Origin of the sequence: Streptomyces sp. NPDC058674 (assembly GCF_042716505.1) — a bacterium.
Taxonomy (GTDB): Bacteria; Actinomycetota; Actinomycetes; order Streptomycetales; family Streptomycetaceae; genus Streptomyces.
The window spans coordinates 31,258-85,188 of sequence record NZ_JBHXSC010000023.1; the positions used below are offsets into that span (position 1 = coordinate 31,258).

Consider the following 53,931-nt stretch of genomic DNA (forward strand, 5'->3'; position numbering starts at 1 on the left):
GGCGCGTACCAGGCGGCGGGGGATCTGGGACGGGCCATCCCGATGTACGAGCGCACCCTCGCCGACCGCGAGCGGGTGCTGGGCGCCGACCACCCCGCCACGCTGACCTCCCGCAACAACCTCGCGTACGCGTACCGGGCGGCGGGAGACCTGGGGCGGGCCATCCCACTCTATGAGCGCACCCTCGCCGACCGCGAGCGGGTGCTGGGCGCCGACCACCCCTACACGCTGACCTCCCGCAACAACCTCGCGGGCGCGTACCGGGCGGCGGGAGACCTGGGGCGGGCCATCCCACTCTATGAGCGCACCCTCGCCGACCGCGAGCGGGTGCTGGGCGCCGACCACCCCGACACGCTGACCTCCCGCAACAACCTCGCGGGCGCGTACCAGGCGGCGGGGGATCTGGGACGGGCCATCCCGATGTACGAGCGCACCCTCGCCGACAGTGAGCGAGTACTCAGCTCCAGCCCTCTGTTGACTGAGGTGGTGAGGGCGAACCTGGAAGCAGCGCGGTCCGCATTGCGGTCCAGAAGCTGACCTTGGTGACGGTACGCGCCCCTTGTAGATGGTCAGCTTCGAGACCCGTGTTCTCCCGCATCCGGTCACAGTGGGCCGTCGTCGGCGAAAACTGGCATACCGAGGTTGACCAGCTGTAGGCCAAAGACGTCCCTGCCCGTGGTGCGCTCCAGTCAGCGGCTCACTCCTTCACCTACGCGGTGGCCGCCACGCTGCGAAGACCGTGCTGGTGATAACAACCTTGTGCATCCGGTGACAGGTAGCGCTGAGCATCCGGTGCGGGGGCGCCGGTCGGCCACCGTCGGTGGTGACAACTATCGCTGCGAGGCACAGCTTCCGGGCCGGCGCCTCGCCACTCCACGAAGTCGGGGTCGGTGAGGTCCACGTCCTCGGCGTTCTCCAGCCCGGCGGCGGCGAGGAAGACCCTGATGTCGGCCGGCCGGTGCGCGACCCCGATGGCGACGCCGTCGTAGCGCACCCGGCGCCAGCCCTGCTCGTCGGGCGGGTAGACGATCAGCTTCGCGGACATGCGCCCAGCCTGTTCCCGTCGCTCCCCACTGGCACCTGGCCGCGCGCGAACGGGTGAGGCAGCAGGTCACGGCCGCCAGCGAAAAGCCACACCGGTGACCTCGGCCCCGGAGTACGTTCGGACGTACGGGGTGCGGCCCTGGCCACCAGGGCCGCGACGGGGGCCGCACCCCGACAGAACGTGCCGACCATGCGACACCCGCGGCTTGAGCCAGGTCCCTCGTGCGGGTGGCCCCGGGGCCGGCGGCGAACCGGCCCGGCTCCAGCACCGTCGCAGAGCTCGTGAACCCGATCGACGAGCAGCACATCGCGGAGCCCGGCCTGGTGGTCCTGGACATCACCGGCGGGGACGAGGACACCGTCCGGGCCGTCATGGCCGCGCTGGAAGAGCGCTGGGCCACATCAGGCATCGTCCCGGTGCGCAGGGATCCCGGCGAGCCCGGTGTTCGGGCCCGGATCTACGCCGACGTCCTGCGCCCGGGACGGGGCGGCCCGTGAGTGGAGCCTGGGCAGGCCCTTCGTGAAGGGCTTGCCCAGGGTCGGCTAAGGCTTGCCCGGACGCTCAGGCGTCTTCGTCCTTCACCCCCCACACGGGATACGCCCGCCCGGTGCCATGGCAGTGGCGGCACGATCCGTCGCCGCCGGAGGAGCCGTGCGCGTTGATGTTGTCGACGGCATCGCGCAGGAGCCGGGCGAGGCCGTCGACGTGACCGGCGTGGAGGTCGAGCTGGTGGCGCTTGCCGACCATGATCTCCAGCGCGGTCCCGGGCGTGGCTGTGCCCAGTTCGTAGGTGATGTCGCGGGTGACCGTCGTGATCAGTTTGTGGAGCCGGCTCATCGTCTCCCCGCCGGACAGCTCCACTCGCGTGGTGAAGGCGATGTCGTCGGGCTGGGTGAGGGAGAGGAATGCGTCGGGGCGGTCGAGGGGTACGAGTCGGCCGACGGGCTCGCCGTGGGCTCCGTGGAGGGAGGCGAGGGCATGCCACATGTCTCCCGGGAGGCTCGGCACGAGCCCGGCGTAGGACTGCTTGTTTCGTCTCATGGCTCCGGTGTACGGCTGGCGAGGCGGCCTCGGCCGGCTCCGGGCCATCGCGTCCCAGACCATGCGGCCACGACTTTGGGAGGCGTCCCGTCCTGCGGCCCAAACGCTGGGCAAGCCCTCCGAGCCGAGGGCTTGCCCAGCGGGCCCGTGACCGGTCAGCGGGCCGCGGTGGGACCGATCCGGCTCCCGCGATCGGTCAAAGGGCACGTCAGCGCCGTGACCGGTCCGTGCAACTCCCCCGCGCCGGTGACCGGTCACCGGTCACTGGGTCAGCAGCCTGGCCGGGACGCCGGGGTCTGACGGTGACCGATGGCGCCGCCCGTCCCGCTCCGGCGGCGGTGGGCAAGCCGGTGCGCGGGGTGGCTTGCCCAGGCTCCCCTTGGGCTTGCCCGGGTCAGGTCCGCCGGCGGAACCAGCCGCGGCCCCGGTCCGGCTCGGGACCGTCCTCCGGCTCCGGCGGCGCGGCGGCCTGGAGGCGGGCGGCTTCGGCGGCGGCCTCCTGGCGGGCGATGTCGTCGGCGCGGCACGGGCCGCACACGGACTTGTCTCCGGCCCGTACGGCGGTGCGGTGCACGGTGATCTCCTCCCAGCGTTCGTCGGTGAACTTCCGCCCACACCGCGTGCACACCGGGCGCTCCGCCTCCCGCTGCGCTGCGCGGCGCTGCTGGTCCGCCGCTTCGGCGCGGGCCTCCTGGGCGCGGTAGAGGTCGTGGCCGTCGGGGTTGTCGAGCGCGGCCGTCAACGTCTGCTCCCGGGTTCGTCCCAGCCGCCGCCACACCGCCGCACCGGCGCCGTGCTCCTGGAGCTGTTCCAGGGTGGTGACGACGACGGGCACCGCCTGGCGGTAGTCCCGCGCGGTGATGGCCTTCTCGTAGAGGGAGTCGTACCGGCGCGGCGCCCAGTAGCGGCGGCCGGCCTCCTTCAGCGCGGCAACCGCGTTGTCGACCTTCGCCTCGGTGGTGTCCGCGAACACGAACGCCACCGGGACCAGGCCCTCCCGGCCGGTCGGCGGGTAGAACCTGCGCCACAGCCGCTTGTCGTGGTCGACGTGCTCGATCGCGTCCGGCCGCGAACGGACCAGGTCCACGGTGCGCCTGGCCGCGTCCTTCGGCAGCAGCCGGCCCCACTCCCAGTACCGCTGCAGCTTGACGACCAGGTCGTGCGCGTCCTCGCTGCGGCGGTCGATCTCCAGCAGCAGCACCGGCACCCCGGCCTCCGGCGCCCGCACCACCAGGTCCGCCCGCTGCACGTAGCCACCTGCGAGCCGGTGCCCGATCTCCGTCTGGAAGCCGAGCCGGTGGCCGATCCCGGCACGGTGGAGTTCGGCGGCCGTCGAGGTGACCGCCGCGGCGTGGTCGTCGTAGCTGGCACCGAGCAGCTTCCCGGTCACCGGGTCGTACTTCTTCTCGCGCAGCGCCGAGACCCGTATGCCCTTCGGCTCCAGCAGCTGCTTCGCCTCACCGTGTCCGCGCTTGGTCAGCACCCACACCTGCCGCTGGTCGTCCCTCACCAGTTCGATCCTCACCAGGTGGTGGTCCTCCAGATCCAGGAGGTTGTCCCGTACGAGCTTGTCGTGCTTGTTGCCCGGACGGGTCAGCTTCCACAACTGGTCGGGCGTAGCCCTCTGGAAGATCCCCAGTGCTTGCAGCAGCTCCCGGCGTCGAGGCTCGGTCGAAGTCCTCCGGTGCTCAGGACGCCTTGCTGCATCTACATGAGAGTTGTCGGCGCTGCGACGACCCCCTGTCCGCCGGGTCTGACCTGCGGAAACGCCCGATCCTTGGCGGTGGGGCGCGGAGGGGGTGATGGAGGGGTCCACGGAGGGGGTCTCTTCGGCCTGGTCAAGGGGCTGTTCGGGCTCGTCTGCGGTGCTCGCCACAGGGTGCTCCTGGAGGGTGGGCGGGCCTATCCCGCCATTCACTCTCTACAGGTCCGGTTCTGGGCCTTCGTGTGACGCCGGCCTTCAAGAACTTCTCCGCTGTGACCGCATCGTGATCAACCGCAGGGGGAGGATTCTCCCCCCTCGGCGGCCGGGCTCTGTCCACAGGATCCCCATTGAAGGCTCCTCTTGAGGCCGCCGCGATCAGCGGGGCGACCCGCACATGAGGAGCTGTCATGCCCGAGAACACCGTCACCACTCCGCTCGCCCCCATGACCCCGCACGCGGTGATGAGCGCCTTCAACTACCTCCGGGCGATCGAAGCCGACGACACACAGGCCGCTGCCGAGTTCGCCGATGCCGAGCCGCAGATGGCCGCGCTGCTCGTGCAGGTCGCGGAACGCGTCGTCATCCCGGTCACCACCCTGGCGGACCAGGAGCAGGAGGACGTGCCGTGCGACGACTCGTTCGCGCTGTTCGAGCTGGGGCTCTGCTTCCTGGCCACCCTGCGGTCCTGGCACGAGCAGGCCGGCACCGACGCGGCTGCGGGCATCGCTCTCGCCGTCATCCGTTTCGCCACGCAGATCCTCACCGAGAACCACGAGGACGTGGCCGACATCCTGCGCCAGCTCAATGCCGTCGCCCTGGGCCAGGCGATGGAGGCCCACCCCTCGCCGTCCGGTGCGCACCCGGTGCGCTTCACCATCGTGTAGGGCGCACCACCCGATGCCGGTGGTGCGCATCGTGCGCGCCACCGGCGGGAGGTGCGGTGCCCGATGCGCACCGTGGACTGCACCGAGTGCACCCGGTGCGCGCACTTCTCCGGCGGTGCGGTGCTTCGTGCGCACCGTGCATCGCGCCGCGGGCATCCAGTGCGCGCGGCACGTCCCCTTTAGCTGTCCCGCAGGCGGGGCGGATCCCTCTATCACAGACCCCCTTGACCACGACCTGATCGGCGGCCGAGACCGCCTCTGTCCAGGGGAAACGCTCCGGCAGCCCATCTGGTCAAGGGGTAGCGTGCGGCCCCCCTCAGAGGTGGTCAAGGGGTCTCCGGCCGCCCGGGTCCAACCCGGACAAGGGGTGGGCGATCCGCGGCTCGGACCTGGACAAGGGGTGGGCGACCGACCGGTGCGCGCGATCCCGACGGTGCGCTTCACGGGCGGTGCGGAGCATCGGATGCCCGACATCGTGGTGCACCGTGAGTGCCGGACATCGTGATGCGCACGGTGCGGTGCGGAACATTGAGTGCCCGGCATCGTCAGTAAGCCGCGCACCAGAAAGCGCGCACCGAGTGCGGTGCGGAACATCGTGGTGCGCACGCGAGTGGGCCCCGCCAGTGGGCACCACTCGGTGGAGTCCACCCGATGCTCCGCATCCGATGCCGGACATCGTCCACCGGATGCTGAACATCGTGGGTTCCACTCGGTGGGCGATGCCCGGCATCGTCACCACAGCCAGGCGGTGGAGTGCCGCACCCGGGACATAGCGCGGGCATCGCGGCGCGCGGCCGCGTTGCCAATCCGGCTCTGCCGGGAGCGGGACCGGCGTGACTGCCCGGCGGCGAGGCGGCGCTTCCCGGCGTCCTGGAGCCGCCGTCGCTGCTTGTGCAGTTCCACCTTCTCCGCCGCCTTCGACTTGTGCTTTCGGGGCCGTTTCCAGATGGGCTGCCACCCCAGGTCCTCGTCGAGCGCGGGCTCTTGGAGGCGTCGCTTCCGTCATCACGGCTCAAACCTAGTAATGTTCGCCCACATGAGCATCCCAACCCAGAGTGGCGGGCGAGAGAAACTAATCACCTCGCTCACTCCTCAGCTGCGCAGACTCTTGAAGATCCGAGCCTTCGAGCACGGCATGGACATCCAGGACGCCACCGAGCACGCGATCAAGGCGTGGTATCTGGCCTCTGATCTGCCCGAGGTCGACACGGCCAAAGCCAAGACCTGGGGAACCTTCCTGCCGCCCGGGGAGCCGGAGAACTTCAAGTCGGTCTGCGGAGAGCGAGGGGTCACCTACATCCAGGGCCTCGCCCAGGCCGTGACGCTGTGGCTGGAGCACCACCCCTCCCCCACAGCTCCCCTTCACGCGCAGCCGGTGGCCCGGGTGATAGTCGCCAATCAGAAGGGCGGCGTGGGTAAGACGTTCATCTCGTCCGGGATGGCTCAGGCCCTGGCCGAGTCCGGAAAGCGCGTCCTCCTCGTCGACTACGACCCTCAGGGTCACCTCACAGCCGAACTTGGCTTCGAGGATGTGATGTACGAGGACGACGTCGAGACGCTCCTCATGCACATGGAGGGCAGCGCGAAGGGCGATATCCGCGAGCTGCTCGTCGCCTTGGACCAAAAGCGGTTTGGTGAGCGGCTCCATCTGCTGCCAGCTTCGGACGACGCCTTCCTCCGCGACGTGTCCCTCTCAAAGGTCTCGTTCAGCGAGGCTGCTCTGGAGCGCGCTCTGGAGCCGCTGGAGGAGGACTACGACGTCATCATCATCGACGGCCCGCCGAGCTTGGGTCTGAACATGGACACAGCTCTCTACTACGTGCGACGCCGAGACGGGGAGCTCGCCGACCGGTCCGGCTTGATCACTCCGGTCTGGGCGAACAAAGCCTCCCACAGGGCCTTCAAGCTCCTGAGGGCCCAGAAGGAAGACCTCTGCCGTAAGGGCCGGATCCAAATCGACTACCTCGGTCTCGTCGTCAACGCCTACGACAGTCGGCGCGGCAAGCTCGTCAAGGAGAACAAGGACCAGTGGGAGAGGAGCACTTCCCCGGCGGTCCTCGCCGTCATCGGTGACCTCAAGGAAGGCCGGGAAGCGGCAGACGGGGAGATCCCGCTGCTCGAGTACGCCCCCGACAGCGAACACGCCCAGGCAATGCGCGATCTTGCGAAGGAGCTCGCCGTATGACCACCTCCCCCCAGCGAGTCACCCGCGGCTTCGACATCAACGAGGACGGCACGGAGAGTAAGCCGTCCCCGCGGCGTGTGCGGACCCGACAGCAGATCATGGCCGGGGAAGGGAAGCGGCCGCCAGCAGCGGTGGCGTTGTCCGTTCTCGCGCACAACCCGTTTAACCCGCGTGAAGAGCTCACCGACATCGAGGAGACTGCGGAGTCTCTGCGGGAACGGGGCCAGCTCCAGCCCATCGCTGTGGTCCGCACTGCCGCGTTCCTCGCGATTCACGCCGACCAGGCCGCGACCATCGGTGATGCCGAGTACGTAGTCATCGACGGAAATCGGCGCCTGGCTGCGGCTCATCGGGCCGGACTCGACGAACTCCGGATCGACGTCAACGACGCTCTGGCCACCAGTGCCGAGGACATCCTTGAGTCCGCTCTGATCGCGAACATCCACCGCGTGGACGTGCCGGCCTTGGACCAGGCCCGGTCCATCCAGGGGCTCGTCGCGAAGCACGGGTCGCAGGGAAAGGTGGCCCGGCGCCTGCAGAAGTCGGAGGCATGGGTGTCCCAGCGCCTTGCTCTCCTGGAGCTTCCTGCTGACCTGCAAAAAAAGGTCGAGTCCGGTGCTCTGCCGGTGAAGCACGCTCGCCGAATCGGGCGTCTTCCGGCGGAGCAGCAGCACGAGGAGGCCGAGAAGGCCCTTAACCCGGTTAAGGCTCCGCGCAAGCCTCGCGGAAGTTCAGCGCCCGCAGAGCAGCCGAGGGCCGTGGACAACTCCTCTGGGGAAGAGGGACTCTCCGTCCCTTCCCAGGCAACCGGTAGCCCCGCATGTGCTACACCCACCCTTAACCCGGTTAAGGGTGAAGGACCGGGCACCGGCGGCCCGGACCTGCCGTGGAACGACCCGGGCTGGTTCAATCGGCATCTCCGGGAGCACATGTCTGCGCAGCATCGGGACGAGCTCGTAGAGCTCCTCATGGCCGACGACTAGGACGACCCTTAACCCGGTTAAGGGTCTCTCTCGGTCCTCGTACCTGCTCCGACCCTTAACCCGGTTAAGGGTCGGAGCACTCCGGAAACGCGAAAAGGCCCGGCTTCCTGCAGTGATCGCAGGGAGCCGGGCCTTCGTGTGTTCATGGGTAAGACAGTAGGAGAGGCTTGTTGTGCCGGGCTACATGAGGCTCAGGCGTCCGGCGAGGTTCGGAGCAGTGGCCGCGATCTGTTCCAGGAGCCGCAGCTTGGGGTGCCATAGGCCCTGGGCGCCGGTCGCGGGTATCGGCTCGGGTAGCGCGAAGAGGTTGGTCAGCTGCCAGTGGTAGTGATCCCTCAGGGACCAGGGGTGCAGGGCCCATCGTCCATGTGAATGTCGGCGAGGTCGGCGACGGCGACGACGGCGCCCTTCACCAGCTGGTGGCCGGCGGGCAGGGTCTGGGTGACGAGCGGCAGGGTGAGGGCTGCGCGGTCGATGGCTTGTCCGGCGTGGATGAGGAGGGTGCCTCGCCAGTTGGTGCGCCAGACGCGGTTCTCGGTGCGCTTGCCGTTGTCGAGGGCAATGCAGTCGGACCAGGGAGACCGGATGGTGAGGGCTCGGATCACGGGCGCGGAGCCTTCCTCATGACGAGGGTGAGCGCGGCTGCCACGGTGTCGTCCAGGGTTTCGCGCATCGGTACCCCGTGGTGGCGCGCGACGTAGATCAGGTAGCGGTTGCGCTCGGGGTTGGGGCAATTGGGCGGGCAGCCGAGCACGACCCGGCCGGTGGTGACATCGAGGCCGAACTCCACGTTTGTGGTGAAGCCCGGGAGTGTCTCCAGGTCTCGGGGGATCCAGAACAGGATCGCGTCGGCGGCGGCGCGGGCTGCGGTCTCCCAGCCGACCTGGTCGTCGTAGTGCTTGGCGCGGACGCCGCCGCGCGACTCCGGGGTGAGCACGGTCAGCGGTTGCTCGCCGGTCCACCGGGCGGTGAGCTCCTCGATGGCGGCGGGCCGCCACGAGGCGATGTCGCCGCCAGCGCGCGGGGTCGGTCCGGCGAGGAAGACGCTCGGCCCCGAGGCGGGGATCGGCTCGCGGGCGTAGACAAGGGTGAGCATCGAGTCAGTCACTGTCCGGCCTCCTGGGCCTCCTGGGCTTCCTGAGCACGGACGTACTCGGCGACCGATCGCGCGGTGCCGCCTTCCAGAGCCTCGCGGACGTAGTCGGTGTCCATCTGGCTGCCCGCGTCCTCGACCCGGTCCCAGAGCACGCTGAGCTTGGCGTGGGCCGCATCCCGCTCGGCGCGCAGCCGGTCCCTGTCGGACTGACTGGTCCAGGGGAGCGGGAGTCCGTCGCCGTCGGCACGGGGCACCACATGGACATGCAGGTGGTACTGGGTTTGCGTTCCGTAGGTGCCCTTGGACGTGATGATGTTCGCGTGCTCGTGCTCGGCCATCAGCTCGGCCGCGCGGCGCATCACGATCGCGGTCACCGCGGGGCCCTCTCCCGCGTCCTGGACGTGGACGCGGGGCAGGACCAGGACGTGCTCGGGGTGAACCCCGCCGGACCGGGGGCGGATCGCGATGGCGTCGTCCCACTCTCGCACGACAGCGGCCGGAGCGGTGCCGGCGGCGATGGAACAGAAGGCGCAGTGAGCCATATCGGGACTCCTTGGTCCGGTCAACGGGTCGGTGACGGCCGCAGCAGAGGTCACAGGATGGCCTGCTGGGCGGTGGGGCGGGTGAGGGCGCAGCCGATGGTGGTCAGGAGGATCTGGAGCGCTGCGCCGGGGTGGGTGTATTCGGAGGTGGCGGGCAGTCCACAGGACCAGCAGTCGGCCTCGGCGCCGTTCCAGGTGACGGAGCAGCGGGCGCACAGATGGTCGTGGTGGGCCTGGATGCCGATGGCGCGGATGGCGGTTGCGGCGGTACGGCGGGCCGTGGCGGTGTGGCTCATTGCGCGGGGTCTCCGGTTCGTTTGGGTGACGGGGTGTGCCGGATCCAGGGGTGGCCGCACGGGTGCGGCCACCCCTGGGCGCATGCGAGGGGTTCAGGCGGCGAGGGACTGAGGTCCGGTGCCGGGCCGGCCGAGGCGGCGGCCGTTGACGGTCGGCGTGGCGGCGTGCGCGGGGGTGGCGAGCCGGTAGTGGCCGGTGCGCTCACGCTTGTGCTCGTACATCGCGGCGTCCGCGCCCCTCAGCAGCTGAGGCAGGTCGCGGGTGTGGAGGTCGCTGGGGCTGGCGGCGCCAATGGAAACGCCGACGTCGACGAGGACGCTGTCGATGCGGACCGGCTGGTGCAGCGCGCGGTGGAGCTGGGCGAGGCGCGCTCCGCGGCGGTGGACCGGGGAGCGCACTGCCGCGGCGAGCTCGTCGCCGTGCAGGCGCGCGGCCACGCCCCGGGGGCCAGCCCACTGGGCCAGGCGCGCTCCGAGCTCGGCGAGAACCCGGTCGCCCGCGGCATGTCCGTAACGGTCGTTGAGGGCCTTGAAATCGACGACGTCGAGGAAGACGACGAGGGCGTGGTCTCCGTGGCGGGCCACGAGCTGGGTGGCAGCGCGGGTGTAGCCGTCGCGGGCCAGGAGTCCGGTGAGGGGGTCGCGGCGGGCGGCGGCAAGGCGGCGCCGCATGACGACCCCGTCGGCGATCCACAGGGTGGTCGGCACGGCCGCTGCGACGGCTATGGCGAGGGGCTGCGGGGCGGGAAGACGTAAGGCCATGATGGTCAGGTGCTCCTTCTCGTCTTGATGCGGGAGGGACGTACGGGCCCGGGACAGCCGGTATTGGACGGACACCCATGCGGCTGTCCCGGGGCGCATCAGGCGCTGGTCCTGCGGTGTGGTCTCGGTGCTGGCGTGTACCTCGGTGAGGCATGGGCCCTAGAAGGGCGGCTCGGTGCTGTCGTGCCGGGGGTCGAGGTAGCTGGAGCGGCGGATCCTCAGCCGGTAGTCGCAGGGGACCGGGGCGCCGGGCTCGGTGTCGAGTTCGTCGAGCAGCACGATGAGGGCGTCTTCGTCGACGAGTTCGACGTCGGTGTAGGCGCCGCAGTCGCAGGGGGCGATCAGGGTGAGGACGTGGAGGAGGTCGCCGTCCTCGTTCTGCTCGTCGTGGCGGCGGGTGTAGTGGAGCCACCAGCCCCGGGAGCCGTCGGTGGAGCCGAGGTAGGTGACGGCGGAGGCCGGCAGGCCGTTGTCGGTGAGCGGCGGGTGTCCGGTCCAGGACATGACGGGGACGACCTGGTCGAGGGTGTCGGAGAACGACATCGTGAGGACCGAGTCGGCGAGCAGGACGGCGGCCATCGCGAACTGGGCGTCGCGTTCGGCCGCACGCTCGGAGAGGTCGAAGTCCTTCACCCGCTGGTGCAGGGCGGTGATGGGGGCGGGCTCGGCGAGGTCGGCGGCGCGGTCGTGCCGGGGGGCCGGGGCGAGCTGGAGAACGGTCACGGGGTTTCTCCTTGTCGGTGCCGAAGGGCCGGGCGGACTGTCCGGTCCTCCGCACCGTCCCGGCCCCAGCGCGGGGTCGGGACGGCACGGGGAGCCGTCAGGGCACGAGCAGGGTGCTACGCGTCGGCGCGGAGCGGGCTGCCGGGCTCGAGGTGGATGCCGCGCAGGGTGTCCAGGAGGTACGGGGTGAGCCGGTCTTCGAGGAGGACGGCCTCGGCGAGGTGCGCGGCGCGGCGGCAGGCGAAGTGGATCACCGCCCGGTCCGCGCCGGTGGAGGCGGCGGCGCGGGTGGCCTTGTCGATGGCGATCTTCCGGACGGTGGCCAGGGCCTCGCTTCGACGTGCACGGTCCGCGGCCTGGGCGGCCGTGGCTTCGGCGCGCATGCCGCTGGCGGTGGTCTCGGTGTTGCACAGGCGCCAGTCCTCGTAGCGCTCCTTCGTGCCGTCGGGGTCGGCGCTCCAGTCCTGCGCCCAGCCGCAGGCGAGGGCTGGCAGCTCGGTCCAGGAGTCGAGGACCTTCTGGCCGAGGGGGCCGAAGACGTGCCAGGCGTCGGTCTCTTCCACCACGCGCAGGGCGTGGGTCATGCGCTGGTAGGGGTAGTACCGGTCGCCGGTCCCGGTTTCACCGACCGGCTCGACGATGAACAGCCGCACGGGCCAGCGCCACAGTCCGTGCAGCGATTCCCCGGGCTGGGTGACGATCGTGAAGAAGGAGTCGTTGTCGAACCAGCGCTTGCCGGGGGCGGGGTGGCGGGTGATGCCGTCCGCGTCGGCGGCGAGCAGGTCGAGCGGCGCCCGGCCGCTGGCGACGGTCGGAATGGTGCCGTCGGGGAGCGTGGCCACGTAGTAGGTGGGCGTCTTCGTCATGGCAGAGCCTTCCGGTGGGATGGGTGATCTGTCGGGCCGGGCTGTCCGGTCCTCCGCACCGCCCCGGCCCCACCAGGGGTCGGGACAGCACGGGGAGCCGTCAGCCGCGAGTGTCGGGAGCCGCGGTGTGGGGGCCGGCCACCGCGTCCACTTCCTCGGCGGTCAGCGGCTCGGCCCAGGTCTGCGGGGGCCCGGCCTCAAACTGGTCCATGAGGTCGACCAGGTGCGCGGCGCTGAGGACGACGTGGCTGCCCGCGACGGTCTCGAACGTGTACTGCTGCTCCCAGCCGAGGGAGTGATCGGTGCCGAGCTCGCGGTGGGAGGGCTGGAAGCGCAGGTACTGGCCGCTGCCGAGGTAGTAGATGGCGGTGCCGTCCTCATAGCCGGACCGGCGGGACCGCTCCCTCATCTCGGTGAGGTCGCCCATCGCCCAGTGGAACGCGGCGTTGGCCTCGGCCTCGGCGGCCGCCGCCAGCGCGGCCTGGGCACGCGGTCCTTCGCCGTGCTGGGGCTCGGGCAACCGCGGGGCCGGCCGGTGCAGGTCGCGGCGTACCGGTGCGGCAGCAGCGGTAAGGAGGGAGTCGGTGACCAGCGCGGCCGTCAGGCCGGTGATGATCCCGGCACCGATCCGGGCACTCCGGGGGAGCGCTCCGGCCTGGTGGTGGGTCCAGCAGCCGAGGGCCGCGCCTGCGGCGACTCCGCCGACAGTGGTGACGCTGTCAATCAGGCCCGTGCGCAGGGCGCGGACGGCGTGCTCCAACGGGCTGTGGTCGGTCATGGGGTGTGCTCCCTTGAAAGTGAGGACGGGCTGGCAGACGAGTCAGAGCTGTGCGAGGAGCTGGCGCAGGGCGTGCGCCATGACGCCGACGGCGTCGGTGAGGTCGCCGCAGGACAGCCAGTGGCCGAGGTCGCGGTGTCCGGCCGGGTCGGCGGTGTAGAAGCCGGTCGGGGTGAAGGGCCGCTCGTCGGTCCATCCGGCCTGCAGGGTGATCCGGTTGGTGGCCGGGTCGGGGTCGGCCCCGATCCAGCGGCCGGCCCGGTAGTTGGTGAGGATCACGGCCGGGGCGCCGTCGTCCATGGACGGGATCCAGGCCAGGCCGAGGCGCTGGCGCAGGGCGCCGCCGAGGCGCTCCACCGGATCCGGGATCAGCTGGTTGTCCTGGTGGGTCACGACGCCTCCGCGAGCAGGTCGTCGGAACCGATCTCGGTGCGGGGGCCGCAGTGGGTGCAGATCAGGTCCTCGTCGTTGTCGAGGGCGCCGCGGTACGCCTTGTAGAGGTCGCCGGCGTTGTAGACGGGCGTCCAGGCCGGGCCCGGGCAGTCGTCCTCGGGGCAGGCCAGCAGGACGTCGAAGCCGAAGTCGCCCTCGCCGTCGACGTCCTGGCGGAAGGCCACGGAGTCGAGCCCCCGCTCGGGGCCACCGTCCGCGCGGGACGCCGCACCTGGCAACGCGAGGAGACGGGCTGGACCGCCATGGACCGGTACCGCGGAGGCCAGCTGAACTGGCTTCAGATCCACCGCCGGTTCGGTCCGCACAACATCGAAGTCGCCAATGGGTAACACCGTGATCTGTCGCAGCCGAGGTTGAACGGCGGACCGTGCGACTGACAGCTTCTGGCCCAGCTGGTCCCGATGGACTGGCACTGACTGGAAGAAGGATCGTGTGTCCAAGCGGTGGCGGCCTGGGCAACGAGAGCGCCTCGCCGTTGGACCAGATCCGTTCCTCCGACACTCATCCCGCACGGGATCGTTGGGTGAGGTATGCACCCCGACCCCGACTCGGCCCCTCAGATCATCCGAGTTCCGGCCCCAACCGACCCCGGTGACGCGATGCACGTTGCCGGGCGTCTGGCCTCGGGCGAACCTGCCTGCGACGACGCGGGAACCGCCCGTGATTTGGCCCGCCAGGCGTACGCTGCATGGACCCAGGGTGACCGTACTGCCGCCCGCGCCTTGGCTGATGTGGCCCGCGTCTATGCCTGCCTCGCCGAACGAGCGGACCACACAGCCGCACGCCTGCACCTGGCCACCGCCCAGCTAAGGGCGGATGCCGCACATGCCGAGGCTGCCGCTGAGGCCGCCGACGACTATGCCCGGCTCACCCCGCGTCAGCGCTCGGCACGCCGTGTGGCCCGCATGCTGCTAGCCACGCAACCGAACATGCCAGTCGACAACATCGATCACGAGGCTGTGCCGCTGACCATGGTCATGGAGCGGCTAGACGTCGGGCAAACGACCGCCAGCGAGATCCGCAAGGAGGCCATGGCGCTGCTGTTGTCCGGCTATAACCACGAGGACGCCAGCGTCGATGCGACCTATGAACCTGCGGGTAAGCGTTGATCAACTACAGAACCCGCTGAAGGAAAACCCTGCTTCGGCGATGGGAAGGGGCAGCGGGCTACCCGACCGGCTGGAGATCAATTGAAGCCGGGGCGGCGCCGGCTGGCCCCTGACCTTCACGGCGAGAGACCACACCGGGCGCCGTACGGATCCCGTATGGCGCCCCTCGCGTTTCCATTGGAAACGCCGCCGGGTCGCTTCGGCCGGTGTCGAAGACACCGGCCCGAAGCCTCAGGGGTGGAGGGGTGCTTGCACCGGAGGACGGGCACGGAGCCGTCGCCGGGGTCGTACGTGTCGAGGTCAGCCAGGTCTTCGGCTTGGTCGGCCATCACCTGTTCCAGGGATCGGCCAGCGGCGGCGTCATCTGCGCCTGCCCGGTCGGCTGGGCTGTGGTGTCGACCCGTTCACCGTTCGCTGCGGCCTCGTCGGCGTCGGCCAACCGCTGGAGCACCGCCCGGACCGTGACGTCCGCGTCGAGCGTGACGGCGTCCAGCAGCGGCCGGTGCAGCGCCTCGTATCCGGCTGCGTGGCCCGTGTGGTACCGGCAGAACTCGTCGAGGACCTCCCCGCACGCGGGGCAGGATTCCCAGTCGGCTTCGTACGGCTCGATCTCTACCCGGTGCTCCGGGCTGGATGGTGAGAGTGCGAGCGCGGCCTCGGGGCGGCCGACGCCGAGCTGCCGTAGGGACCAGTCCTCGGGAAGCTCCCGGACTTTCAGGCCGAGCGCGGCCGCGATGGCGGGCTGGTGCTCGACGAGCCTGAGCCACAGGTCGTCGGCGGTGGCCACGGGGTCGTGCAGCGTCACGAGGGGAGTGGCTCCAAGGCTTCGGCTGTGCTGCGCAGCAGGGAAGCCGTCGTTGGACTCCATGTGGGCTGGCTCCTTGTGGGTGTCGGTGTCGTGCAGGGGTTGTTCGCAGGCCGGGCGGCCTGTCCGGTCCTCGGCACCCGTGGGGCGGCCGAGGACCGGGCGGGTCGTCGGGTCAGGAGTCAGTGCGTGCGGCGGGTCTGGCGGAGCCGAGCGGCCCGCTCCCGCGCCGGTGTGGGCGGGGGCGGACAGCAGACGTCAGAGGGCGGGGCGGTCAGTCGTCGGCGGATTGCAGTGCGCGGCCGTTGATCTCGACGCGCTTGACGACGGGCTCCGGTACGTGGACGTGTGCGTCGACGGTGACCGGGGTCGGTTGGACGTTGTTGTAGACGTGGACGAAGGTGGTGGACCGGAGCGTGAGGCCGCGCAGGGCGATCGTGGAGGCCGCGGTCCAGGCGAGGACGGTGAGGGCCGCGGCGACGGCGCGGCCGGAGGCCGGGGAGGCCGTCCAGACCATGGCGGTGGTAGCACCGCCCCAGGCCGTCCAGGTGAGGCGGGCGCCGGCGGCCCGGGCCCAGCCGCTGAGGATGAAGGAGCCCACGCCGAACAGCTGCCAGGCCCCGTACATGGTGGTGGCCGTGGTGGGGAGGCCCGTGGTGTGAGCGGCGATGAAGTCGCGGACGGGCTGGTGGAGGGTGGCAATGAGGCCGGTTCCCAGGGAGTTCCATTCCCAGCTGGACCAGGCGGCGATCACGGCTGCGCCGAGCCCCCACACGAGGAATCCGGCGGCCAGGACGACGATGGTCTTGATCCAGGTGGCCATGCCGCGCCAGCCCTCGTCTGGGGCTTCCAGGACCTCCGTGAAGCGGTCGGCGGCGGCTTCGGCCAGCCAGGTCGCGAAGCGGCGCCAGGCGGGCGGGGCGGCAGCGGGCGCCGCCGGCTCGTCGTCGAGCTTGTCGTGATGGGGCTTGCGCGGGAAGGGGACGGTGTTGTTGGTCATGGTGCTGCCTCCGGTGATGTTCAGCGGGCGGGGGTCGGGTGGCGCAGGGGCTGAACCGAGGCGTCGGGTCCAGGCACGGCCGGGCCGGTGTAGGCGGGCTGGGACTCAGGTACGGCGGCGTGGCCGTTGAAGTTCGCGCACAGCTGCCATCCGGCCCACAGGCCGAAGGCCAGGCACACCCGGTGCCGGTTCGCTTTCCACCAGGTCGGCGGAGCGGGCTCGGTGATGACTCCTATGACGCGTGTGTCTTTCGCCATGCAGCGGCTCTCCCCAGATACGAGTCGGTGGTGTGGGTGCGCAGCCCCGGTGTCGGGGGTCGCGGTGAATGCGGCTTGGTCGCCGGTGTTCGGCCGGTCGGCCTGTCCGGTCTCCGGGCCGCCCGCTTGCGTGCGGGCGGGCCGGGGACCAGGCGGGTGGACCGGTCAGAGGGCCGGGGCTGGGGCGGTGGTGGGGGGCAGGTCGGCGAGGAGCCGGTCGGCCAGGTGGAGGGCGGCGTCGGTGTGGCCGGCGGTGTACGCGGCTTCCTTGACCGGGGTGTCGGGGCCGGTGGCCGCGGTCTGGAGGGCCTGCTGGGCGAGGTGCGGCAGGACGGCGGCGATGACGTGGACCGCGAGGGTCTGCGGCCCGGCACCTTCCTGCAGGGCGCCTGCGGCGGCGGTCGCGGCGTCCTCGAGGAGCTGCTCGGGGAGCGCGTCGGCCAGCAGGCACATGCCGCACATCGAGCCGTCGTGACCGTCCGGGGCGGTGTAGAGGTGGCCGTGGCAGAAGTAGCCGCCGCAGGCGTGCTCGGTGCCGCCGGGCATCTCGCCGCAGAGGTAGGCGAGCCCGCGGTCGATCCGCTCGGTGCAGCCGGTGCGCTCGCACTCGGCCTCGACGCCGTACCCGGCCTCGATCATCAGGCCGTTGCGGCGGATCTCGTAGAAGGCGTTACCCATGGTGTGCTCCCTGCTCAGCTGTTGAAGGTGTTGTTGATGGAGCCACGCGAGAAGACGCCGCGGTTCACCACGCTCTGGTGGATGTGGGTGTCTCCGACGCGCTGCGCCCCGCGGGCACCGGGGACCGATCCGCCGCCCCCGCGGGTGCGCAGGGCGTTGCGGAGGGCGGCGACGGCGACCATGACGGTCGCGCCGATCGCGGCGGCGCTGTAGAGGACGGTGGAGACATACGGCAGGGCGGGGGCGGCCAGGTTGAGGCCGAGGCCGATGAGGGCGCAGGTCCCGCCGGTGGACAGGGTGATCGCGGCGTAGCGCTTCACCCAGGCCGGGACGGCCGGCTCTTGCTGGGCGGCAAACAGCTGCGCCGGATAGGGGTACTGGGGCGGCGGCGCGGTGTGGAAGTGCTGCACGACGGCGGTCTGCTGGTGCTGTGCCGGGGCCGGTTCGTAGGGGAGGTCGCCGGTGCGGATGAGGGAGTCGCGGACGGCGGCCTGGTAGAGCTCCTCGGGCGTGTAGCCGTTGAAGCGGGGGTGCAGCGGCCGCAGAGGGGCGACCGGGACGGGGACGGGTGCGGGGCCGACGTTCTGGTCGGCCTGGAGGTAGGTCTCGTAACTCATCAGGGACTCCAGAAGCGGCATCGCGTATGACGGTTGGCGGGTGCCGGGCCCCGCGACCCGGATCGGGTGGCGGGGCCCGGTGGAGAGACGGGCCGGGGTCAGGCCGCCTCGGCGACCGCCCACATGCCGTGGCCCATGTCCGCGACCTCGCCCTTCTTCACGGCGCGGGTCAGGGTGGAGGACACGGTGGACAGCGGGATGTTCAGCCGGTCCGCGATCAGACCGGTGGTGGTGACGCCCTGCGAGGCGACGAACTTGAGGATCTGCGCCTTCTTCGTGCCGGTGACGGGCTTGGACTCGGCCTGGACCATCGCGGCCAGGTCGTCGACCGGGGCCTGGCGCTGCTGAAGGACCAGCGGCGCCCGGCTGTTCTCGTTGCCCTCCTCGTTGTCGTCGGTGACGCCCGGTACGGGCGGCTCCTGGCCGGTGCGGCGCAGGGCCAGGCGGTCACGCCACTCGGTGTAGAGCGGGCCGATGGCCTCGCCGGCGCCCGGGGTGAGTTCGGCGACCGCTTCGGTCTTCTTCGCCCAGCGGGTGGCGATCTCCTTGGGCTCGGGGGCCCAGCCTCGGAAGATGGCCGCGCGTTCCTGGACGCCCTTCATGTAGCCCAGGCCGGAGGTGGGGACGCCGACCTCGTCGTCCCACACCGACGGGATGTCGTTGGGGTCGGCGGGCAGGTTGATGACGTACCCGGCGGAGCGCTCCGTGGTGCGCAGGGCGATGTTGTTCCCGGCGGTCAGCGGCTGGCGGAGCTTGGCGCTGCCCAGGGACTCCAGCGTCGGCAGGTGCGTGCCGAGGCGGAGCTTGATGCCGCACTTGCGGCCCAGGATCGCGATGCGGACGGCGAGTTCGATGGCCTCGGCGCCGTAGGCGCCCCACACGTCCTGCCACTCGTCGATCGTGACGGCGAGTAGCGGGTCCTCGCCGGGTTCCCAGTCCGTCTCGCCGTACATGGTGTCGCCGTCGGCGTCGACCCAGGTGGACAGCGCCGAGTTCTTGGAGCGGCGATCCAGCTCGGTGTTGGCGGCGATGAGCATGCCCATGCACTCGTCGGGGCCGCAGGCGAAGTAGTCCAGGTAGTCCTGCCAGAACCCGAAGCTCTTGCCGTACTGGGGGTCGCCGCCCCAGGAGACGACGAGCCCGGACTGCTTCTCGATGGCGAACAGGGATCGGAAGATCGCGGACTTTCCGGCGCCGGTGGAGCCAGAGATGTGGGAGTGGACCGCGCCCCAGCCGGGTCGCCACATCTGGTACATCGCCGGGGTGCCGTCGATGTACCAGCCGATGGTGGCGATGCCGGTCTTCTTGTCCAGGACGTGTGGTCCGGGGAAGACGGGGACCTTCTTGAGCGGGTTTCGGCGGTAGACCTGCAGGCGGGCCAGGGCCGCGTTCCCGGACGGGTCGTTCTCCACCGACACCGACGTCGGGGACAGACCGTACGCGCCGGCGATCCGGACCACCGCCGCCTTGGCGTCGGCGCTGGTGTGGCGGACCGGGTCCAGGGCGATGGTGCCCTGCCAGGCTCCTTCGACGTCCATGTCGGCGACGTCGACAAGCTCGGCGCCGGGCAGGGCTCCTCTGGAGGAGCCGACCGTGCCCAGCCAGCGGGCCACACGGTCCTCCAGGCCGGTGGGGATCTCCTCCTCGGTGGGGCGGATCCGGCGCCGGTACCACCACGGGATCGCCACCGAGGGCAGCCAGCCCAGCCACCACACCCCGGCCATCCCCGGCTCGAACGGCCCGGCGTCCAGGCTCGGCATGAGCGTAGTCAGCACAGCGGCCGAGCCGACCGCCCCGCCCGAGCGCATCAGTTCATCGCGGCACAGCGGTCTTCCGGGCGGGGTGGGCAGGGCGTGGTGGCGGTTGAGGAACTGGGTGGCCGTGTGGTCCCAGCCTTCCTTGGTCCGCCACTTCGTCCAGGCGTAGTAGGCGGCCGCGGCGACGGTGTCGGTGGCCAGGGCGCCGGCCACGCCGTAGGGGGCGGCGGTGAGGGCCTGGCCGTAGGCGGCCAGGGCGACGGATCCGTACAGGGGGGTGAGGTGACGCCGGTTGCGCCAGCCCCACCGGCGCACGGCGTGGAATGCCCGTGCAGCGGTGGAGGCGTCGGCGTCGACCGTCGTCTCGGGCTCCGTGGCCAGGACGGCACGCTCGGATGCGGGGGAGCGGGTGGCGGACAACTCGGGAAACCTCCGGGAGAAGGCACGGCAGGGCCGGCCTCCCCACTGGAGGCCGGCCCGGGAAGGGCCGTGTGGGGAGAGCGAAGGGCGGGGCTTCCCCGGCGGCCGGGGCGTGCCCCGCCGACAGCAGGGGGTGTGGTGGAGCGGGTGGCTATCCGGCGGCGGGCGGCTCGTACGACGCGGCGAGCTCCCCGGTGGTGGGGTACTGCCAGAACCGGGGCAGGCGGCTGGGCCGGTTGGGGACCACGCCGTTCTTGCGGCCGGCGGTCGCGATGCGGCGGGCCATGTCGGCCGCCTCACCGGGCAGCGTGGCCATCTCGTCGATGACGAGGACCAGCGGCTCGGGGTCGGTCGGGCGGGGGGCTCGGGTGAGCGGGTTCATCGGGGACCTCTCTTCCGTGTCAGGGGGGTGCCTGTGGGCACACGGCCGGAGCCCAGCCCCGTCCGGACGGGGTGGGGGCTGGGCTTCGACCGTGCGGTCACAGGCCGATGTAGGCCGTCCGGTTGGCCGGGGCGACGGGCGCGGAGTTCACTGCGGAGTGGATCCCGCCGTGGTTGCGGCGGACCGTGTTCGCGGCGTCCTTCGCTCCCGTGCTCAGGTCGTTGGCCGCGACCGCGGCCGCGCCCGCGGCGCGGGCCTGCCCGACGAAGTTCCCCGCGATCTCGCTGACGTCGTTCTTCGTGCTGTCGTCGAATTCCAGCTCGGTGAGCCGGTCGACGACTGCGTGGGCCTCGATGGCCTTCGCGTTGATCCGGCGACGGCGGTGCTCAGCGGTCTCGGCCTCGGCGGTGGTGGCGTCCAGCAGACGGGCGATGACGCCCAGCATCTGCCGGTAGGTGATCTCTGCCATGACGATGTTGCCTCTCTGATTTGGAAACTGCGGTGGGCGGCGGCGGGATCAGTCGATGTAGGTCGTCGACTCCGCCATCTCCTCGGGCGCCGCGGCCGCGGCCTCGTTGATGCCGCCGTGGCGGGCCAGGACGTTCTGCCCCGTGACCGAGGAGTTCGCGGCGGCCTCCGCGCTGTTGCTCGCGTCCGCCTCGCGGGCAGCCTTCAGCCGGCCGAGCTGGTCGCGCAGCGCGGCGAGCTTCCCCAGCACCTGGTTGTCGTACTTGGCGGCCACGGCCTGGTTGTAGGTCGCCTCGACCTTCGCTTCCAGGTCAGCGATCCGCTTGACGGCGGCGACGGCGTCGTCCCGCTCGCGGTTGGCGAACGCAAGCGTGCCCTCCAGCCAGATCACGAGGGTGTCGACGTTGCGGACTTCGACGGCTCCGGGGGTCGTCACAGTGCTGCTCCCAGGGGTATACGAGGACGGCCCGGCGGATGCCGGGCCGTTGGTGGGCGGGTGTGAGGGGGGCGGGGGGATCAGGCCCCCGTTGTTCGGATCGGCGGTGCCGGGTGGTGCGGCGGGGCCGATGGTGCCGTCGGGTCGGACGACGCCCGCGCCGTCGGCGGGGGTCAGCGGGGGCTGGCCGTTGGCGGGCGGCGGGATCGCGCCGCCGTTCTCGCGGGCTTCCCTGGCGAGCCGGTTCTTCTCACGCTGGGCCTTCACGACGTCGCGGGCTTCGGGGTAGGCGTCCTTCCAGCCGTTCTTGAAGCCGGAGCCGAAGGTGTACAGGGCGGTGCCCGCAGTGATGACTCCGGCGGCCACGTTGGTGCCCACGCCGGCCTTGTCCCCGTTCTTCTTCGGGGACAGCTTCTCCTTGGTGTTCTCGTGGGAGTCCTTCACGTTCTGGGTGCCGCCGGCCAGGCCGCGGCCGACGAGGTAGGCGATGACGAGGACGGTGAGCGGATCCATCTGTGTCGGCCCCCGTCTCAGTTCATGCCGAAGAGCGTGGCGACGATCCCGCCGACGGTGGTGGAGATGAACCCGATCGCGGCGGCCGCTCCGGCTCCGACGGTGCCGGGGATCGCGACAACCGCGAACGGGGCGGCGGCGGCGATGCCCAGGGTGCGGGGCTCGGACTTGTCGTCGCGGATGTCGCGGATCAGGATCACGATCAGGGCGCCGGACACGAGCCAGCCCAGGCCGACACCGATCCACTCGGTGAGCAGGACGCCGATCTGCTCGTTGCACCAGGAGATCCCAGTGTTGATCCACTCACCGAGCTTCGTACCGACGAACCCGAGGCCGCCAGCGATCCACAGCCCGACGTGCAGGCGCGGCATTTCCAGCTTCGACAGGAGCTTGCCGCCCGAACGGCCGCCGCCCCCGCCCTTCCCGTGGTGCTTGCCGCCGCCCCCGCCGCCCTTGCGGGCGACGACCTGAAGCGCGACCGACAAGGCGATGCACGTGGCGCCGACACCGGCGCCCATCACCGCGTCCACTGCTGCCATTTCTTTTCCCCTCCTGGGTTCCGTTTCCATTGGAAACGGCTCGTGTGAAGTCGATGCGGCCACCGGTTGCCGATTACGGAAGGTGGCCTGTACTCTCGCGCGCGCCCGCGCGCCCGCCTACGCGTTGGGGGTCCGGGTGCGGACCCGCGCCTGCGAAATACGCACTGCGAATTACGCAATCAGTCACTGCTTGTGACGACTGTTCAGCCCTTGGCCGAGCTGCCGCAGGACTACGGCGAGGGCCTTCCACTCCTCGTCCCGGCGGTGCTCGGGGAGGGCCCCGATGACCGATCGGACGATGTTGAACTCGGCCTCCGCGACGCCCTTGATGCCGCGTGTCGCGCCCTCTCGGCGCAGCTGCTGGCGGTAGTTCTCGGTGCGCTGCGCCCTGGTCTCGCTGCGCTTCTGGTCACGCTTGCGCCGCCAGGTCGGGCGGTCTGCGCTGGTGCTGCTCACGTGCCGGTTTCTCCTCCCTGACGGGGGTTGGGGTGACAGGGTTGGTGCCGGCGCTTCGGCGCCTTCACCGTGTCCCCGAGGCATTGCCCGTGCCTCGGGGGCCGGTGGAACCGTCGAAGCAGTTCGTGCAGGTCAGGCGGCTTCCGCGGGGAGCTCGCCGTTCTCCTGGAGGATCTGGATCGCGCGCTTGCGCCGGGTGGACGCGGTGCCCTGGGAGACGCCGAAGTGCTGCTCGATCCGGGTGAGGGTGACGGCCTTCAGGCCCTCGGCGCGGATCATGTCGGCGATCTGCCGAGCCTCCCGTTCAACCGGGTTCAGCCGGGCTTCAGCCTCCAGAGCGGCAGCCTTCACCTCGTCCTCGGCGGCCTTCAGCCGGGCGGCGTTCGCGGCGGCTGCATCCTCGGCGGCCTTGCGCTCGAGCTCCTTGGCGTCAGCTTCCGCTTGAGCTGCCTTCAGGAGGGTCTGCTTGGCCTTCAACTCCTCCTCAGCAGTCACGCGCAGAGCTTCAGCTGCCTCGCGGCCCGCCTCGGCGGCGGCCCGCTCCTCCTCCTTCGCAACGCGTCGGGCGGTGGCCGCCTCGGCGCTCTCGATCAGCTGGCCTTCAACCTCGCTCTGGCGGGCTTCAAGTTCCAGGCGGCGGGCTTCAGCCTGCTGGTCGAGAACCAGTCGGGCGCGCTCGGTCTCCCAGCTGAGCTGGTCCTTTTCCCGGCTGCGGGCCAGTTCGTCCTCGCGAGCCTGTCCGGCAAGTTCAAGCTCGCGGACCTTCGCTTCGGCCTCGGCAGCAACGCGCTTGATCTCGGAGTCGGCCTCGGCCTTCTTGACTTGAAGGTCGGCTTCAGCCTGCTGAACCCGGATTGAAGCTGCCGCGTCGGCCTCCGCCTTGGCGGCTTCGAGTTCGCCCTTGGCCTTGACCTCCGCAGCCTGCGCGTGAAGCTCGGCGCGCTTGACCTGAGATTCCGCTTCAACCTTCTGAAGCCGAGCGCGGGCCTGCTGAAGCTCCCGCTTCTGGTCCCGAAGCTCGGCCTTCGTCAGCTGACGGTCGGGCTCTTCGAGTGCCTCCTCGATCCGCATGCCGTACGCGGTCAGCCTCAGCGGTTGAAGGCGCTCCTCCGTGGCCTTGAAGCGCCACAGCCGTCCGAACTCCTTGCGCAGTCCGGACCGGTAGACCGAGATTTCGCGGTCGCGTTCCAGCGCCTCGTCGTAGGAGGTGATCTCCCAGACCTTCATCAGCCGGTTGACGCGCTGCGTACTGACCGGGGTGTAGAACCAGCGGGAGAGGCGGATCCGCTCCATCTCGCGGCGGCCCTTGAGCCGACCGATGTGCGCGGCGTACAGGTGGGCCGCGATCTCGGAGAGGACCACCCACAGTGCGGCGAGCGCAGCGTGGCCGATCTTCCCCTCAAGCGTGGCGCCGGTCTGCCAGTTCAGGACGATCGTGACGATCGTCAGGACCCGGGGGACCCACTTGACCCAGCCGAGCGGCTTGTCGGCCTTGACCAGGAGCAGGTTGACGATGCTGAAGGTGAGGATGCCGAGGTCCACGCCGACGGGCAGCATCCAGGCGTAGTCGCCCCAGCCCCAGCCGCCGGCCGACGCAGGGGCGGCGGCCTTCTTCTCCAGGGCCCGGTAGGACGAGGCCAGGCCGAGCGTGCCCACGCCGACACCGGAGGCAATGCCTGCGCGCAGCAGCCAACGGTCGCCCTTGGACCAGTGCAGGGCTGCAGCCGCGGCAGGGCCGGCGTTCTGCTCGTGTGTGGTGGGGGCGCAGGTGTCGGAGGTGTGGGGGCGGGCGTCGCGGGGGGCCGGCGGGAGGACCGTCTGCAAGAGCGGCCTGTCCAGCGGGCTGTGGTCGAGGTACGGAGGGCTGTGGCTGGTCACGGGGGACTCCTCACGGAGAGGGGGTGTACGGGGTCAGCGGCGGGAGTTGGCGGCGGCCCACGCGGTGACGTAGATCCCGGCTGCCATGAGGACGCCGGTCAGCACCTGGCCCTCGATGGCGAAGGCCGTGAAGGCGAGGGCGGCAAGGAAGAGGCGGATCACCGGGGGGCACTGGCGGGCTTGTCCGGGCGGACCGGGGCGACGGCGGCCCAGACGGTGAAGACGCCGAGGGCCAGGAGGTAAAGCATCGACAGGACGATCAGGAACTGGCTCACGTCACTCCTTACGGGAGGGATCAGGGCTGAAGAGAAGCGATGCCCCGGACCCGGGGTGGTGAAAGGCCGGCGTCCCGTGCGGCGGGTAGCCGATCAGCGCAGCGCCGGGGTGGCGGTCAACAAGTTGTCGTCCGCTCCCGCCGGGCGGGAGCGGCGAATCAGCTCTTGCCGTGCCGGGTGAGGGGCGGGTGGATGTCTGTGACGCGGTGGCCGCTCTCCCAGGCAGCGGCCGCGGTGAGTGCGGCGGCCGCCAGGAGAACCCGGGTGAGTGGGTGGGCCAGGCCGCGCGCGGCGATGGCCCGTACCGCGTGGTGCTGGGCGGTACGGGCGGTCGGTATGTGCACGGGCTCCTATTTCTCCGTCTGGGCGTCGGCGCCGCACTTGCACGGCTCGTGCCGGACCGACTGGAAGGGCTTGCCGTCCGCGCCGACCGAGTTCACGGTGACCAGGGTCGGCGGGTGGCCGCAGGAGCTCACCGGACCGTGCCCATCGCACGCGAGCGAACCGGGGCGGTGGCGGCCTGGCCGCAACGGCAGGTCCAGAACCCGCACAGGCCGCACGCGTCCTCCGCCGCCCTGAACGACAGCGTCTTGAACGAGAGCAGCGGGGGTCGGGTGTAGCCGGGGGCCATCTCGGCGAGGGTGCGCCGGACCCGGCGCCCGTCGGGGATCCGAACATCGTCCCGCTGGGCCATGGAGAGCAGCAGGGTGCCGACCTCGACCTGGTGGAGGGAGTCAGTCTCGTCGCGCTCGTAGCCGCGGGAGTCGTCTTCGCGGCGGATGTCGTCGATCTTTCCGGCGCGCGGGGTGAGGGTGGTGGTCATGCCGCTACCTCCCAGCCAGTGCGGGCGCGGCGGGCGGAGCGGATCTGGCTGATCTGGGCGACGAGATTGCGGATCCGCTGGTTCTGCAGCGCCTGCAGCTCGCTCTGGCGCGGCATACCGGAGGACCTGGTCGGCGTCATGCCCGCCTCGCGGTTCAGGTCGACGGTGAGGCTGGTCAGCTTCTTCCATTCCGTGTCGCTGGCCTCGTCGGCGGCGATCGCGGCGCCGACGCGCTGGGCCTGGCGCTCGCGGAGGGCGGCCAGCTCGCTGCCGGACCTTCCGCCGCGGACCAGGTCGTCGACGCGGCTGTTGCCGTCGCCGTCGCGCAGGGCCAGCTCCTCGCAGGCCGCCCGTGCCGGGCAGCCGTGGCAGAAGCGGACCGCCTCGGCGCGCTGCGCCTGCCACGTGGCCGGCGGCTGACCGTCGGCGCGGAAGAAAAGGTCGGGGTCCGCCTTGGTGCACCCGGCGCCGGCGTCAACGGCGGCCTGGAGCACCGGGCGGCGCATCCGGCGGGTCTGAGTGGATGTCATCCTGTGCATGTGCGTCTTCCCTTTCCGGAGGGTGACTGCAGAGACGAACCCCCGGGCTTAGGCCCCCGGGGGGTTCGTCGTTTCTGGGCTGCTGTACGAGCAGCCACGGCCGCCGCCACCCGCGAGGTGCGCGGGTGGCGGCGGCCGTGGTCGATCGTGCGAGTGTCAGCTGAGTTCGGCGTCCCGGGCGTCCAGCTCATCCAGGTACTGCACGTACTCGGCGTGGTCCGACGCCTCGTACCACGCGTGCATCTCCTCCAGCTCGGCCTGCTGCTTCTCGTACGCGGCCATTCGCGTCGCCTGGTCGTCGTTCTTGGCCATGGGCCCTTCCCTCCTACTTCTTGCGCGGCTGCGGGCGGTAGATCGTCGTGGCGAGGCCGGTGATCCGGCTGTCGAGTGCGGCCCGCTCGAAGCGGTCCAGGTGCGGGTTGAGCTGCCGCAGCGTGGCTTCCAGCTCGTCACGCAGCCGCTGGGCGTCGGCGCTCTTCACGGCGGTGGTGGTCGTCTCCCACTGCTGTGCGCGCTGACGTGCGGTGTCGCGGGTGCGGTGCTGTTCGACGACGGTGGCCTGCTTGTCCTGGTGGCGTCGGGTCTGGCGCAGGTCTGCCACGGTCTGGGTGACGGTGGCCCGGTGGGCGGTGAGCTTCTGGCCGGTGGTGCAGGGGCGGCCGGTGCGGCAGGTCGTGCAGGTGTGGCGGTGGGCTGCGAGGGCGCGCTCGGTGCGGTCGAGGGCGGCGGCCGGCCCGGCGAGGTTGGAGCCCGGCCGCGAGGGGATGCCAGCCTGGGCCTGGGCGTTGATGCGGTCGGAGAGGTTGATGGCGTGGTCGCAGGGGACGCCGATGCGGCATACCTGGCAGCTGGCGCGGTGTGCCCGGAGGCCGTTGCGGAGGCCGTCCGTCGTGTGCGCCAAACGGCTGATCGCGGTCGGCGCGACGGGAAGCGGCTTGCGGCGGGTGCCGCCCTGGGCGCGGCGCCCGGTGACCGTTTCCTCCGCGCGGAGGAGGCGTTCGCCCCACTCCTCGACGGACAGGTCGAAGGTGACGCGGCGCAGGCTGCCCTTGCAGCGGGGGGCCGCGCCGGCGGCGCCGCGTCCGGTGCGGTCGAGGTGGTGGGGCTTGACGATCTTGCGTTCCAGGCGGTGCCAGGTCTGGCAGTCCGGGCAGAGGATCGTGCGGGGTTCACCGTCGCGGAGGTTGATGTTCTGCGGGGCGAGCTTGCTCAGAAGGAGAGGTTCACGGGTGCTGGGTCGCATAGGGGTTCTCCCTTTTCAACGGGCAGGAGGGGGAGAGGCAGAGGTGCGGAGTTGGGTTCTCCGTCCGACACAGACCCGCCCACTGGAGGCGGCGGTGCTGTGTCGGGCAGGCAGCCAAACGGCCGCGAGAAGGTGGTGTGGAGCGGTGACTCTGGAGCCACGGGGACCTCATGGCCGAAGCCCGTCACCCGTTTCCAGCCGCTCTCGATATGAAGATTTTTGGGGGCCGTCTCCGGCTCCCTTCACCAGGACCGCGTGCGGGACGCGGTCCTGATGAGGGAAGCCGGAATCAGCTGGCGAGCAGAACGGGGGACACGGTGCCCTGCGAACCGGACACCCTCACGCTCGCCGGGTTCAGCTGGGCGGCGTAGGGGAGCAGGACGTCGACCAGACGTTCACGAACCAACGTGGTGACGGCCGGGTCGGCGGCGATGTCGCGGGCGGCGGCCATTCGGCTCTCGCGGACCTTGATGGCCTCGATCGCGGCGTGAATGTCCAGGACGTCGAGCTGCTCGTGGGGCAAGGCGCCGGCCTCGTACATCTCCAGCGGCGTACCGAACGCCACGTCCAGGTCGATGTCCCCAAATTCGGGAAGCTCCACCTCGAGCGCGTCAAGAAGCGCGGTGGTCTCGCGGTCCAAGGCTTCGGTAATGGGGCGGGCGTTGGCGTTCATTCTTGAGTCCTTCCGTTGCAGTCTGAACAGTCATCTGGCTGAGCCCGCCACCCCGAAAGCAGCATGGAGTGATCAAGGTTTCGCTCTACGTGATGCCCTGAGCGACGTCTTCAGTGAAGCTCAGCTCTCTAGCTATGTCAACTACCTCTATAGTGAAATACAGAGACGTGCCGCGCCCGGCCGAGGCTCATCGCCTCAACGGGCACACCACCCGTACGATCAGATCGCTAGAGAACCGAGGAGATGAATGAGCGACGAGCAGCGCCCCAAGCGACAGCCGAAGTACCAGCGCATCGCCGACGATCTGCGCGCCGCGATCGATCGTGGCGAGTACGGTCCCGGCGATCGGCTGCCGGGCGAGCATGCCCTCGCGGCCGAGTACAGCGTTGCTGTCATGACGGTGCGACAGGCCATTGGCGTCCTCAGGACAGAAGGACTGGTAGAAGCACGGAAAGGCGCGGGGGTCTTCGTGCAGGCTTTCAGGCCGATCCGGCGGCGCGGAATTCAACGCCTCGCACGTGACCACTGGGGCGCCGGCAAGAGCATCTGGTCGGCCGACGAGGACAGACCGCTGTCCGTTGACCAAGTCACGATCGCCGAGGTTGATCCCCCCGAACACATCGCTGACGTCTTGGGCCTCACCGCAGGACACACATCCTGCCGTCGTTCCCGCCGCTTTGTACTCGATGGCCGACCGGTGATGCTTGCGGCCTCCTATCTTCCCCAAGAGCTGGTTGCAGGGTCGGCAATCACACGCGCTGACACCGGCCCCGGTGGCACCTACGCACGTCTCGCCGAACTGGGGCATGCCCCTGTCCACTTCCGCGAGGAGATCCGGTGCCGAATGCCAAACGGCGAGGAAACCGATCGCCTCGGGATCCCGCCCACTCGCCCAGTTCTGCTGACAGTGCGAACCGCGTACGACGAGGCAGGACGGGCTGTGGAGGTGAACGAGATGACCATGGACAGCGCCTCCTACGTGCTGGACTACGAGTTCGACGCTTAGACCGGTCCCGTTCACTCTGGCCCCTTTCTGACGTGCCGTCTTGTGGGACCCATCACAGCCGCAAGCGCCTCCACGCGACATCACAAGGGCTTGTCGAAGCCCGTACACATGGCCATTCACGGGTTTTCAACATCTACGTACACATGGGTTTTGGGGGCCTGAATCTAGGCTCACCTGCATGACGACAAAGGAGGGGCAGAGGGTGGGGAAGTACCGAGCGGGGTGGGAGCCGGACCGGCTGCGTGAGCAGCGGGAGGCGCATGGCCTGACCTTGGAGAAGGCGGGCGATCGTCTGCGCGAGGTTGCGGAGCAGGCGAAGTTGAAGGGCATCCCGGCGGCGAATCCGCAGACGTTGTGGCAACACGAGCAGGGTGAGGTGTACCCGGGTCCGCACTACCGGCGTGCTTACTGCCTGCTCTACCGGGCCACCGAGCCTGATCTTGGGTTCCGCAATGCGTTGCCGGGCGAGGAGAGCTCGTTCAAGCTGACGCCCCTGGACGACCGTCTCAATGGCTCGCATGTCTTGGCCGTGGAGCGGGCGATCCACCGCATCGGGCCCGGCACCGGCGAAGCCGATCATTTCGCGTTGCAGCAGCGCATCATCGACGCGTGGAAGAGGCGGCACACCGGCGGTGATCCTCACCGGCCGGTGCTGATCCTCGTGGGTGGCTATGCCGGCAGCGGGAAGACGGAGCTCGCTCGGTTCTTCGTTCAGCTGACGGGCTGGCCGCTGCTGGACAAGGACCCGCTCACCCGCCCGCTCGTGGAACGCCTCCTGGTCGCGCTGGATGGGGACGCGAACGACAGGCACACCGACCTCTACAGGGAGAAGGTCCGTCCGGTGGAATACGACTGCCTGATGCAGTCGGCCATGGCCAACATCAAGTGCGGCATCTCCACCGTGTTGACGGCTCCGTTCATCGCCGAGATGACGGACGTGAACTGGATGCAGCGGCTCACCAACCGGTGCAACGCCCTCGGGGTCGACGTCTTCCCGGTCTGGGTCCGTTGCGACGAGGAGTCGATGCGGGAGTACATCGGGTTCCGCTCCGCTGCCCGGGACGCGTGGAAGCTGCAGCGCTGGGAGGAGTACATGGCCACGATCAACCTGGAGCTGCGGCCGGCGGTGCCGCACCTGGTCGTCGACAACAGGATGGGCACGGCGGTGTCCCTCGCGGACCAGGCCCGGCAGGCGATGGGGGCGATGTACGCGTGAGCCGGAGGCAGGGTGTGATCCTCTACGGGCCGCCGGCTGCGGGGAAGGACACGGTGACGCAGGCCCTCACGGCGCTCGACTCGCGATACGGGCAGTTCGCCAGGCTCAAGGTCGGCTCGGGCAAGAGCGACGGGTACCGGATGGGCACCGAGGCGCAGCTGCGCGAGCTGGAGTCCGCTGGCGACGTCGTCTACGCGAACCGGCGGTACGGCAATACCTACGTGATTGACCGGCCCGGGGTCGACGCGGCGTTCGCGGCCGGGGTGCCGGTGGTGCACCTCGGGCAGATCGACGGCATCCGCGCGCTGGTCGACGGCTATCCGGCTGTCTGGGTGGTCGTCCTCTTGTGGTGCCCTCAGGAGGTGACGGCCGCGCGGTCCGAAGGCCGGGGAGACAGCGATACCGCAGCGCGCCTGGCGGCGTGGACGGCGACCCGCGAGGACCTGGACACGCACCCGGACACCGCCTGGGACCTCAGGTTGGACACTGCGGCAATGTCGCCGGGGGAGTCCGCCCGGCTCATCGACCAGCTCCTGGTCCAGCGGGCGGGAGCCGGAGCGGCATGAATGTGGGCTACGGCTGGGCAAGCCGGTCGAGGGCGTCGGCGAGCGTGAGCTTGCCGTCGTCCTTGGTGTCGTCCCAGCGAGCCAGCGTGGACGCGGCCGCGAGCAACATCTCCGGAGGAAGGCCGGCGGCCGCGAGCATGTCCGCGGCTTCCTCCAGCTCGGGCCCCCACCGCCATGCACGTGCCGCCGTCTTCGCGATGTACTCGGGTTCGGATAGGTACGAGTCGGTGCGGCGTGAGGCGATGTCGATGAGTTCCTGGTCGACGCCGTGTTCGCGGGCCAACCCAATCGCGAGGGCCACCAGCACGCGCGACGTCTTCTGGAAGCTGGCGTACGCGAGCTTCAGTGCGGACGCCTGGCCGACCTCGGTACCCAGCACCTTCGTCCGTACTGCGGTCCGGACAAAGAGCGCTTCGATGCGAGCGGTCGCAGAGGCCGGACCGGACAAGTACAGGGTCGGCGTCTTGCCGTTCACTGGTGGAGAGCCGACGACGCCGCCGTCGACCACGGCCGCTGTCGGCCCGAGCAGGCCCGCGATCCTTACCGCGCGTTCGGCGCTGATGGCGTTGGCCTCCACGTACAGGCCGGCGAAGCCGTGCGCAGCAACGTCACGGGCCAGGTCCTCGGCGACAGCCGGCGGGCACAGGCTGATCACGATCTCCGAGCGGTCCAGCAGCTCCTGCAGCGTCGATACCGCCCCCAGCCCGAGCCGCTCTGCGCGCGTGGCGCTTGCGGGGCTACGCCCTGCGTCGCACCAGAGGACTGCGGACGCGTTGGTCGCGGCGCACGCCGCGACTGCGGCGCCCATGCTGCCGGGGTGGAGGATGCCGACGGTGGGCTGGTCCACGGTGCTACTCCGAGGTCTCGTTGAGCAGGATGGTGATGGCGTCGGTGGCGTCATCGACGGTGTGGTCTGCGGCGTGAAGGCCGTCGGGCCAGGGCCGGCCACGCAGCCAGATGGTGCGCAGGCCCGCCTGGTGCCCGCCGCCGATGTCCCCGGCCGGGTTGTCGCCGATCATCCAGCCGCCGTCGGCCAGGCTCCGGCCGCAGCGGCTCGCCGCGAGCTCGAAGAGTTCGCGGGCCGGTTTGCGGATCTCCAGGTCGCCGGAGGCCGCTACGCCGTCGACCAGGTCCGCGAGGCCAGCCGCGTCGAGCTTGGCCCGCTGAACGTCGCCTGCCCCGTTGGTGACGATGCCGATGGTCCAGGCCGCCGCGCGAAGTTGGCGCAGGCCCTTGAGGATCTCCGGTCGGCAGGTGACAGCCCCCACAATCAGGTCTACGTACTCCTTCCACAGCTGCTCGGCGGGCTCGGTCAGTCCGAAGTCGGTGCGCAGCCGGGTGAAGTCACTGAGGTTCGCGCGGTCGGCCAGCGCGGCGCGCAGCCAATGCTCGATGGCGGTATCAAAGCCGCGGGCACGGCACAGGGCGGTCACAGCATCGCTGAGCGCGGCCTGACGGTCGATCAGCGTGCCGTCCAGGTCGAAGAGGGCCAGCATGCAACCGACCCTATCCGCACACCGCTTGGCGATGGGCGAGATCGATCCCGTGGTGTATCTTTCAGGGAAACATCGATCATGAGAGGTTGGGCCATGGCCGACGCGGACCCCTTGCAGCGGGTGAACGCCCTACTGGACGACGTCCTGCCACCGCCGCGTACGCGGCAGCAGCTGCGCCTCGCCGCGGGCCTCACCCAACTGGAGGTCGCCGAGGCCGTGGGCGTCCAACGCCTCGCTATTGCTCGTTGGGAGCTGGGGCAGGTGCAACCGCGCCGACCCCACCGCGCCGTCTACATTCACCTGCTCAAGCGACTCGCAGAGCGTTTCCCCGAGGCCGCACAGCTGGATGAGGGCATGCCGACGCCGGTCTCCGAGAGGGGATCGGGATGACCTAGGGCCATCGACCGCGCGCGCCAGGCGGATTAACCACCCGCTCCTCGCGCGGCCCGTCTACCGACCGGATTAACCACCGCGTCGGCCGCTCAGGTCCCAGTTACAGCTGGTCCTGAGCTGCGGCTCACCGAGCCGCTCGTTTTCCTTCGGCCCCTAACCAGGGCCACTTGCACCACCACCGGCCACTAACCACGGCCACCACAGCTGTAGCAGTACCGACCTGATGATCCGCGGGCCCCCACCACAGGGGCGTTGCGGTTCAGCAGGACCGGGAGGGGAGGAGAAATCTCCCCCCACCCGATCGATGTCCGCCCTCTTCTCACGAAGGGGGCGGACCCGCACATCCGCACATCCGGCTCGACCGGCCCCGAGGGGCTCTGGTCGGTCCAGCTATATGGAAGGCAGGTCGTTCTCATAGTGCACGAGAGTGGTGTCCCCTGTCAGCTTGACCTTGTCCGTTTCACCCCGGTTCGGGCTCGGCAGGCTTCCCGCGTGACGGGATCGGTGTCCTGTTTGCGCCGATATAAGCGGTTCGTACAGGAAATCGGATTTCCGGTACAAACCTACGAGAGCAGCACCTTCGCGGGCGCCCAGGCGAGCGCGGTCGCAGTGTCAATCGGCTGGCTCGTGCACCCCGTCTCGGAGGTCATCGACAACTCCGTCGACGCGCGGCTGCGGCCGGTCCCGAGTCGCGTCTTCGAGGCCGTCGTCCCGTGTGGCGGGACGAGTTTCAAGATTTCTGCCCGCCCCACGGGAGCGCCGGGGGGTATCGGGCCTCAGCGGGCTCTGTCCACAGGCCGCCCGGTGCAGGGTCGGCGGGTGGATGACGAAACAGCAGTTCTGGCCGCTCCCAACGGGGGTGTCCGCTTTGGCGTGTACACCGGCCCGATGAAGACACAGACGGCTTCGGCCCTGGAGGTTCTCGCCGCTCCTGTCGGGGCGGTGGGCCGATGAGCGCCCTGGCGGCACCGGCCGTCACGCTCCCGCGCCCCCGCAAGGAGTTCACCGGTGGGGCCACGCGCCGTCGGCTGCGCTCGCTCCCGGCGCAGGCCGGGCCGGCCGTTGCGCTGGAACTGGGCAACCCGCTTCAGCTGACGGCGACGATGCGCGCCCGGCTGCTCGCCGCGGTGCGCGCGCTGGTGTTCGCCCCGGCTCTCGCCGGGGCGTCGGACGGCGCGCGGCTGGCCTCGGTCGTGCTGACGGCGAAGTCGAAGGTCCGCAACGACTACCAGGCGTCGATCTGGGCTGCGGAGCTCGGCCGGTGGCTGGGTGTTTCCCAGTCGACGGTCGCGCACACCGTGCTGCCCGAGCTGCGCAGCGCGGGGTTCCTGGGCTCGAACGTCGCGACCAACTCCTTCGGGCACGCGACGGGCCTGGAGTGCTGGGTGATCCCGATGTACCGGGCGCAGAAGGCCGGCGACCGGCGGCACGCCCTGGCGCTGTCCCGCTCGGAGCTGGCGGTGCTGCTGAGCCTGTGTGAGGTGCTGTTCGGTCCGGGGTGGGAGCCGAAGGACAAGGCGCCGATCCCGGCCGGGCTGCTCGCCGGGCGTACGGGCCGGGGTGCGGCGACGGACCGGCTCGGGCTGCTGCTGATGGTCCTGACGACCGGTTCGTCGGGTTGGCTGCAGCTGCGCCCCGGGTCGGTGGACTCCGGCCGGGGGCGTCCGGCGGCGACGGTCGGCGGCCTTCTGGGCTGCACGGCTGCGGCCGGGGCGAAGGTTCTGGCGCGTCTCCAGGCGTACGGCGTCGCGGACGTGGTGCGGCAGGAGACCGGTTCGGGTCTGCACGCGAAGTCGCGGGTGCGTCTGGTGCCGGTGGCTCGGGCCCACGGCGTGGCCGTGCGGGAGGCCCGGCGTGCGGCCGGTGCCGTGTTTTCAGACCTCGCCGGTACTGCATCCGGAGATCTTGAGTCCGACGGGATGGGCGAGACCCTTGTGGTTACTGGGGTCAAGGGGGCCGGGCAGGGCGAGATGGCCGGATCGGCAGACCTCGCCGCTACTGCACAGCACCACGCTCTCCACGCTTCTGGGGTTACTCCTAGGGGTTCTCTCGCGCTCTCTCGTGGCTTTTCCGGCGAAGGCCGTGGTGGGTCCGGTGATCTGCCGGACCGCGCGTGCGAGCGCGAGGACCAGGCCGTGGACGGCGATGCCGCTGCCCGGCTGACGCTGGTCGACGGCGAGGGTGGCCCGCTGCGCGGGGAAAAGCCGAAGAAGTCCCCCATCATTGAAGGCGGGAAGGGCAGCCGCGGGCCGGTGACCGGCGGGAACGTGCGGGCCGTGGAGGGCCAGGGTCAAGGCAGGCCGCAGCAGGGAAGGGTGGCTCTGCCGTCGCTGGATCTGCGGGCCGTCCTGGCCCCGGTCCGGCTGGTCTGGGCGCGCCTGGAGAGTTCGGCCGTCCGGCGCCTGGTGGAGGCCAAGGTCCGCGCCGAGCTGAAGCAGGTGATCGGGTTCGCCGGTCACGCCGACGCGCCGCAGATCCTCGCCGACCGGCTCGCCCGGCGCCTGGAGAACCAGATGCGGCTGGGCGGTCCGATCACGGATCCGGTGGGCTGGCTGATCGGCCGGGGACTGCCGCAGATCCGCCTGTGCGCGGAGCCGCGGTGCGATGAGGGAGCGCTGCTCGACTCCGGCCGGGACTGCCCGCGCTGCGAGGACCGGCAGGTCGACAGCCGTGCCATCCGCCACGCGGTCGCGGCCGCCGTCGACGCCGCGATGCCTGGAGCTTCCGAGACCGAGCGGCGGGCGGCCACCGACCGGCAGCTGCACGAGACCGTGACGGCCAGGGCGTGGGCGAAGGCGTTCGAGTGGGAGCAGTACCGCGCCCGGCAGGCCGAAGTGAAGGCGGCCCGCGCCGAAGCCGCCGCCACGCAGTCGGCCCACGACATTCCGGCCGCGCCGGTGGCCCCGGTCGTGCTGCCCGCGCCGCGCCCGGCCGCCGCTCTGGCCCTGGAGCCGGAGAGCGCCGACGTCGACGACGACCAGGAGCTGGTCCTCGAGGACCTGACCCCCGACCAGGTGCGCGACTGGCGGGTGCGGGCGATGAAGGACCACCAGGTCGTCTTCGACCACATCGACCGCTACGGCGAGCCGTCGGCCAGGCGCCTGTTCAGCAACCAGGTGGTCAACGAAGCACAGCACCTCTCCGGGCTCGGGCACCTGAACCTCGGCTACTCCACCTGGGGGCAGTCGTGAGCGGCGGCGAGGTGTCCGGCGTCGACCTCGCGCGTCAGGCCCTGCTCGCGGCCCGGGAAGCGGCGAGGAAGAACGGTGCCACCCGCCAGAAGCCCAAGCGGCGTACCAGCACCGCCGTACGTCGCGACGGGCGCGAGCCGCTCGGGCTCGGTGCGGCGATCGGCATGATGATGACCGAGCGCGGCATAGTCACCCCGGCCGTCGGCGGAAGCGTCCTCGCCGAGTTCGACGCCGTCCTCGCCGCAGTTGTGCCCGAGCTCGCCGGGCGCGTGAAGGCGACGGCGTTCGACGTGGAGAGCGGCCGCCTGGACGTCGTTCCCGACGCTCCGGCCGTCGGCACACAGCTGCGCTGGAGCGCGCCGAAGCTGATCGCGGCGGTCAACGCCGTAGTGTCCGGCGGACTCGTGCGTGCCCTGCACGTCCTGGCGCCTGCGGCCATGAAGGCCGGCTCCGCCCCGGCGGCCGCCGACCAGGCCCCGCACTCGACCACGCCAGCCGTGCCGGTGGAGCGTCGGACGCCGCCGGACGGCTACCGCCGTGCGATCGAGGCGCACCGTCAGGCCGCTCATCGGTCTCGGGTGGACCCGCACATCGCGGAGGCGGTCGAGCGGCAGAACCGGGCGATGCGGGAACTCAGCAGCCGGGCCTTCCCCAAACCTGAGGAGGTCGCCGACGAACAGCCAGCTCCGATCGACAGCGCTCCCCTACGGCGCCGCCGCGAGTTTGTCGCCACGGAAGCGGCAGCCGTTCTTCGGGCCCGGGCAGAGCGCGCCCGGCAGGCGGGAGCAGCGGTGATCCTGCCACAACCCGCTTCGCCACACCCGGCCTCCGCAGGCGCAGCGCGCCCCGCCAGGGGGTGCGCGTGACGGCTGATCACATTCGCCTGCCCTGGTGGGTTCCTCCGGCGTAGCGTGACGGGCACACGCGCCTGTCAGAGGCCGTGCCGTGCGTTGCGGTGGACCGAAGGGGGAGTACGTGCGGGCAGGGACCGTGCTGGACGGGCGCTACCGGCTGATCGAACCGATCGGCGCGGGCGGGTTCGGGCAGGTCTGGAAGGCACACGACCCCAAGATCGACCGAATGGTCGCGGTCAAGATCCTCACCGGCGACAACAGCACGGACAACCGGCAGGTTGCCCGGTTCGCCCGCGAAGCAGCCGTCGCCGGCAGCCTCGCCCACCCGAACATCGTCACCGTCCACGACTTCGGTTCCGCGATGTACAACGGGCGGCCATACGCCTACCTGGTCATGCAATTGCTGCTGGGAAAGCCTCTCAGCGCCGTGTTGAAAGCCGGCCGACTGCCCCTGCCCGACATCGTGCGTACGGCAGGTTGTATCGCCGACGCCCTGGGCGCCGCTCACGATGCTGGTCTGACCCACCGGGACATCAAGCCGTCCAACATCATCGTCCGCTCCAGCGGCACGGCGACGGTTGTGGACTTCGGCATCACCAAGAGCAGCGACGAACGGCACGACATCACCACCACGGGTGTCGTGACCGGCACCCCGGCCTACATGGCGCCTGAGACGTTCGGCGGCACTTTCGACCACCGCTCCGACCTGTACTCACTCGGGTGCCTGCTCTACGAGATGATCACCGGGAAGCTGCCTTTCACCGGAACGTCCTGGCACCTGATCAACCAGCACCTCAACGAGCAGCCGGCCCCGTTGACCAGACAACGACTCGCCACCCCGTCGGAACTGGCGAAGCTCGTCAGTCAGCTCCTGGCCAAAGACCCCGCCGACCGACCAGACGCCTTCGAAGTCATGCAGAGCCTCCGCGAGATCGACCGGCGGTACTACGACGAGGACTCACCCACCCGCGGGCCGGACAGATACGTCCGAGCCGCCGTGCGCCTCAGCACCGCAGCATTCGGGGCAGTCACACAACTTCGCCTCACCGATCGAAACCCCTGCCCCGCCTGCGCCTCTGAAGCCAGTACACACCGCGCGAAGGACTGCCTGCGCTGCCAGGGCACTAGCGAGATCACCGAACAGACAACACACCGCATCCGCATTCCTCCGGGAGTCCAAGCCGGGCAGCGCCTGCGCCTGATAGGGCTGGGATGGCCCGGCAGGAATGGCGGAGAGGCGGGCGATCTCTTCGTCGTCATACGGATCGAGGGCTGAGCCTACGACTCCGGGGTCAGCGGGCCCAAGCCCACGCGCCCCGAGCACGCACCCCGGCGAAGTGAAAAAATGCACTTCACATGTCGGTAACGCGCCTTAGCGTGCATTCATGACATTCACCTTCTCATCGCCGGTCACGGCGGACCAGCTCCGGAAGTTGCCCACCCGGGACGTGGCGCTCCTCCTGCTGCAGAGCCTCAACGGTAGCAACGGCTACCTGCAGTACGGGGGAACGATGAGCTCGGCGCGCGAGGCGTTCCAAGCCGAGCGGGACCAGAACGCGCTAGTGGACCGTCTGTCTGACGCCTGGTGCTGGCTGGAGGCTCACGCGCTGCTGTCCCGAGTTCCCAGCCAGTCCGAAGCCTTCCGGCAGCTCTCTCGCGACGGCCGGGAGCTGGCGGCGGATCCGAAGGGCATAGCCCGGTTCGAAGCCCGTACGCGGCTGGCCGGCCCGCTCCATCCGGACCTGGAGAAGGCGGTGCGTACCAACTTCGACCTCGGCGACTACGAGACTGCGTGCTTCGCCGCCATGAAGGCCGTCGAGGTGGCCGTGCGTAACGCCTCGGGGCTCGACAACTCTTTGGTCGGTGTCGCGTTGATGCGCCGAGCGTTCCAGCCGCACCAGAAAGGGCAAGGCGGGCCGCTGGCCGACGCCGGGGCCGAGGGCGGCGAGCAGGAAGCCGAGTCCGCGCTCTTCGCCGGAGCCATGGGCCGCTACAAGAACCCTTCCAGCCACCGCACCGTCGACTTCGACGACCCGATCGAGGCGGCCGAGATCATCCAGTTCGCCGACCTGCTGCTGCGCCAAGTCGACCGGGCCAAGAGCCGATAACCCGCTGAACAGTGCTCCTCCCCGCAGGCTCGGTCCAGAAGCGTGAGGGCGAGCGCAGCCTCCGGCGTCACGCCCAGACGCACCTTCTCAGCCAATACCCGTGGAAATCAGGGCGGCCCCAGGAGCTCTGCGCGTGCCGGAGGCCGGTCGGCTCCATGATCTGGCCGGGGCCATCATCGGCCCGTGGACGGGGAGGAGTCGGCATGGGCGTGAACAGCAGTTACCTGTCCAAGACGGAGGTCCAGGCAATACTGGGCGTCACTTCTTTCGGCCTGTGGCGGCTGACGCGGAAGTACGACGACTTTCCGCAGCCGACCGAGCCGCCCGAGCCGTTTGGTCTGCCCGGTGATCGGAAGGAACCTGACGAGGTCTGGCATGGCACCCAGCTCTACCGGTGGGCGGCGCGGACCCCGGAGTTCTCCCACCGTGGCGCCGTGCTGCTGCGCCCGCTTCCCCACGACCTCGGGCCCGGCCACTGGGTCGGCTACAAGGACACGCCGCGTGGGCCGGCGCAGGACTGGCACACCGTCCTCGGCACGATCCGCTTCGTGCACAGCCACAAACGCAAGGCCGCCACCGACGTCGCCACCGCCCTTGCCCGGGGCGGAAACCCGGACGACGTGCGCACCGTCTGCGCCCTGTACGGAGACGTGGGTATCAGCGGGCCCGCCCTGGTCGCCGCCGAGGTCGCGCACCCCCGTATCGAGTACGAAGCCGAATGGGGCGACGTCGCCGCGCTCGCCGGGCAGGCACTGCCCTGGTGGCCTGAGCGACTGCGCCTGCCCGAGCTGATCCGTGCATGGAAGCCCGGCAGCCCGGCCGCCGTCGTGGAGGTACCGCCGAACGCGAACGAGCAGATCCTGCGCCGTGTCGCCCGTACCCCCGTCTTCGACGTCACCTCGCACCTGGCCGTCACCGACATGGCCAACAGCATCCGCAACAACCGGACCGACAACGTCAAGAACGAGAACGACACCTTCGCAGGGGCAGGGCCCCACGAGGCACCGAACCGCATCCTCGTCGCTGCCGTACCCGACACCAGCCACCACCCTCTCCGCACCGGCGGCGATCGGACGGCCCTCAAGGCCGGCTGGCACAAGCTTGCGCTGAGCAACCACCCGGACGCCGTCGCGGCGCTGGAAGTCGCCATCGGCCGCGAACCGGACCTGCTGCCCTACGGAGCGGTCACCGAGGCCCCCGGACGTCCCGGCACGGTCATGGAACGGTGGGCCAGGCGCCTGACGATGTGCGATCCGACCGCCGCCCACGCCGTCCTCGCCCGCGGCGACGCCGTCGACTCCTTCTTCATCGACCCGCTCACCGACATGCCCGCCCTGCGCACCACGGGCGAGAACGGCAAGCCGGCCTGGCGCTTCTACGCCCCGCTGTCCCTTCCAGCCGGCGGTGCGGAGCTCGCCTCGGTGGTGCTGCACCACACCGTGTGGATCACCACCAGCGACGGCCAGGTTCACCCCGCGCCCTGCACCCCGTCCGAGCACCTGTGGTGGGGCGACGGCTGGGGCGACCGGCCAACCGAGGCCGCAGCCGTCATCGACACGCTCCTGGGCAACCTCGGCGCCACGGTGAACATGCGCGAGCACTGGAAAGCCCCCAAAGGCCTGACCGTCCTGCTCAACGAAGACCACAAACACGGCACCGAACTCACCCGCGCCACCCTGCTCCACGCCCGCATGACCCCGCCCCGAACACGCTGAACGCGTACCAACGCCCGCCGCACCGCGACGACCGGCCAGGAGGAAGATCCACGCATGTTTGTGCACGCAGCCGTCACCAGCAAACTGGTCGAGCAGGCCCTGCCCTTGATGCCCTACCTCGATGACGGCAACGAGTTCACCACTTACGACAGCCTTGCCGCGTGGAAGGAGCGGTTCGAGAAGAAGGGAGGCCACGAGCCGGCCAGTCCCGACACCTGGTCTGCTCCAATCGGCGCTCCGTTGCTGACCCACATCATCTACATCGGGCACGAACAGGTGTACGAGGCGCTGAACTCGGTCGCCTTCCAAGACCCGGAGACCAGCCCCTGGGGGCGCGCTACCAGGGAACTCCAGGAGTGGCTCCTACTGCCGGAGGCGGTCTCGGGAGTGGAGCGCAAGCCCAGCGACGCGGCAGCCGTCGCAGTACTCCTGGCCGCGGTGTATGGCGACAAGGCGCCCTTCCTCCTTGCCGCGGCGAACCGCTACCTGGACCCGCCCAGTGACGGCACAGGTCGCGGGTGAACCGAGACGACAGGGGTGGGAGCGCGCGGGGTGAACGCCGTCAGATCCAGACGGCGGTTCTGGGTAGTGCGGAATCAGAAGAGCCGCTGATGCTGCCGCTGGAGGCGATCGAGCTGGATGCCTTCCGTCGGCGCCACGACCAGCACACGTTCTGGTGCGGGCTGCTGCTCGGTGGCTGCGGCGTTCAGCTCACGACCAAGCTCTACACCGACCGCGTGTGCCACTTCGCCCACCACCCGGGCACCGAAGGCCACTGCGGCCGCCGGGATCGCGGTGTGGCGAGCGCGGACCACCTGTACGTGAAGGCCGCGGCCGCCGCCTGGCTCCGCACAGCCGACCGTCCCGAGGACCAGGTCCGCTTCGACTTCGCCCGGCTGGACGGAGCCGAGATCGGGTCGGTCCTCGACATCCGGTTCAAGGCGCGCGGGCTGCGCGTGCACCTGGACCAGACCGTCACACCGGTCTGGGACGAGGGCGGCCTGGAGCCGGTGCTGGGGCTGTCGGTGCCCGTGGACCGGGACACGTTGATCGACCGCTGGTACATCCACAGGATCCGCCTCGACAGCGTCGGAACGAGCCGGCAGGTCAGGATCGGCACGGAAGCGTTCACGCGGCCCACCGAATGGTTCGAACTCGACCAGTGCGAGATGACCGAGCGCGGCTTGTCGACGCCGGCCGTCGACCGGATCATCCGCTCCCGCAAGACCCGCCCGACATCACCATGGGCACAGGGGAATGCCAGGACGCAACCTGACGCCTCGGTGCAGGCTCTCGGCCTCCTGAAGCGGCTGGCCGACGCGCGCAGCGTCGAGGCGGTGACGCTGGTAAGCAGGCTCTGCGACGAGATCGAGGCGCTAGCCAAAGCTCAGGGAGAGGCCGGCGGGCTGCTCGCCAACGCCGTGGAAGGCGCGCGCGGGTGGCTTGAGTGGCGCGCCGAGGAACGGCGGGATCTCTTCTCCCGCCTGGAGCAAACCGTTGACGCGGGCGACCCCGTCGCCATCGAGCGGATGGTGGTGTGGGTGAACGGCACCACAAGCCGCCACCGCACCGACGCCGAAGCCGCCATCATTGCCGCCGCGAGCGCCTTCCTGACCAACTTCGCCCGGCAGCAGCAAGCCGAGGCCCAGGCCCTGCGCGCCGGGCAGCAGCAGCTGCACGCCCAGGGGGAAGCTGAACGCGCGCGGGAGCTCCTGAGGACCCTTGAGCGCAACGGACCCGGCCAGCCGTGGAAGACCCTGCGGCGCCTGGTGGGGGAACTCAAGCAAGCAGCCGCCGCGGCCGGCGACCTACTGGATGCCAATCACCGCCAGCAGCTCAAGGCGTGGAGCTCCCGTACGGAGCTCGACAACCGGCGCGCCCGGACCCCTCGTACGAAGCCGGTGCCGGCTCCACGCGGACCGGTGGCGAAGCAGAAACTGCCACTGTTCGAACAGGTGCAGCGCCGCTCGTGGTTCGCGCAGGCTTGCCCACAGTGCCTGGCCAAGGTGGGCAAAGCCTGTCGCAACGACGACGGCATCGGCAACGGACGGCACCGACAGCTCCCCCATGACGAACGCCTTCGCCTGATCCTCGGCGTACGGAAACCCCGCACTGAACCGCCACCGCGGCAACGGGCCGTGTGGCGGGTCACGGACGTCCTTTGCCCTACCTGCAAAGCCGGGCCCGGCAAGCGCTGCAACACGCCGGACGGGCGCCCACACCAGCCCCGGGTCGCGCAGTTCCAGCGTCGGTTCCCTTCGCGGTAATTCCGTCCGACTCCCCTCGTGGCCCGGCCACCGGGCGGGCTATCAGACCCAAAAGGGGGCCGCCAGCCGCCAGCCCCGATGTGAAGGAGACGATCATGACCGATGACGAGCAGCAGCTCGCCGCCCTCCTCAACGACCTCCCCGGCCACGAAGACGCCCGGTTCTGGCGGGGACTCAAGGAAGCCGCGGGTATTTACCGCATACGCTCCACGATGGCCTCGGCCGTCCAGGAGGCGCAGGACGGCGACTTCGAACCGCTCGCCGAGTTCGTACTCGACGTCTTCAACCGCGACGCCCGGCTGAAGGACATCACGGCGGCCCTTGCGACTCACCTCGGCAGCACCCTGCGGGCCCGTGCCTGGATCACTGACGCCATCTCAGCCGCTGCCCGCGTCAAGCGGACACAGGTTGACGACCCTCTCGACGCACTCACCGACAAGTGGTAGAGACGGCACCCGGCCCGTCAAGCCCCCGCCGGCCGACCGAGGCGGTGGGCATCTTCGGCTGAAGGTCCCCTACCCCAGTGACTGCAGGTGCGGCACCCTGCTGCCGGGGGCGAGCCGGAAGGGGGCAGGCCGTGGCGATCCGTGCCGTGCACGACCAGTGGGGCGCGGTCTTTGCGCACTTACCCGACCTCGGGTGCAGACGGGACTGGACGGAGGTCTGGAAGGTCCGTCCGATCGCTCCGCTGACCTGTGACGAATGCCGCCACCCCATGTACGCGAAGGTCTCCTCCAGCCGGCTGCGGTTTTTCGCGCACGCACCGGGCGCCCCGAAATGCGCGCTGGCCGAGGAATCGACGGCCCATCACCTGCTCAAGCTGGAGCTCGCGGCCGCCGCGCGGGAGGCCGGGGCGCACGCAGAGCTGGAGGTCCGGGGCCGGACGGTACGTGGCGGGCCGACGTGCTGGCGAGCGAACCGGCCGCAGGGTGGAAGACGGCCCTCTGGAAGCCCAGCTCTCGCCCATCACCCCGCAGGACATCGCCTCCCGCACGGAACGGATGCTCGAGGACGGGGTGTCCTCGGTGTGGTTCAGCGACCGCATGCGGGCGCCATGGTTCGGAACGGTCCCGTGGGCGCGCTGCAGACCGTGGAGGGCGCCCTGGCCGTGGTGGAGGGCCTCGCGAAGTTCTCGGGCAAACGCTGGGAGGCGGCCCGCAAGTCCCGGTCGGGGAGTTCCTGCGGTGGGTATTCGCCGGGCGGGTAGTGCCGCACCGGCGGCGAGCACCTGTTCGCAGCCCGTTAGGGACCTGGAAATGCAGTGCCAGGGACTCACCGTCACCGCGCAGAGCCGCACATACATGATGCTAGTCAGCTGCTGCCCGCAGGTTGACTTGCTGCTCCTTGGATATCCGCCCCCGGCCTCAGCACCCGACGGCCATGATGCAGACATGACCCCTGAACAGTTCACCGCCGTAGTCGGCCTAGGTGGCGTCGCTCTCGGTATCGGAGGAACGCTGATCGCCGCCCGCGTGCAGCTCAAAGGCAGTCACGCCCAAGCAGAAGCAACCCGGCGCGCAGCCGAGACGACCGCCGTGACCCAGTACGCCGGCACCTTGGTACAGCAGAACAGAGCGGCGCAACGCGCTGCATACGTCGCCTTCGTGTCCCAGGCGCGCGAGTTCACCCGTGAAGTTGACCGGGCCATCGTTGGCACTAGCTGGGCCGCCGATGACAGCTTGCGCGAACAGTACCGTCGGTTGTCCACGGCCTTCAGCGCTGTTGAGCTGGAAGGCCCGGCAGTGGTGATTGCCGCAGGGACCGCAGTGATGGACTATGCCGAGGATCTAACCAGCCAGTTCGAATACTCGGCCCCGGAATACCGAGCATGGCAGAAGTTCCGTTCCGTGGACGTGGGTCAGGCGAGGCAAGCCTCGACTGCCTTGGACGCTCTACGCTCAGCCGCTCGACCCCTTTCACCCGAAGCAGCCCACCGGATGCGGTCTGGCAGCGACATGGTTGAGGCAACCCAGTCACTAGGCGCGCTTGGCGAGCACTGGCGGCAGAAGTACGTCGTCGCGCGTGACGGGTTGGCAGCGTTGTGTACCGCGGGAACGCTTGAGGCATCGGAAATGGCCGTCCTTTTGGAGGACGCCGGGACCCGCAGGATCCCGCTGGACAAGTCTGTCGAAGACTGGGAGTCGGAGCTGTTCAGTGCCATGGAGAAATTCACTGAGTGTGCACGTCAGCAGCTCAACGACACCCGGCCAGAGCGGCGGGTGGACTGACACGCTAGTGGCCGGAAAGGACCTCGGAGCACGGGACGGCACGGTCACGGCCGGGTACTGCTACTCGCGGCCCTCGCTCTCTCAGGAGAATCCGGGGCAACGCATTTCCTTTGCAGTCCCCAGGACCGCGGGGCGTTCGGCGCCGAGCTGGACCTCGCGCCGACATTCACCGTAGTCGGGCAAGCCGCTCACGAAGCGCCCTCCACTTTCTGCCCGTATAGCACGCCAGACGCAGCTTTGAGGGTACGGGTACGTACCCGTACCCGTACCACACCGTGGCCAACGTCCAGAGCCGATCGGCAACCCCTACCCGCCACGTTCCGGTGCGCACCCGGGAGACCACGTCGGGCGGCTTCCGCCGGGTGCTCGCCACTCTCCAAACCTCGCCGGATCCTCAGCTCCCCGCCGTGGCGGTCCGGTCTGGAGTGAGCAGGCAGAATCAGCGGGGTATGGATTCGAAACCTTTTCCCGTGCCTGTGGCGGCCGGTCCGGGTCCTGCGGGCCGGGGCCGCAGGAAGCCGGTACGGTCGCGGGTCCGGCACGGCAGCCCCTCGTGCGCCGACTACGGCTGCACGCGCCCCGAGTGCATAGCCGCAGCCCGTCGGGACCGTGCCCGGCGTACCAGCGAGCTGAAGGCTGGCCGGCCCGCCCGGGTCTCTTCCGCCGAGGCCAGCGCCCGCGTCCGCCAGCTGCAGGAGACGGGCCTCTCAGCTGCGGACATCGCCGAGATCTCGGGCGTCGCCGTCACCCTCATACGGCGCCTGCTCCGCCCGGCCGGCAAGCAGCCGGCCCGTATTCACCGGGCCACAGCCGACGCGATCCTCGGTATCCCCCCGACCAGCGTCTTCCGCCGTGATCGCCTCCTGCCGGGGCTGACTGATGCGGGCAGGGCCGCCGCTAGCCTGCAGGACCTCGCCGAACGCGGATGGCCGACCAGCTTCCTGGCCGCCGAGCTGGACACCAGCACTCACACGGTCGCCGTGATCCGCAGCCGGGAGCGCCGCCGCCTCACCCTTGACCTGGACCTCCGGATTCAACGGCTTGCCGCCCTCCTATTCGCGAGCCAGCCTGCGGATCACGGCATCGCCGCGCACCGGAGCCGCCGGGCGAGAACCGCTGCTCGTCAACGAGCCCCGCTGGTGCGGTCCAGCGGCCTTGACCTGGCGCATCAGCCGGAAGCGGAATCCTGATCAGCTCGTCCGTAAGTCCGACGACCCCGTTCTATTGCCGAGACTGAGAGCGCGATGCTGCCGGGCCGCATGTGGAGAATCCGGTGACGAGGAAAGGGGGCGGATAGTGGGAGCTGGTGCGCGGGTGATCGTGGTCATGCCCGACGGGCAGGAACTGCGGGCTTCCCTGTACGAGCGGCGTCGGACTTCGGCCGGTTGGGAGTACCGGATCGGGGTCACCGTCTGGGGGACCGGGGCCGAAGGCCGTCCGGAGTCGGTCGAGCACCGCGTGTGGCTGGGGGCCAGCCAGGTGCGTCCCCTCGAGGGCGGCGACTACAGCAGGGTGCCGACCCGGTTGGCCAGCACGCCCACTGGCTTCGCCGGCGGCCGGCAGGCGTGGACGGTGCAGCAGCTGCCCCACCGACCCGGCCACCCCGGAGCGACCCTGGTCCATGTCATTGGATGCCAGCCCAGCGGAATTCCCCTCGACCTCGACCAGACCCTCGACGCCCTCAAACAGCCCCGCGCCGTCACCTGCCGCGAATGCAACGCCGCCTCCTCCCTTCCCTGACGCCCAATCCGGCAGATCTCAGGGACAGACTGAGAACGCGGGCCTCGGCATCTGTTGGGATGCCGAGGCCCGTAGGCGGTCCGGCTGTACCCAGAGCGCGGGAAACCGGTCCTGGCCCACGCACCCATACCGGCGCGGACTGATCATGAACCTAGCGGCGGCTGGCCGACGCTGTAACCCAAAGCAGGAAGACACAGCCAAGCGGTTCGTTATGTGCTGCTCTGGTCTGCGGCCAGCGCGGGCATGCCGTCGGATATCGGGCGGGTGTCCTGCCCAGCACCCCTTGGAATTGCTCAGCCTGTCGGCACCGGATGGGAGGATGCCGGTGGCCGGGAACCCGGCTTCAACGGGGGGGCTGGGATGGACATCGAAAGCACGTACGTGTGGCCGCGTGAAGCGACGCCATCGGACATGATCAGGCTGGAGACGTGGCTGGCTGGGCACGGGTGGGAGGTCGACCCCACGGTGTACATGGCCGGCGCGAGAGGCGCGGCCGTGCAGGTCCGGCGCATGAACGCGGACTGGGCCGACGACGATGCGGGGCTCCTGATCCTGCCCACGGAAACCGTGGTGTGGGACGGAAGACTGATGCAGTCGCGCCCAACGCTTCCGCGAGTCCCGCTCCCTACAGCGCCTTCACGTCCAGATCCCAGCCGGTGCAACCCGCTGGCTGAGTAACTGGCGTCGGCCCTTGGAGTCGATGTCGCGGCATCTCGGTTCGCGAGCGCGTAGCCCGGGTCATGCCTGGGACAGGGCCTTCACCAGGTCGTCACGGGTCATGTTCGAGCGTCCGGGAAGGTTGGCGGCGGCCGCCTTCTTGTAGAGGCCGGCCTTCGACAAGCCGTTCAGGTCTTCCTTGGGGGTGGAGCGGATTCGCTTCTTCGCCGCCGGCTTCTTCGCGGCGGTGGTCTTGCCGGATGCAGTGGCCTTGCCCCCGGTGGCCTTGGGGTTTGCGGCTCGTTCAACGCTGGCGCGCAGGGCTTCCATGAGGTCGACGACGCCGGTCGGCTCGGCGGCGGGTTCGGCCTTCTCCACCGTCTCGCCGGCCTTCTTGGCGTCGATGAGGGCGGCGACCTTCTCCTGGAACGTGTCGTGGAAGGCGTCCGGATCCCAGTCCATACTCAGGGCTTCGATGAGCTGCTCGGCCATCTTCAGTTCCTTGTCCGACGCCTTGGTCTTGCCGGGCAGGCCGTCGATCTCCTTCCTGGGATCCCTGATCTCGTCCGCCCAGTGAAGGGTGTGGAGGGTAAGGAGCCCGTTCTCGGCCTTGAGGGCGACGAGGTACTCGTGCTGGCGCATGACGAACGTGGCGATGCCGGCCTTGCCTGCCTTGTCCAGGGCTTGCTCCAGGAGGCTGTAGACCTTGTCGAAGCCCTTGCCGCGGGGGCCGAGGTAGTACGTCTTGTCGAAGAAGATCGGGTCGACGTCGGCGAGGTCGACGAACCCCGTGATGTTCAGAACCTGGGAGCGGCCCGGGGCGATCTCGTCCAGTTCCTTCGGCTCGACCAGGACGTACTCGCCGCCTGCGTCGTAGCCCTTCACGATGTCGTCAAGTTCAACCTCATCCCCGGTGCGCTCGTTCACACGGCGGTTGCGGATCCGGTCGGAGGTACCGCGCTGCAGCTGATGGAAGTGGATCGTGTGGCTGTCGGTCGCCGTGTACAAGCCCACCGGCAGGCTCACCAGGCCGAACGCCAGATTCCCAGCCCACACAGGACGCGCCACTACCGCCACCTCCTCCACAGCTCCCCCCTCCAGCACACGGTGCCTACCCGCTCTGTGCCACCCGACCGCGAGCGCTGTGCGGCCGGCCGAACGGAGCACCAACCGGAGTGTCCGGCTTCCCATCCAGATTCGAACAGAATTACGATTCGAGGGTGACCGACAACAACGCCTTCCCCGCCGATCTCCTCCAGCTCCAGGAACGCCTCCACCGCGCCCACGCCGAGCACCGGGCCTACCTGGACGGACTCCCGTGGAGCGTGGTGCCCCTGACCGGCTGGGTACGGGGCGAGCGGTTCTCCCACCAAGGGGACGTCCTCGACAGCCGGGGCTGGAGTGACGAGCAGAAAGAGACGGTCGACCGGATGTGGGCACAGATCCGGGAGCTGTCGATCGCGGTCGTCGGCCACCCCCACTGGAAGAGCGTCCCCCTCGACGCCTTGATCGAGAGCCGCAGGCAGCTCAAGCGGCAAGCCCACCCCGTCGATGTGGCCAAGGCGGCGTAGTCCCCGTGCCGGAGCCCCTTCTGGTCTTGCCGGCCCTGGACCAGCTCCTGGTGATACATCGCTGGCTGAAGCTCACCCTCGCCCGCGTCGACGAACGGATCACCGCGGTTCGGACCGCAGACGAACAGCGCGCTTACCTGCTACGGCCGCCGGAGCGAGGTGCTGCCCGCCGAACGCGTCGGAGACGGCGTCCTGGTGGATGTCGTCGACGAGGACCAAGCGGTGGTGCAGCTGCGGGGCCGGCGGGGACTCGGGCCGGGCTCCGCCGGTGGGTGAATGCTCTTCGATTCGGATTCTGTGAGGATTCATGGGCCCTGTGGAGAAGTAGTCGGCAGCTGTCAGCCCCCTTGACCAGGTACCCCCACCTGGGATTTCACCGGCCGGACGGGAGCGGGCGAGGCGCCCTGGTAGGCGCCTCCGAAAGCGTCCTGGAAAGCACCCTCGTAGGCACCCTGACGAACGCCCTGGTAGGCGCCTTGTCGCCGGACGAGCGTCGGCCATGATCCGGGTGGGCGGTGTCGTCCGGCGCGAACGGCGCCGCGGAACAACGAGACCCCCTCGCGCCGGGCGATACCGACCTGCGCAGGGGCCTGGCGGCGGCGGTGCCCCCAGCGCCCACCCGCGTTCGCTCCGTGCACGCCACCGGCTCTCCCCGGCGATCCGAGCCCGGGCTCCTTGCCGTTCCTCATGTCCGTGGCAGAGGACTCGCGCTGTCAGGCGAGCCCAGCGGAGGCGTTGTCGCCCCATCCGTCCTCGCGTTGCATGTAGCCCAGCATGGAGCGGGAGTGGCGGGCCCAGCCGCCCTGGTCGGCGATCGCAATCCCGTCGCGGCCCTTGCGGCGGGCGACGGAGGCCAGGCCGATGCGCAGGGAGTGTCCGGTCCAGGCGATCGGGACGCCGGCCCGGGCGGAGATCCGTTTGATGGCGCGGGTGACGGAGTCCGGGCCCATGCCGCCGGTGATGTGGCCCCACTGGTCGATACCAACGAAGGCCGGAGTAGAAGGGTCGGCCCACCGCTGTCCCTGCTCGGCGACCAGGCGGGTGCGGTACGCGGTCCACGCGCGCACCGGGCAGATCGCGGGATCGTCGGCGTAGCTGATCTTGGCGTTGCGGACGCTGTGTTTGGTCTTGCCGGTGAGCACGGCGACGACCAGGCCTCGGGGGTGCAGGGTGACGTCGCTGGTGAGCAGTCCGGCTGGGTCCTGGCTGCGGCTGGCGTAGTGGAAGCCGGTCAGCACGAGCGCCTTGTCGCGGTCGCCGGCGAGGGTGTCGGGGCAGGCGCGGGCGAGGGCGCGCAGGCCGTCGATGTCGGCGCCGACGGCCTGGCCGCGGCCGCGCCGCTCGCCGGCCTGCAGGAGCTTGACCTCCAGCCCGGCCAGTGCCTTGCGGGCCGCGGCCTGGTCGTCGCCGCTGACGGCGACGCCGCGCCGGCGCAGGCCGGTGACAGCGGCGGCGAGGTGGGTATCGGCGGAGGTCGGCGCGTAGCCGGTGCCGTTCTGCTGACCCTCACGCAGCATCCAGGCCACGAACGCCACGAAGGAGCCGCGGGAGGCCTCCCGTTCGGGGAGCTGCGAGGCAGCGCAGAACCGGGTCCACACCCGCCAGCTCTTGGCATAGGTGTCCTCGGTGTTCTCCGGGGTGATCTCGGCGGCGACCGCGTCGGCCAGGTCTTCCGCCTCGGCCAGGCGCCGGGCGGCATCAATGCCGTGGCGCCCGGCCCAGCGTTCGATGAGCGCCTGGCGTTCGGCGGCCGCCGGATCCAGCGGTGCCGGAGCGCTGCCCGGCTCGGGGAGGTCACCGGTGGCCGCCGCTTCCAGGATCAAGGTCATGGGCTGCCGTCCCCCTCCGTCCGGTCCTGGGCGGGCAGGCGCTCGTCTGCGGCGTGCAGCGGGATGTGCTTGGCCCGCGGCCAGCGGAAGAGGTCGAAGTCCGGATCGTCCTGCCAGGGCAGGGCGAAGTGACGCAGCCGGTTCCAGGCGTCCCGGCGGTCCTCCAGGTCACGGTCGAGGTCGGTGTCGTACGTGAGTGAGCCGTGGACGTCGTCACGGGTCATGTCGATGGCCGTCTGCAGGGCGAGCGCGGAGCGGTGTTCCTCGGTGCCGGCCTGGTGCAGGGCGAGGAGCCGGTCGGTGTGCTTCGTGAGGAATCCGTGCAGGGCGTCGAGGTGTTCACGGGTGATGCGGTCCGAGTGGATCTCAGGCTCGTGGGCAGGGATCGCATAGGCGGGACTGTCCCCCTCCTCCCCCTCGGCCTTGCGTGCGGCGTCCCGGGCCTCGCTCTCCTTGTTGTGATGCTCGATCCGGGTCCAAGGTGCGTAGCGGTGGACGTCGGAGGCGTCGCGCCAACGGTCGGCGACGGCCACGAGCCGGTTCCACTCCCGGCGCACTTCCTGCCGGCTGCTCAGCGTCCACGACGAATCGAAGCCGTCGGCGAGGTACGCGTCGCGGTTCTCGATGCCGTGCCTCGCGCCGCCGGCGACATCCCGGATCAGGGCCAGCAGGGCTTCGGCGGCCCGGTACGCGTCCGTGTCCTTCTCGGACGTTGAGACAAGTGCTTCCGCCTTGGTGGTCAGGAAGTCGGTTAAGCCGTCGACGTGGGCGGTGGTGAGCTCGTCGCCGTAACGCAGGATGCGGAACTCGGTGGGGGCCTCGGCTGTCATCGCTCGGGGATGGCCTTTCTCGGGAAGTCCGCGACGAGAGACTGACCGGTCGTCATGTCCCTTTTTGTCGCGTCGGATAAGTAGACTTTATCCGACGCGACAGGCTCATTTTTTCTGTCCCAAGAATTTTTGACACTCCGCTGCCACGCCGGGCCCGAGCAGTGAAGGCTGGACACCAAGCAGCAAGGAGCAGCAGATGATGAGCCACATGGAGCCCGGCAGTCCCTACAACAGCACTTTCGGTGGGGGGCTCTGGGAAGCGACAGTTCATGGAAACTTCGACCTGACTCGCGGCTTCCTGGTCCTCGGCATTGACAGCACCCCAAGCTGCGCCGTCCACGTATGGGCTCCGCGCACCAAGCCGAATCGACCGGTCTACCCCTACCCCCTGCTTACATGGGGACGGGCGTGGCTCAGCTATATCGCAACTTCCGTCGCCGAAGTCGGTCCGATCCAGCGGCAGGCACGCCAGCTGAGCGACGACAACCTCCTCCAGGCGTGTCCTCCTCAGCCGGTGATGCGCCTGCTGGCGACCCTCGTCGGCCGCATGCTGATGCTCTACCTCGTGCGGGCCGGCGCCAGCGACCCGGCTGTCCGGGCCGAGGCCGAGTCGGCGGTGGCCGCTGCTCTGTGCGCTCGCCGCGCGATCTTGGAGTCTGAGGGGGTGGACGACTGGAAGCCTGCCGTCGCCTCCTTCGCGCGGACGTACCTGGGCGTCTCCCGCACGGACGGGGAATGGCTGGAGGCTGTGTCGACGGCGTTGCTGGGCAACTGGGTGGACGCCCTCGAAGCGCCACCTAACAGCGGGGGCACTCTGCACCACCTGCGCCGGGAGGCACGGACGGTGCATCGACAGTTGATGCCGCTGTGGCAGCGCAAGTCCGGGCCGGGCCGGGTGTGGATGCTGGACTACCGGCTGCCGTCCGGGGAGACCCTCCACGAGCTGGTCGCCGGGTCGTACCGAATCGAGGACGAGTTCCTGGACTGGTCTCCGGACCGGGGCGATACATGCGCCGTCCTCGGGCGGCTCAAGGAGGACGAGCGACGCGTCGCGCAGGCCTTCGCACTCGGCGGCGGTTCCTGGGCCGAGGCCGCAGAGTCGGCCGGACTGCCGCCTCAGATCGGCGAGCGCGTGATGCGCAAGCTCCGACGTCTCGGCGTCGAGTACCGGCGCCGGCGGCCCCTGGTCGGTGCCGCGTGAACACCGCGCTCGCACCGGCCAGGGCAGCGCTGCCCGATGCGGACCCGTCCGCTTTCGATCTCGGCCCGGATGGCCCCTTATTGGGGTCAGTGTTCGGGGACTCGGGTCCGGAAGGACCCCGTAACGGACCCTTGGAGCAAGACGTCCCTCACGGATACCGCCTGGTCAGAGCATTTTGTGGGCCGTATTCCAACCGGTCTCTCAACACGGCATAGACTGGCGGCTGTTCGCAGCACACCGCGGGCGCATCGCAGAAGGCGGGCTCTTCAACGAGACCCCGCCTTTGACGGGCGCACACGGCGTCAGCGGATGAGAGGACAACTGAACATGGCGCACATCGAGCAGAACGGTGAGCAGTCCGACCCCCTTGGGAAGGGCGAGCAGCCGGGATGCCGAGGTGCACACCGCAACGAGCGTTCTCCCCTCGACCTCATCTTGGTCGTCTTCGCCGATGACATCTCTGGATGGATCATCGACGGAGGGAAGTGGCTGTTCGAGTACCTGAACAGCCTGTAGAACGCACTGTGCCCCCTGGTGGTGGAACACCAAGGGGCACTGGTTGTGGGTGTACCCACTCCGTGCAGCGGCTCCTCAGCGTTCTCAGGCGAAGGGGAGCCGTTGTCGTTTCTATAGCCTGGGCTATAGCAACCCCACCTTAGTACACACTCTTATGTGTCAAGGATTCGTGGACCCGTACGGTCACCTGCTACTGCTGATCAGCAGTGTTCGCGGGTTCGCGAGACTTCGGCGGTGACAACTATGCGCGCCGCCTGCTCGGGCACGGACCGGTCCGTGCCGTCACCGACCAGGAGTCGGCGGGCGCCCCCGGCGGACTG

The 53,931-nt window shown here is 70.0% G+C and carries 63 protein-coding genes and 1 pseudogene; 25 read left to right on the forward strand and 39 right to left on the reverse strand.

The features are described from left to right. Positions 1-537 (forward strand): tetratricopeptide repeat protein (locus ACFWU6_RS14630; RefSeq protein WP_383981112.1); only part of this gene is annotated, 537 nt, incomplete at its 5' end. Between the two features lie 172 nt (positions 538-709). Here ACFWU6_RS14630 and ACFWU6_RS14635 read toward each other — a convergent pair. Next, positions 710-1,045, reverse strand: a complete 336-nt coding sequence (locus ACFWU6_RS14635; protein ID WP_383981114.1) for a hypothetical protein — start codon at positions 1,043-1,045, stop codon at positions 710-712. A gap of 281 nt (positions 1,046-1,326) precedes the next feature. Here ACFWU6_RS14635 and ACFWU6_RS14640 point away from each other — a divergent pair, with 281 nt between their 5' ends. Then, on the forward strand, positions 1,327-1,542 hold the full coding sequence (locus tag ACFWU6_RS14640) for a DUF6207 family protein (protein ID WP_383981116.1): 216 nt from the start codon (positions 1,327-1,329) through the stop codon (positions 1,540-1,542). A gap of 64 nt (positions 1,543-1,606) precedes the next feature. Here ACFWU6_RS14640 and ACFWU6_RS14645 read toward each other — a convergent pair whose 3' ends face one another. Next, positions 1,607-2,086, reverse strand: coding sequence for a hypothetical protein (locus ACFWU6_RS14645; protein WP_383981118.1), 480 nt, complete (start codon positions 2,084-2,086; stop codon positions 1,607-1,609). Between the two features lie 394 nt (positions 2,087-2,480). Next, positions 2,481-3,692 (reverse strand): hypothetical protein, encoded by a 1,212-nt coding sequence (locus ACFWU6_RS14650; RefSeq protein WP_383981120.1) that lies wholly within the window; start codon positions 3,690-3,692, stop codon positions 2,481-2,483. A 506-nt stretch (positions 3,693-4,198) separates the two neighbouring features. Here ACFWU6_RS14650 and ACFWU6_RS14655 point away from each other — a divergent pair. Beyond that, positions 4,199-4,675, forward strand: a complete 477-nt coding sequence (locus ACFWU6_RS14655) for a hypothetical protein (protein ID WP_383981122.1) — start codon at positions 4,199-4,201, stop codon at positions 4,673-4,675. 732 nt (positions 4,676-5,407) lie between these two features. On the opposite strand, the pseudogene ACFWU6_RS14660 reads toward ACFWU6_RS14655, so the two are convergent. Then, positions 5,408-5,659, reverse strand: a pseudogene (locus tag ACFWU6_RS14660) (hypothetical protein); the annotation flags it as partial. Between the two features lie 52 nt (positions 5,660-5,711). On the opposite strand from ACFWU6_RS14660, the gene ACFWU6_RS14665 reads away from it, so the two are divergent. Together ACFWU6_RS14665 and ACFWU6_RS14670 are read left to right on the forward strand one after the other, a co-directional pair. After that, positions 5,712-6,860 (forward strand): ParA family protein, encoded by a 1,149-nt coding sequence (locus ACFWU6_RS14665; RefSeq protein ID WP_383805103.1) that lies wholly within the window; start codon positions 5,712-5,714, stop codon positions 6,858-6,860. Further along, the gene (locus ACFWU6_RS14670; RefSeq protein WP_383981123.1) at positions 6,857-7,843 is read left to right on the forward strand and encodes a ParB/RepB/Spo0J family partition protein; all 987 of its coding nucleotides are present in this window, start codon (positions 6,857-6,859) and stop codon (positions 7,841-7,843) included. The genes ACFWU6_RS14665 and ACFWU6_RS14670 overlap by 4 nt, the downstream gene beginning before the upstream one ends. Before the next feature lie 335 nt (positions 7,844-8,178). Here ACFWU6_RS14670 and ACFWU6_RS14675 read toward each other — a convergent pair whose 3' ends face one another. The 10 genes from ACFWU6_RS14675 to ACFWU6_RS14720 all read right to left on the reverse strand — a co-directional run bounded on the left by ACFWU6_RS14675 (position 8,179) and on the right by ACFWU6_RS14720 (position 13,523). Then, a complete protein-coding gene (locus ACFWU6_RS14675) occupies positions 8,179-8,448 on the reverse strand; it encodes a hypothetical protein (protein ID WP_383981125.1) in 270 nt (89 codons plus the stop codon). Continuing rightward, positions 8,445-8,939 carry a nucleoside 2-deoxyribosyltransferase domain-containing protein gene (locus tag ACFWU6_RS14680; protein WP_383981244.1) on the reverse strand — a complete coding sequence of 165 codons (495 nt, stop codon included), beginning with the start codon at positions 8,937-8,939 and terminating at the stop codon, positions 8,445-8,447. Before ACFWU6_RS14680 ends, ACFWU6_RS14675 begins: the two co-directional genes overlap by 4 nt. 8 nt (positions 8,940-8,947) lie before the next feature. Further along, positions 8,948-9,481: an HIT family protein gene (locus tag ACFWU6_RS14685; protein WP_383981127.1), complete on the reverse strand. Its 534-nt coding sequence runs from the start codon at positions 9,479-9,481 to the stop codon at positions 8,948-8,950. A gap of 50 nt (positions 9,482-9,531) precedes the next feature. Continuing rightward, complete coding sequence (locus ACFWU6_RS14690) at positions 9,532-9,777, reverse strand: hypothetical protein (RefSeq protein ID WP_383981129.1); 246 nt, start codon at positions 9,775-9,777, stop codon at positions 9,532-9,534. A 93-nt stretch (positions 9,778-9,870) separates the two neighbouring features. Beyond that, positions 9,871-10,539 carry a GGDEF domain-containing protein gene (locus tag ACFWU6_RS14695; RefSeq protein WP_383981131.1) on the reverse strand — a complete coding sequence of 223 codons (669 nt, stop codon included), beginning with the start codon at positions 10,537-10,539 and terminating at the stop codon, positions 9,871-9,873. A gap of 159 nt (positions 10,540-10,698) precedes the next feature. Next, positions 10,699-11,262, reverse strand: coding sequence for a hypothetical protein (locus ACFWU6_RS14700; RefSeq protein ID WP_383981133.1), 564 nt, complete (start codon positions 11,260-11,262; stop codon positions 10,699-10,701). Positions 11,263-11,378: 116 nt separating this feature from the next. Beyond that, a complete protein-coding gene (locus ACFWU6_RS14705; RefSeq protein ID WP_383981135.1) occupies positions 11,379-12,128 on the reverse strand; it encodes a hypothetical protein in 750 nt (249 codons plus the stop codon). 100 nt (positions 12,129-12,228) lie between these two features. Then, the gene (locus ACFWU6_RS14710; protein WP_383981137.1) at positions 12,229-12,906 is read right to left on the reverse strand and encodes a hypothetical protein; all 678 of its coding nucleotides are present in this window, start codon (positions 12,904-12,906) and stop codon (positions 12,229-12,231) included. 42 nt (positions 12,907-12,948) lie between these two features. Continuing rightward, on the reverse strand, positions 12,949-13,299 hold the full coding sequence (locus tag ACFWU6_RS14715) for a hypothetical protein (RefSeq protein ID WP_383981138.1): 351 nt from the start codon (positions 13,297-13,299) through the stop codon (positions 12,949-12,951). Continuing rightward, positions 13,296-13,523, reverse strand: a complete 228-nt coding sequence (locus tag ACFWU6_RS14720) for a hypothetical protein (RefSeq protein WP_383981140.1) — start codon at positions 13,521-13,523, stop codon at positions 13,296-13,298. Before ACFWU6_RS14720 ends, ACFWU6_RS14715 begins: the two co-directional genes overlap by 4 nt. 435 nt (positions 13,524-13,958) lie before the next feature. Here ACFWU6_RS14720 and ACFWU6_RS14725 point away from each other — a divergent pair, with 435 nt between their 5' ends. After that, entirely contained in the window at positions 13,959-14,468 is a 510-nt protein-coding gene (locus ACFWU6_RS14725; RefSeq protein ID WP_383981142.1) for a hypothetical protein, read from the forward strand. Positions 14,469-14,796: 328 nt separating this feature from the next. On the opposite strand, the gene ACFWU6_RS14730 is transcribed toward ACFWU6_RS14725, so the two are convergent. The 19 genes from ACFWU6_RS14730 to ACFWU6_RS14820 form a co-directional block, all read right to left on the reverse strand. Next, a complete protein-coding gene (locus tag ACFWU6_RS14730) occupies positions 14,797-15,336 on the reverse strand; it encodes a hypothetical protein (protein WP_383981144.1) in 540 nt (179 codons plus the stop codon). Between the two features lie 211 nt (positions 15,337-15,547). Continuing rightward, the gene (locus ACFWU6_RS14735; RefSeq protein ID WP_383981146.1) at positions 15,548-16,273 is read right to left on the reverse strand and encodes a hypothetical protein; all 726 of its coding nucleotides are present in this window, start codon (positions 16,271-16,273) and stop codon (positions 15,548-15,550) included. 20 nt (positions 16,274-16,293) lie between these two features. Then, positions 16,294-16,530, reverse strand: coding sequence for a hypothetical protein (locus ACFWU6_RS14740; RefSeq protein ID WP_383981148.1), 237 nt, complete (start codon positions 16,528-16,530; stop codon positions 16,294-16,296). A gap of 165 nt (positions 16,531-16,695) precedes the next feature. After that, on the reverse strand, positions 16,696-17,208 hold the full coding sequence (locus ACFWU6_RS14745; RefSeq protein WP_383981149.1) for a hypothetical protein: 513 nt from the start codon (positions 17,206-17,208) through the stop codon (positions 16,696-16,698). Positions 17,209-17,222: 14 nt separating this feature from the next. Further along, positions 17,223-17,825 (reverse strand): hypothetical protein, encoded by a 603-nt coding sequence (locus tag ACFWU6_RS14750; RefSeq protein ID WP_383981151.1) that lies wholly within the window; start codon positions 17,823-17,825, stop codon positions 17,223-17,225. Positions 17,826-17,923: 98 nt separating this feature from the next. Next, complete coding sequence (locus ACFWU6_RS14755) at positions 17,924-20,002, reverse strand: hypothetical protein (protein WP_383981153.1); 2,079 nt, start codon at positions 20,000-20,002, stop codon at positions 17,924-17,926. Between the two features lie 151 nt (positions 20,003-20,153). Continuing rightward, positions 20,154-20,384: a hypothetical protein gene (locus ACFWU6_RS14760; RefSeq protein ID WP_383981155.1), complete on the reverse strand. Its 231-nt coding sequence runs from the start codon at positions 20,382-20,384 to the stop codon at positions 20,154-20,156. A 97-nt stretch (positions 20,385-20,481) separates the two neighbouring features. Next, entirely contained in the window at positions 20,482-20,853 is a 372-nt protein-coding gene (locus ACFWU6_RS14765) for a hypothetical protein (RefSeq protein ID WP_383981156.1), read from the reverse strand. Between the two features lie 48 nt (positions 20,854-20,901). Next, positions 20,902-21,801 carry a hypothetical protein gene (locus ACFWU6_RS14770; protein WP_383981158.1) on the reverse strand — a complete coding sequence of 300 codons (900 nt, stop codon included), beginning with the start codon at positions 21,799-21,801 and terminating at the stop codon, positions 20,902-20,904. A gap of 17 nt (positions 21,802-21,818) precedes the next feature. Further along, the gene (locus ACFWU6_RS14775; protein ID WP_383981160.1) at positions 21,819-22,340 is read right to left on the reverse strand and encodes a hypothetical protein; all 522 of its coding nucleotides are present in this window, start codon (positions 22,338-22,340) and stop codon (positions 21,819-21,821) included. 183 nt (positions 22,341-22,523) lie between these two features. Then, on the reverse strand, positions 22,524-22,796 hold the full coding sequence (locus ACFWU6_RS14780) for a hypothetical protein (protein ID WP_383981162.1): 273 nt from the start codon (positions 22,794-22,796) through the stop codon (positions 22,524-22,526). Between the two features lie 132 nt (positions 22,797-22,928). Further along, positions 22,929-24,674 carry a DUF2637 domain-containing protein gene (locus tag ACFWU6_RS14785; protein WP_383981164.1) on the reverse strand — a complete coding sequence of 582 codons (1,746 nt, stop codon included), beginning with the start codon at positions 24,672-24,674 and terminating at the stop codon, positions 22,929-22,931. 33 nt (positions 24,675-24,707) lie between these two features. Then, the gene (locus ACFWU6_RS14790) at positions 24,708-24,836 is read right to left on the reverse strand and encodes a hypothetical protein (RefSeq protein ID WP_383981166.1); all 129 of its coding nucleotides are present in this window, start codon (positions 24,834-24,836) and stop codon (positions 24,708-24,710) included. A 271-nt stretch (positions 24,837-25,107) separates the two neighbouring features. Next, positions 25,108-25,293, reverse strand: a complete 186-nt coding sequence (locus tag ACFWU6_RS14795) for a hypothetical protein (protein ID WP_383981168.1) — start codon at positions 25,291-25,293, stop codon at positions 25,108-25,110. Between the two features lie 128 nt (positions 25,294-25,421). Beyond that, a complete protein-coding gene (locus tag ACFWU6_RS14800; protein ID WP_383981169.1) occupies positions 25,422-25,772 on the reverse strand; it encodes a hypothetical protein in 351 nt (116 codons plus the stop codon). After that, positions 25,769-26,302, reverse strand: coding sequence for a WhiB family transcriptional regulator (locus tag ACFWU6_RS14805; protein WP_383981171.1), 534 nt, complete (start codon positions 26,300-26,302; stop codon positions 25,769-25,771). The genes ACFWU6_RS14800 and ACFWU6_RS14805 overlap by 4 nt, the downstream gene beginning before the upstream one ends. A gap of 165 nt (positions 26,303-26,467) precedes the next feature. Continuing rightward, on the reverse strand, positions 26,468-26,623 hold the full coding sequence (locus ACFWU6_RS14810; protein WP_383981173.1) for a hypothetical protein: 156 nt from the start codon (positions 26,621-26,623) through the stop codon (positions 26,468-26,470). Positions 26,624-26,636: 13 nt separating this feature from the next. Then, on the reverse strand, positions 26,637-27,554 hold the full coding sequence (locus tag ACFWU6_RS14815) for a hypothetical protein (RefSeq protein ID WP_383981175.1): 918 nt from the start codon (positions 27,552-27,554) through the stop codon (positions 26,637-26,639). A 289-nt stretch (positions 27,555-27,843) separates the two neighbouring features. Continuing rightward, positions 27,844-28,227: a hypothetical protein gene (locus tag ACFWU6_RS14820; RefSeq protein WP_383981177.1), complete on the reverse strand. Its 384-nt coding sequence runs from the start codon at positions 28,225-28,227 to the stop codon at positions 27,844-27,846. Between the two features lie 247 nt (positions 28,228-28,474). Here ACFWU6_RS14820 and ACFWU6_RS14825 point away from each other — a divergent pair, with 247 nt between their 5' ends. The 3 genes from ACFWU6_RS14825 (at position 28,475) to ACFWU6_RS14835 (ending at position 31,015) form a co-directional block, all read left to right on the forward strand. Further along, positions 28,475-29,233, forward strand: a complete 759-nt coding sequence (locus ACFWU6_RS14825) for a GntR family transcriptional regulator (RefSeq protein WP_383981179.1) — start codon at positions 28,475-28,477, stop codon at positions 29,231-29,233. 178 nt (positions 29,234-29,411) lie between these two features. Further along, entirely contained in the window at positions 29,412-30,449 is a 1,038-nt protein-coding gene (locus ACFWU6_RS14830) for an AAA family ATPase (protein WP_383981181.1), read from the forward strand. Continuing rightward, entirely contained in the window at positions 30,446-31,015 is a 570-nt protein-coding gene (locus ACFWU6_RS14835) for a guanylate kinase (protein WP_383981183.1), read from the forward strand. The genes ACFWU6_RS14830 and ACFWU6_RS14835 overlap by 4 nt, the downstream gene beginning before the upstream one ends. A gap of 7 nt (positions 31,016-31,022) precedes the next feature. Here the strand turns inward: ACFWU6_RS14835 and ACFWU6_RS14840 are convergent, their stop codons facing one another. Both ACFWU6_RS14840 and ACFWU6_RS14845 read right to left on the reverse strand, forming a co-directional pair. Continuing rightward, positions 31,023-31,862: a DUF1932 domain-containing protein gene (locus ACFWU6_RS14840; protein WP_383981185.1), complete on the reverse strand. Its 840-nt coding sequence runs from the start codon at positions 31,860-31,862 to the stop codon at positions 31,023-31,025. A 4-nt stretch (positions 31,863-31,866) separates the two neighbouring features. After that, positions 31,867-32,511 (reverse strand): HAD family hydrolase, encoded by a 645-nt coding sequence (locus ACFWU6_RS14845; RefSeq protein WP_383981187.1) that lies wholly within the window; start codon positions 32,509-32,511, stop codon positions 31,867-31,869. 78 nt (positions 32,512-32,589) lie between these two features. Between ACFWU6_RS14845 and ACFWU6_RS14850 the strand changes: the two genes are divergently transcribed. The 13 genes from ACFWU6_RS14850 (at position 32,590) to ACFWU6_RS14910 (ending at position 47,007) form a co-directional block, all read left to right on the forward strand. After that, positions 32,590-32,901: a helix-turn-helix transcriptional regulator gene (locus ACFWU6_RS14850; protein WP_383981188.1), complete on the forward strand. Its 312-nt coding sequence runs from the start codon at positions 32,590-32,592 to the stop codon at positions 32,899-32,901. 953 nt (positions 32,902-33,854) lie between these two features. Next, positions 33,855-36,095: a hypothetical protein gene (locus ACFWU6_RS14855; RefSeq protein WP_383981190.1), complete on the forward strand. Its 2,241-nt coding sequence runs from the start codon at positions 33,855-33,857 to the stop codon at positions 36,093-36,095. Beyond that, positions 36,092-36,961: a DUF721 domain-containing protein gene (locus ACFWU6_RS14860; RefSeq protein WP_383981192.1), complete on the forward strand. Its 870-nt coding sequence runs from the start codon at positions 36,092-36,094 to the stop codon at positions 36,959-36,961. The genes ACFWU6_RS14855 and ACFWU6_RS14860 overlap by 4 nt, the downstream gene beginning before the upstream one ends. A 109-nt stretch (positions 36,962-37,070) precedes the next feature. After that, a complete protein-coding gene (locus tag ACFWU6_RS14865) occupies positions 37,071-38,225 on the forward strand; it encodes a protein kinase (RefSeq protein ID WP_383981193.1) in 1,155 nt (384 codons plus the stop codon). A 109-nt stretch (positions 38,226-38,334) separates the two neighbouring features. Continuing rightward, complete coding sequence (locus tag ACFWU6_RS14870) at positions 38,335-39,057, forward strand: TIGR02391 family protein (RefSeq protein WP_383981195.1); 723 nt, start codon at positions 38,335-38,337, stop codon at positions 39,055-39,057. A 203-nt stretch (positions 39,058-39,260) separates the two neighbouring features. Further along, the gene (locus ACFWU6_RS14875) at positions 39,261-40,772 is read left to right on the forward strand and encodes a hypothetical protein (RefSeq protein ID WP_383981197.1); all 1,512 of its coding nucleotides are present in this window, start codon (positions 39,261-39,263) and stop codon (positions 40,770-40,772) included. Between the two features lie 54 nt (positions 40,773-40,826). After that, the gene (locus tag ACFWU6_RS14880) at positions 40,827-41,294 is read left to right on the forward strand and encodes a hypothetical protein (RefSeq protein WP_383981199.1); all 468 of its coding nucleotides are present in this window, start codon (positions 40,827-40,829) and stop codon (positions 41,292-41,294) included. Between the two features lie 89 nt (positions 41,295-41,383). Beyond that, entirely contained in the window at positions 41,384-43,039 is a 1,656-nt protein-coding gene (locus ACFWU6_RS14885; RefSeq protein ID WP_383981201.1) for a hypothetical protein, read from the forward strand. Positions 43,040-43,134: 95 nt separating this feature from the next. Further along, complete coding sequence (locus ACFWU6_RS14890; RefSeq protein WP_383981203.1) at positions 43,135-43,485, forward strand: hypothetical protein; 351 nt, start codon at positions 43,135-43,137, stop codon at positions 43,483-43,485. Positions 43,486-44,111: 626 nt separating this feature from the next. Continuing rightward, positions 44,112-44,246: a hypothetical protein gene (locus ACFWU6_RS14895; protein ID WP_383981204.1), complete on the forward strand. Its 135-nt coding sequence runs from the start codon at positions 44,112-44,114 to the stop codon at positions 44,244-44,246. Positions 44,247-44,430: 184 nt separating this feature from the next. Beyond that, positions 44,431-45,267: a hypothetical protein gene (locus tag ACFWU6_RS14900; protein WP_383981206.1), complete on the forward strand. Its 837-nt coding sequence runs from the start codon at positions 44,431-44,433 to the stop codon at positions 45,265-45,267. 470 nt (positions 45,268-45,737) lie between these two features. After that, positions 45,738-46,457, forward strand: coding sequence for a hypothetical protein (locus ACFWU6_RS14905; RefSeq protein ID WP_383981208.1), 720 nt, complete (start codon positions 45,738-45,740; stop codon positions 46,455-46,457). 106 nt (positions 46,458-46,563) lie between these two features. Beyond that, positions 46,564-47,007: a DUF6233 domain-containing protein gene (locus ACFWU6_RS14910; protein ID WP_383981210.1), complete on the forward strand. Its 444-nt coding sequence runs from the start codon at positions 46,564-46,566 to the stop codon at positions 47,005-47,007. A gap of 738 nt (positions 47,008-47,745) precedes the next feature. Here ACFWU6_RS14910 and ACFWU6_RS14915 read toward each other — a convergent pair. Beyond that, positions 47,746-48,732 carry a Ku protein gene (locus ACFWU6_RS14915; protein WP_383981212.1) on the reverse strand — a complete coding sequence of 329 codons (987 nt, stop codon included), beginning with the start codon at positions 48,730-48,732 and terminating at the stop codon, positions 47,746-47,748. A 152-nt stretch (positions 48,733-48,884) separates the two neighbouring features. On the opposite strand from ACFWU6_RS14915, the gene ACFWU6_RS14920 reads away from it, so the two are divergent. Further along, on the forward strand, positions 48,885-49,235 hold the full coding sequence (locus ACFWU6_RS14920) for a hypothetical protein (protein WP_383981214.1): 351 nt from the start codon (positions 48,885-48,887) through the stop codon (positions 49,233-49,235). A gap of 99 nt (positions 49,236-49,334) precedes the next feature. On the opposite strand, the gene ACFWU6_RS14925 is transcribed toward ACFWU6_RS14920, so the two are convergent. The 3 genes from ACFWU6_RS14925 to ACFWU6_RS14935 all read right to left on the reverse strand — a co-directional run bounded on the left by ACFWU6_RS14925 (position 49,335) and on the right by ACFWU6_RS14935 (position 51,894). Continuing rightward, a complete protein-coding gene (locus tag ACFWU6_RS14925; protein ID WP_383981216.1) occupies positions 49,335-49,544 on the reverse strand; it encodes a hypothetical protein in 210 nt (69 codons plus the stop codon). A 404-nt stretch (positions 49,545-49,948) separates the two neighbouring features. Then, on the reverse strand, positions 49,949-51,064 hold the full coding sequence (locus tag ACFWU6_RS14930) for an integrase (protein ID WP_383981218.1): 1,116 nt from the start codon (positions 51,062-51,064) through the stop codon (positions 49,949-49,951). After that, a complete protein-coding gene (locus ACFWU6_RS14935; RefSeq protein ID WP_383981220.1) occupies positions 51,061-51,894 on the reverse strand; it encodes a hypothetical protein in 834 nt (277 codons plus the stop codon). The genes ACFWU6_RS14930 and ACFWU6_RS14935 overlap by 4 nt, the downstream gene beginning before the upstream one ends. Before the next feature lie 196 nt (positions 51,895-52,090). Between ACFWU6_RS14935 and ACFWU6_RS14940 the strand changes: the two genes are divergently transcribed. Next, positions 52,091-53,095 carry a hypothetical protein gene (locus ACFWU6_RS14940; protein WP_383981222.1) on the forward strand — a complete coding sequence of 335 codons (1,005 nt, stop codon included), beginning with the start codon at positions 52,091-52,093 and terminating at the stop codon, positions 53,093-53,095. A 327-nt stretch (positions 53,096-53,422) separates the two neighbouring features. After that, the gene (locus tag ACFWU6_RS14945) at positions 53,423-53,611 is read left to right on the forward strand and encodes a hypothetical protein (protein WP_046780853.1); all 189 of its coding nucleotides are present in this window, start codon (positions 53,423-53,425) and stop codon (positions 53,609-53,611) included. Positions 53,612-53,931 lie beyond the last annotated feature (320 nt).

What these genes read in the sequence shown, in the direction of transcription:
- ACFWU6_RS14635 (WP_383981114.1), bottom strand. Translation starts at nt 1,045, where the DNA reads ATGTCCGCGAAGCTGATCGTCTACCCGCCCGACGAGCAGGGCTGGCGC.
- ACFWU6_RS14880 (WP_383981199.1), top strand. Translation starts at nt 40,827, where the DNA reads ATGTTTGTGCACGCAGCCGTCACCAGCAAACTGGTCGAGCAGGCCCTG.
- ACFWU6_RS14870 (WP_383981195.1), top strand. Translation starts at nt 38,335, where the DNA reads ATGACATTCACCTTCTCATCGCCGGTCACGGCGGACCAGCTCCGGAAG.
- ACFWU6_RS14815 (WP_383981175.1), bottom strand. Translation starts at nt 27,554, where the DNA reads ATGCGACCCAGCACCCGTGAACCTCTCCTTCTGAGCAAGCTCGCCCCG.
- ACFWU6_RS14680 (WP_383981244.1), bottom strand. Translation starts at nt 8,939, where the DNA reads ATGCTCACCCTTGTCTACGCCCGCGAGCCGATCCCCGCCTCGGGGCCG.
- ACFWU6_RS14750 (WP_383981151.1), bottom strand. Translation starts at nt 17,825, where the DNA reads ATGAGTTACGAGACCTACCTCCAGGCCGACCAGAACGTCGGCCCCGCA.
- ACFWU6_RS14850 (WP_383981188.1), top strand. Translation starts at nt 32,590, where the DNA reads ATGAGAGGTTGGGCCATGGCCGACGCGGACCCCTTGCAGCGGGTGAAC.
- ACFWU6_RS14760 (WP_383981155.1), bottom strand. Translation starts at nt 20,384, where the DNA reads ATGAACCCGCTCACCCGAGCCCCCCGCCCGACCGACCCCGAGCCGCTG.
- ACFWU6_RS14765 (WP_383981156.1), bottom strand. Translation starts at nt 20,853, where the DNA reads ATGGCAGAGATCACCTACCGGCAGATGCTGGGCGTCATCGCCCGTCTG.
- ACFWU6_RS14830 (WP_383981181.1), top strand. Translation starts at nt 29,412, where the DNA reads ATGACGACAAAGGAGGGGCAGAGGGTGGGGAAGTACCGAGCGGGGTGG.
- ACFWU6_RS14775 (WP_383981160.1), bottom strand. Translation starts at nt 22,340, where the DNA reads ATGGCAGCAGTGGACGCGGTGATGGGCGCCGGTGTCGGCGCCACGTGC.
- ACFWU6_RS14935 (WP_383981220.1), bottom strand. Translation starts at nt 51,894, where the DNA reads ATGACAGCCGAGGCCCCCACCGAGTTCCGCATCCTGCGTTACGGCGAC.
- ACFWU6_RS14695 (WP_383981131.1), bottom strand. Translation starts at nt 10,539, where the DNA reads ATGGCCTTACGTCTTCCCGCCCCGCAGCCCCTCGCCATAGCCGTCGCA.
- ACFWU6_RS14655 (WP_383981122.1), top strand. Translation starts at nt 4,199, where the DNA reads ATGCCCGAGAACACCGTCACCACTCCGCTCGCCCCCATGACCCCGCAC.
- ACFWU6_RS14825 (WP_383981179.1), top strand. Translation starts at nt 28,475, where the DNA reads ATGAGCGACGAGCAGCGCCCCAAGCGACAGCCGAAGTACCAGCGCATC.
- ACFWU6_RS14925 (WP_383981216.1), bottom strand. Translation starts at nt 49,544, where the DNA reads ATGAATCCTCACAGAATCCGAATCGAAGAGCATTCACCCACCGGCGGA.
- ACFWU6_RS14805 (WP_383981171.1), bottom strand. Translation starts at nt 26,302, where the DNA reads ATGACATCCACTCAGACCCGCCGGATGCGCCGCCCGGTGCTCCAGGCC.
- ACFWU6_RS14705 (WP_383981135.1), bottom strand. Translation starts at nt 12,128, where the DNA reads ATGACGAAGACGCCCACCTACTACGTGGCCACGCTCCCCGACGGCACC.
- ACFWU6_RS14665 (WP_383805103.1), top strand. Translation starts at nt 5,712, where the DNA reads ATGAGCATCCCAACCCAGAGTGGCGGGCGAGAGAAACTAATCACCTCG.
- ACFWU6_RS14690 (WP_383981129.1), bottom strand. Translation starts at nt 9,777, where the DNA reads ATGAGCCACACCGCCACGGCCCGCCGTACCGCCGCAACCGCCATCCGC.
- ACFWU6_RS14740 (WP_383981148.1), bottom strand. Translation starts at nt 16,530, where the DNA reads ATGGCGAAAGACACACGCGTCATAGGAGTCATCACCGAGCCCGCTCCG.
- ACFWU6_RS14745 (WP_383981149.1), bottom strand. Translation starts at nt 17,208, where the DNA reads ATGGGTAACGCCTTCTACGAGATCCGCCGCAACGGCCTGATGATCGAG.
- ACFWU6_RS14945 (WP_046780853.1), top strand. Translation starts at nt 53,423, where the DNA reads ATGGCGCACATCGAGCAGAACGGTGAGCAGTCCGACCCCCTTGGGAAG.
- ACFWU6_RS14770 (WP_383981158.1), bottom strand. Translation starts at nt 21,801, where the DNA reads ATGGATCCGCTCACCGTCCTCGTCATCGCCTACCTCGTCGGCCGCGGC.
- ACFWU6_RS14875 (WP_383981197.1), top strand. Translation starts at nt 39,261, where the DNA reads ATGGGCGTGAACAGCAGTTACCTGTCCAAGACGGAGGTCCAGGCAATA.
- ACFWU6_RS14855 (WP_383981190.1), top strand. Translation starts at nt 33,855, where the DNA reads ATGAGCGCCCTGGCGGCACCGGCCGTCACGCTCCCGCGCCCCCGCAAG.
- ACFWU6_RS14645 (WP_383981118.1), bottom strand. Translation starts at nt 2,086, where the DNA reads ATGAGACGAAACAAGCAGTCCTACGCCGGGCTCGTGCCGAGCCTCCCG.
- ACFWU6_RS14670 (WP_383981123.1), top strand. Translation starts at nt 6,857, where the DNA reads ATGACCACCTCCCCCCAGCGAGTCACCCGCGGCTTCGACATCAACGAG.
- ACFWU6_RS14900 (WP_383981206.1), top strand. Translation starts at nt 44,431, where the DNA reads ATGACCCCTGAACAGTTCACCGCCGTAGTCGGCCTAGGTGGCGTCGCT.
- ACFWU6_RS14810 (WP_383981173.1), bottom strand. Translation starts at nt 26,623, where the DNA reads ATGGCCAAGAACGACGACCAGGCGACGCGAATGGCCGCGTACGAGAAG.
- ACFWU6_RS14685 (WP_383981127.1), bottom strand. Translation starts at nt 9,481, where the DNA reads ATGGCTCACTGCGCCTTCTGTTCCATCGCCGCCGGCACCGCTCCGGCC.
- ACFWU6_RS14730 (WP_383981144.1), bottom strand. Translation starts at nt 15,336, where the DNA reads ATGGAGTCCAACGACGGCTTCCCTGCTGCGCAGCACAGCCGAAGCCTT.
- ACFWU6_RS14725 (WP_383981142.1), top strand. Translation starts at nt 13,959, where the DNA reads ATGCACGTTGCCGGGCGTCTGGCCTCGGGCGAACCTGCCTGCGACGAC.
- ACFWU6_RS14940 (WP_383981222.1), top strand. Translation starts at nt 52,091, where the DNA reads ATGATGAGCCACATGGAGCCCGGCAGTCCCTACAACAGCACTTTCGGT.
- ACFWU6_RS14885 (WP_383981201.1), top strand. Translation starts at nt 41,384, where the DNA reads ATGCTGCCGCTGGAGGCGATCGAGCTGGATGCCTTCCGTCGGCGCCAC.
- ACFWU6_RS14930 (WP_383981218.1), bottom strand. Translation starts at nt 51,064, where the DNA reads ATGACCTTGATCCTGGAAGCGGCGGCCACCGGTGACCTCCCCGAGCCG.
- ACFWU6_RS14820 (WP_383981177.1), bottom strand. Translation starts at nt 28,227, where the DNA reads ATGAACGCCAACGCCCGCCCCATTACCGAAGCCTTGGACCGCGAGACC.
- ACFWU6_RS14890 (WP_383981203.1), top strand. Translation starts at nt 43,135, where the DNA reads ATGACCGATGACGAGCAGCAGCTCGCCGCCCTCCTCAACGACCTCCCC.
- ACFWU6_RS14710 (WP_383981137.1), bottom strand. Translation starts at nt 12,906, where the DNA reads ATGACCGACCACAGCCCGTTGGAGCACGCCGTCCGCGCCCTGCGCACG.
- ACFWU6_RS14735 (WP_383981146.1), bottom strand. Translation starts at nt 16,273, where the DNA reads ATGACCAACAACACCGTCCCCTTCCCGCGCAAGCCCCATCACGACAAG.
- ACFWU6_RS14845 (WP_383981187.1), bottom strand. Translation starts at nt 32,511, where the DNA reads ATGCTGGCCCTCTTCGACCTGGACGGCACGCTGATCGACCGTCAGGCC.
- ACFWU6_RS14800 (WP_383981169.1), bottom strand. Translation starts at nt 25,772, where the DNA reads ATGACCACCACCCTCACCCCGCGCGCCGGAAAGATCGACGACATCCGC.